The organism is Nonomuraea sp. NPDC050790 (assembly GCF_044456745.1).
Classification (GTDB): domain Bacteria; phylum Actinomycetota; class Actinomycetes; order Streptosporangiales; family Streptosporangiaceae; genus Nonomuraea.
This window is the reverse complement of record NZ_JBITGF010000004.1, coordinates 892820-946589: the sequence shown is the minus strand read 5'-3', so window position 1 is coordinate 946589 and position 53770 is coordinate 892820. Positions and strand designations below refer to the sequence as shown.

The window sequence follows — 53770 nt, the reverse complement described above, 5'->3', positions numbered from 1 at the left end:
GGGTCCAGCGGTTCGTACGCGGCTCGTAGACGAAGCTGTCGGGCAGCGCCCGCCAGGCGGCGCCGCCGGACAGCCCGCCCAGGACGTACACGCGGCCGCCGGCCGCGACGGCGTTGGGGTGGTTCATGGCCACCGGCAGCGGCGCCACCCGCGACCAGGTGCCGCGCCGGGTGTCGTACACCTCGGCCCGGTCGGTGGTGGGGAAGCCCGGGGCGTTGAGCACGCCGCCGAGCACGTAGACCTTCCCGCCGATCGCGGCCACGCTGTGTTCCTGCCGGGGACCGCCCGCGATCGGCGCCAGCCGTCGCCAGCCCTGCCCGTACACCGGATCGGCGGCCACGGTCTTCGCCCGCACGTCCTCATGACCCGGGTGCGCCTGGCCGGTGGCGAACACGGCGGCGGCCAGCAGGCCCGTCCATAGTCTCGTCATGCTTGCCACGCTGGCCCACCGGCGGGCGGCCATCCAGGTGCCGCGGGCCCCTGGATACCCCTTTCCGGCTCGGCGAAGGTGTGTGTCACCGAAAAGGAAAAGGAGAGGCACATGCCGTTCGCGAATCTGAAGGTCCCCGCCGGGACGCTCACCGCCGAGCAGAAGGAGAACCTGATCGTCAAGGTGACCGACCTGTACTGCGCCACGTTCGGCGACGCCGTACGCGACAACACGATGGTGCTCGTGGACGAGGTCGTGGACGGCGGCTGGGGCATCCGCGGCGAGGTCCTGACCCTCGCCAAGCTCCAGCGACCCGCGCCCTGAGCATCCCGGTCGCGCGTCATCGCCTCGCCGGTACGGCGCCGCCGATCGCCACCGGGTTCTGGCGGAACTCGCCGGGCGGGCTGCCGACCCAGCGGGTGAAGGCGCGGCGGAACGCGCTGGGTTCGGAGAACCCGAGCCGGTGGGACAGCGCGTCGACCGATTCGCCGCCCCGGCGCAGGCTGTCCACGGCGAGGTCGCGCAGCAGTTCCTCGCGGATCCGGTTGAAGGAGGTGCCCTCCTGGCGCAGCAGCCTGCGCATGTGCTGGACGCTGACGGCCAGCCGGGCGGCCACGTCCTCGGCGCGGGCCCAGGTGGTCATGTCGCCGCGTTCGATGACGTTGCGGACCCGGTCGGCCGTGGTGGTGCCGTAGTCGCGGTGGTGGATCAGGTCGGCCGGGGAGCGGCGAAGGTAGGCCAGCAGCTCGCGCTCGTCCCGCACGATGGGGGCGGACAGGTGGCCGGCGTCGAAGCTGAGAGAGGCAGCCGGGGCGTCGAAGACCGGGGTGAGGCCGAAGATCGGGGCGTACTCGGCGCTGTGGTCCGGTTCCGGGAACGGCAGCTCCAGGCCGGTCAGCGGGATGCGCCGCGCCACCAGCCAGGCGGGGAAGCGGTGGGCCAAGGCGAGCATGATCTCGGCGGCCGGCGGGCTCGCCTCGGTTTCCGCGGCGAACTCGACGCGGGCCGTGCCGTCCTCCACCGTGAGCGTGCTCGCGGTGTAGCCGGTGGTGATCGCCGCGAACTCGACCAGCCGCTCCAGCGCGGTACGCAGGTCTGGCGCGTGGATCAGTGCGAGGGCGATCATCCGGAACGTGCCGGGGAGCACCGGTTTGGGGCCGAGGCCCAGCAGTTCGTCGCCGGTGGCGCAGGTGAGGGCGCGCATCACCGCCACCGCCCGCTCGCAGTCCACCTGCTCGGCGGTGAGCGGGTGGCGCGGGCCGGCTCCGGCCGCCGCGGCGGCCGTACGCAGAAAGTGGGCCGGAACTCCCATGACCTGGACCGTAGCATGCGCGTTTCGGTCACAGATCGCGCGAGTTTCGGTGCCTCCGCAACCGGCCTGCCCCGATCTACATTCGCCGGTGGAAACCCGAAGGAGTCATCATGAAGACCGTCGTCATCACCGGTGCCGCGGGCGGGCTCGGGCTGGTGGCCGCGCGCCACCTTCTCCGGGCGGGCATGGAGGTCGTCCTCGTCGGCCGCGACGAGCAGCGTACGGCGGCCGCGGCACGCGGGCTGCCGGGAAGGGCCCGCTGGCTGGCGGCCGACCTGTCGATCCGGGCCGAGGTCCGGAATCTCGCGAGCAGGCTGGAACGCGTCGACGTGCTCGTCAACAACGCGGGCGCGGCGTTCCCCCGCTATGGGGAGAGCGCCGACGGCGCGGAGCGCACCCACGCCGTCAACCACCACGCGCCGTTCCTGCTCACCCACGCGCTCCTGGCGAACGGCGCGCTCACCCCCGACGCCCGGATCATCAACCTGTCCACCTTCGTGGAGAAACGCGGCAGGCTCGACCCTGATGACCCGGACGTCGCCGGCACCTCCTGGCGCGACCGGTTCTACTCGCAGATCCACGTCTACGCGACGAGCAAGCTGCTGTCGCTCCTGGCCACCAGGGAACTGGCGCGGCGCCTGCCCGAGGGCATGCGCGCGTACAACGCCAATCCCGGCATGGTGAAGGGGACCGGCATGAACGCCAACGCCGGCGGGCTCATGCGGCTGACGGCGCCCCTGTTCCGCCCGTTCTCGATCACACCCGACGAGGGCGTACGCACAGTGGTCCACCTCGCCACCGCCACCCCTCCACCCGAGCCCAGCGGAGCCTTCTTCACCGGCACCGCCCCCACCGAACCCTCACCCCGAGCCCAGAACGCGGCCCTGGCCCTGACGGTCTACGAAAAGACCGCCGCCCTCCTGGACACTCCTGGAGCCTTCATTCCGTGACCACTTTCCAGGACCACCAGGCGGGCCTGTCGCTCAATCTCACCGAGCCGCGCTCGTCGGAGGTGAGGTACAGGTACTCACTCGGGGCCGTGAGCTGGGTCAGCGACCTCGCCTCCCCGTGCCGCTCACGCTCCGGCGTGCACCACAGGTAGCCGTCGTCTCGGGATCGGGCTCCATGACCCAGTTCTGCGGGCCGAGATTGGCCTGGTGACCCTTGTGTTGATGATGGCGCTGCGCGTCCCCCGGCTTCGCGGCGGGCTTGAGTATCTTCTTGGAGTTGAAGTCGTATTTCCGCGGCCTGTTCACGGTGCTCGGCTTGGCCTCGGCCGGGCGGGTCGACAAGGGCCGGCCGGATGTGACATGACGCGTGCGGCCGGCCATACCGGCGATATACCGCGCTCCTTTAGCGTGACCGTCCCGACGACGCAGGCGCTCTCAAGGAGGATCCCGTGGCCAGAACTCGACGATTGGCCGTCGCGCTAGCCGTACTTCCCATGGCGGTTGTTCCGCTCGCGGCGCAGGGCGCCGCCGCCGAGCCCATCCCCGGAATTCCGCGCACCAAGTACACGATCAAGGTGACGAGCGTCCACAACGGCGCCGTGAACCGCAACAAGATGCTGGCGAGCTGTTCGGCCGGGATCGGCGGCACCTGCTCGATCTCCCGGTCGTTCTCCGTCCAGCGCACCATCCAGGTCAACCTGGGTGTGTCACGCGATTTCGTCGCCGGCCAGATCGGTTTCAGCAAGTCCACCACGGCGACGGTGACGGCCCAGTGCAATTCCCGGCCGTTCACCAAGTCGGGGCAGGTGTATCGGGCTTACCCTCTGGGCGTGAAGAAGCGCTACAACATCATCAGGACGATCTCCATCGACGGCAAGGTCATCAAGACGACGACCTCCAGCGGCGAGGCCTTCAACCCCACGGGCGTCTCCTGCACCCTGAGCTGACCGCGGCGCGTGGAGCAGGGCAGAGGCTGACGAGCTAGCGCACCAGGTGCCGGCCGCCCGCGACCGAGAGGGTCTCGCCGTTGGCGTGGCCGTTGGCGGCCGAGCCGAGGTAGACGACGGCGGAGGCGACGTCCTCCGGCGTGCAGATGCGGCCGGTGGGCGTCTTGGCGGACTCGGAGTCGACGGCCTCCCGTCCGAAGCCGGGTGTGCTCAGCGCCCGCTCGGTGAGCGTGAAGCCGGGCCTGACGACGTTGGTGAGGATGCCGTGCGGCGCCTCCCGCAGCGCGAGCACGTTCACCGCGGTCTCCAGCGCGCCCTTCGCCGCCGGATAGACGAATCCGGCGGGTACGGGCTGGTCGACCACGTCCGAGGAGATGATCACGACGCGTCCCCATCCTGCCTCGCGCATGCCGGGCAGGACGGCGTCGACCAGCGTGAGCGTGCCGACGGCGTTGACGGTGAAGCCTTCGGCCAGGCTCTCCCAGGTCTCCGGCGCCCGGCTGGGCCAGGAGACCGCGTTGGCGACCAGGACGGCGACGGGCCCCAGGGTCCGCATCACCTCGCGCACGGCGGCCGCCATGCTCGCCGGGTCGCTCTGGTCGATCCGCACGGTCATGCCCTTCTCGCCCGCCGCCTCGCGGGCGGGTTCCTCGTTGCCGTACCAGCCGGCCGCCACCCTGGCGCCTTCCTGCGCGTACGCCCTGGCGATGGCCCGGCCGATCGCGCCCGACGCGCCCGTGACCAGGACGACCGCTCCGTCGAGTCCGAGATCCATTGGCTCTCCTAATAGTTAGTCGGCTACTTATTAGCCGACTATACATCCTCGATAGGATGATGGAGTGAACGTCGACGAGGCCATGCGCGTGAACCGGGCGCTGAACAAGATGAGCAAGCTCTACCGGGCGGCCAAGGCGCGCAAGCTCGCCGCGCTCGGCCTGCACCCGGGGCAGGACGTGCTGCTCTGGCTGCTCGCGCGCAAACGCGAGGGCATGACGGTCTCCGAACTGGCGGCCAGCGTGGGCATCGAGCCGCCGACCGCCACCCGCACGCTGGCCAGGCTGGAGTCGGGCGGCTGGTTCCGCCGCGAGCCCGTCCCCACCGACCGGCGCCAGGTACGCATCGTGGTCACCGACGCCGGCCACGCCCTGATCCCCGGCATCGAACGGGCCTGGGCCGAACTCGCCGAGGAGAGCATGGGCGAGGCGGGCGACGACGAGCGCGAGATCACCCTGTCCACGCTCGAAGCCGCCAACGACCGCCTGCGCGCCCTCGTCGGCGAGGGCCCTCTCACCGAGGACTGAAGGTCACTGGATCGAGATCGCCCGTCCCGGACAGGTCAGGGCCGCCTCGCGGACGGAGTCGTGGTGCTCAGCCTCGGCGTACGGACGCAGCACGACCCCGATCCCGTCCTCCTCCCGCTGGTCGAAGACCTCGGGGGCGGCCAGCACGCACTGGCCGGAACCGCAGCACCTGTCCTGGTCCAGGGTGATCTTCACGGCCAGGTCACCGGCAGCCGGTGCATGCCGTAGACGAGCGCGTCGGTCTTGAACGGCAGGCGCTCCACCGGCTCCGCCAGCGCGAGGTCCGGGATCCGGGCGAACAGCGTGTTCAGCACGATCTCCAGCTCCAGCCGGGCCAGGTTCTGCCCGAGGCACTGGTGGATCCCGAAGCCGAAGGCCAGGTGGTGCCGCCCGCCCCGTTCGACGTCGATCCGGTCCGGCCGCGCGAACACCTCCGGGTCGTGGCTGGCGGCCGCGGCCGCCACGATGACGCCGTCGCCGGCGCGGAAGGTGACGCCGCCCAGCGCGAAGTCCTCGACGACCACCCGGGAGGTGGCGTTGTCGACGATGGAGTGGAAGCGCAGCAGTTCCTCGACCAGTTGCGGGGCACGCTCGGGCAGCCCGGCCCGCAGGCCCGGATCCTCCAGCAGCGAGACCACGCTCAGCGAGATCATGTTGGCGGTGGTCTCGTGCCCGCCGACCAGCAGCAGGAGCCCGATCCCGGTCAGGGTCTCGCGGTCATAGGCGTCGATGTCGCGATATTTCCCGATCAGCCGGCTCAGCAGGTCCTCGCCCGGCGCGCTCTCCTTGCCCGCGACCAGCTCACCGACGTACCGGCGCAGCCAGATCGCGGCGTCCCGCCGCTGTTCGACGGTCGAGTGGCGGCTGAGGATGACCTTGGTCCGGCCCTGGAACAGGCCGCGGTCGGCGTACGGCACGCCCAGCAGCTCGCAGATCACCAGCGACGGCACCGGCAGCGACAGCGCCTCCACCAGGTCGGCGGGCCGCGGGCCGGCGAGCAGCTCGTCGATGGCCCGGTCGGCGATCCGCTGGATCTCCGGCCGCATCCGCCTGACCTTCTTGACGGTGAACTCGTTCGTGATCATGCGCCGGTGCCGGGAGTGCTCCGGCGGGTCCATGGCGACGAGCGTGCCCTTCAGCGGCACCGAGGCCACCCCCGGAACCAGTTGCGGGAAGCCGGGGTTCAGGCGGTCCGAGCTGATCCTGTCGCTGGACAGGAACTCCCGCGCGAGGGCGTGCCCGGTGATCAGCCACGCCCGCGTGCCGTCCCGCAGGGTCACCCGGGAGATCGGCGCCTCCTGCCTGACCTGCGCGTACTGCGGAGGCGGGCCGAACGGGCAGGACCGGGGCATGGGGTACTCCAGGGACATGGTCATGTCGTCACCTCTCGCATGAGCTCGCGTGTGGTCAGCCGATGCCTGCGCCTGGGCACGCCGAGGGTCGGGTGCGAGGTGGCCCACAGCGCCATCCGGAGGATCCCCTCCTTGACGTAAGCGCCCCTGCGCCCGCCCTGGTACGCCGGCTTCGCCCGCCCCTCGGCGTCGACCAGTTGCAGGATCCCGTCCCGGCGCCCGAGGCTGATGTGGTTGTAGGTGTAGACCAGCTTGGTATGGGCGACCTGGCGCCCGGTCAGGCGTCCCACGATCGCCTCGATCGCCTGCCTGCCGGTGTAGCCGGCCGAGGCGCACGACATCGGCAGCGGCCGGCCGTTGTCCCCGATGGCGTACGCGCTGTCGCCGATGGCGTAGACGCTGGAGTGCGAGACCGAGCGCATGGTGCGATCGACGATGATCTGCCCGTTCCGGGTGACCTCCAGCCCGCCGGCGGCGGCGATGGGGCTGACCGCGAACCCGGCCGTCCACACGGTCGCGTCGGAGGCCAGTGCCGTCCCGTCGGCGCACCGCACCCGGGTCGCCTCGACGGCTTCGACGCTGGTGTGCTCGACGGCGGTGATGCCCAGCCGGTCGAACGCCTGACGCAGGTGGCGCCGGGCCCCCGCGGAGAGCCGCGCGCCCAGCTCGCCGCGGGCGACGAGGGCCACCGACAGGCCCGGCCGGGATTCGGCGATCCAGGTGGCGGTCTCGATGCCGGTCAGCCCGTCGCCGACGAGCACCACGTCGCCCCCTTCGCCCCGCTCGTGCAGGCTGTCCAGGCGGGTGCGCACGCGCAGCGCCGAGGGCCGGCCGGTGACGTCGAGGGCGTGCGCGGCCACGCCGGGGATTCCGTGGTCGGCGACGCGGCTGCCGAGCGCGTACAGGAGGGTGTCGTAGCCGAGTTCGCCGTCGGTCAGGGTGACGACCCGGCGCTCGGGGTCGAGGGCGGTGACGCGGGCCAGGCGCAGCCGTACCCCGGTGCCCGCGAAGACGTCGGCGAGCTTCGGAGCCTCGATGTCCTTTCCTGCGGCCACCTGGGGCATCCGCATCCGCTGGACGAACTCCGGCACGGCGTTGACCACGGTGATCCCGGCGTCGGCCGGGGACAGCCGGCGGGCCAGGTTCCCGGCCGCGTAGGCCCCGGCGTATCCGGCGCCGAGGACGACGATGCGATGCCTCATGCGCGGATCCCCTCGCCGTGCGCCTGCGCCGACAGGTCCTGCGAGTCGGCCCAGCCCTTGAGCCGGTCGGCGTAGACCTGCTGGAGCATCGGGTAGAAGCCCTGGCCGAAGAGCACCCGCAGGGGCGGGCTGGGCGAGTCGACGATCTTGAGGAGGGTCTGGGCCGCGGCGGCGGGGTCGCCGGCCGGCTGCTTGCCCGCGAAGGCGGCGATGCGCTCGCGCAGGCCGTCGTAGATCGGGCTGGGCTCGGCCAGGTGGCCGTTCTTGAGGGGGTCGGGGTTCTTGCCGGACCGGGTGGCGAATCCGCCGGGCTCGATGACGGTCACCTTGATCCCGAAGCCGGCGACCTCCTGGGCCAGGGACTCGTTCAGCGCTTCGAGGGCCCACTTCGAGGCGCTGTAGGCGCCGCTGAGCGGCATCGCCATGAGCCCCGCCGCCGAGGAGAGCTGGACGATGTGCCCTCCGCCTTGCTCACGCAGGTACGGCAGCGCCGCCTGGATCACCCACAACGCGCCGAAGAGGTTGGTCTCCAACTGCTCGCGCAACTGCTGCCCGGTGATCTCCTCGACCGCGCCGACCAAGGCGTAGGCGGCGTTGTTCACGATGACGTCGAGCCGGCCGAAGTGGCCGTGGGCCCGCTTCACACTGTCGAGGACGGCGGCCCTGTCCGTGACGTCCGTTTCCAGCGGGAGGACGGCCTCGCCGTACGTGGTGACAAGCTCGTCCAGGCTTGTGGTGGTCCGGGCGGTCGCGGCGACCCTGTCGCCGCGCGCCAGGGCGGCCTCGACGAATTCACGGCCCAGGCCGCGCGACGAACCGGTGACGAACCAGACCTTGCTCATGGTGACTTCCCGTTCCTGTTGGGGTGGCGTCTGACCATGCGGCGTTCGCGGCCTGGGCTTTGTGACTGCACGCCCGTGTGACGTGCGTCACCCGGGCCTCAGCGTCTGCGGCGCGTACGCGGGCCCGAGGGACGCTCGGGGGGCAGCACCTCGACCGACGTCTTGCGGATGTGGTCGTAGACCAGCGACGTGCGCACGTCGGCGATGTTGCGGTGCCGCGAGACGTGGTCGAGCACGAAGTCGCGCAGGTGGCCCGCGTCGCGCACGCCCACCTGGATGATGAAGTCGTCCCCGCCCGACACGACGAACACGGCCAGCGTCTCGGGCAGGGCGGCGACGTAGTCGCGGAACCCCTCCACGGCCTCGCGGATCTTCGGGTGCAGGCGCACGTTGATCAGCGCCTGCACCGGGCGGCCGATCGCCTCCAGGCTGACCTCGGCGTGGAAGCCCTCGATGACCCCGGCCGAGCGCAGCGAGCGCACCCGCTCCAGGCAGGTCGAGGGCGCGATGCCGAGGCGCTCGGCCAGTTCGCGGTTGGTCTGCCGGCCGTCGCGCTGCAACTCGACGAGGATCGCCGTATCAAGTTCGTCCACGTACGCATCCTGCCACCGTTTTCCGAACTTCCTTCGGTAGAAGCCTGCTCGGGTTGTCGGAACCTCGATCGGGCGGCGAGTCTGCTGTGACAACTTCGGAGAAGGGAGCCCGTGGATGAGCGTGCTGGAGGAGTTCGACCGGCGTACCGACCTGCCCACCAGGCGGCTCGCGGTCAAGTGGGTGATCGTGATCGACCGCGACCTGCCGCGCGGGCTGCAGGCCAACGCCGCCGCCTGCCTGGCCGCGTCCGTCGGCGTGGCCGTTCCGGCGATCGTGGGCTCCGGCGGCGTGGACGCCTCCGGGCTCGCGCACGCCGGGCTGCCGTGGACGGGCTGCGCGGTGCTCGGCGCTCCGTCCGCGATCGTCGCCAGGATCAGGCACGACGCGGCCGCCGAGCCCGGCCTGGTGGTCTCCGACATGGCCACGATCGCGCAGCGGGCCGACGTCTACGACGACTACCTGGCCGAACTCGCGCGTACGGAGGAACCGGCCTACTTCGCGGTCAGCCTGTTCGGCCCCCGGGCGGCGGTCGAACGACTCACCGGGCGCCTTCCGCTGCTGCGCTGAGATCGAGGGTGAACCCGTCGGCGGCCAGCTCGGTGAGGAAGGCGACGGGGTCCACGAGCTGCTCGACGTGGCGTGCGCCGGCCGGCAGCCCGGGGAGGCCGCGGATGAGCAGCGCGGCCATCCGGCCGGTGGCCCGGGACTGCCGCCTTCCGGCGAACGAGACCTGGACGCCGTCGCCGCGGACCGTCACGGCGAAGCCGTCCCCGCCGACGTGGACCGCGCCGAGCAGCTTGAGCAGCAGGCCGCGGACCCGGGGGCGGCGCAGCAGCCGGGCGGCGGGCCGGCCAGCGGCCGACAGCAGCCGGGTGAGGGCGCGCGAGTCCAGGCACAGTCCCGTGCGGACGGCGGGCACGCCCAGGGTGTCGGGCAGCGTGTGCTGGTCGGAGAACGGGAAGCGGTGAACGACGCGGTCGCCGTACGGCGCGGGAAAGCGCATCGTCCACGAGCCGTCCATGCGGCCGAGCCCGTCGAGCGTCCAGGCGAGGGCGGCGGGGCCGTGCGCCTCCCCCGATCCGAGCAGGACGCCGATGAGCAACTCCGCAGAAGGGGAACGTCCGGCGCAGATCCGGGCCAGCAGGTTCGTGACGCCGGGGACCAGGCCGACGCTGAGCGCGAGCCGCGTGCCGTGCTCTCGCGCGGGCCCGTCCAGGGCCTGGATCTCGGCGAGCAGGCCGGCGGAGGCGGTCACGTCCACGTAGTCGACGCCGCGCGCCACGCAGGCGCGGGCCACGCGGGCGTCGCCGGTCTCGGCGCACATGAGCACGGTGTCCACCCCGTCCAGCGCCCGCGCCAGGCCGGCCGGGTCGGCGGCGTCCACGCGCCTGGTGACGGTTCCGGGGACGGGCGGGGCCTTTCCGGGGTTGCGCCCGGCCACGATCACGTGGGCGCCGGGCTGACGGGTGAGCGCGTACGCGGCTTCGCGGCCGACCGCGCCATAGCCGCCGAGGATCAGGATCGTGGTCATGCGAAACTTTTTGTAGTCACGCTACAACAATAGCCAGCTCCTCGACGAGTGCGCTGAGCGCGTTGCCGTAGGCGTGGTCGGCCGGGGTCGCGTACCCGATCAGGAGGGCCAGCGGGGACTCCTCCGGCCGGTGGTAGAAGGACGAGATGCCCTCCACGTGGATGTCGCGTGCGGCCAGGCGGTCGAGCAGCGCCCGCTCCTGGGCGGCGGTCCCGGGCAGGCGAAGGACGGCGTGCAGGCCCGCGGCCACGCCCGACAGGCGAGCCTGCGGCAGGCGCCGGGTCACGGCCTGGCCGAGCAGGTCACGGCGTCGCCGGTAGCGGGTCCTGCAGCGCCGTACGTGGCGGTCGAGCTCGCCGTTCTCGATGAGGTGGGCGAGGACGAGCTGGTCGATGACGTTGACGCAGGACTCCTCCCAGCGCGTGGCCTCCCACAGGGGCGTGAGGAGGCTGCCGGGCAGGACGAGCCAGGCCAGGCGCAGGCCGGGGGCGATGGTCTTGCTGGTGGTGCCCGCGTAGACGACCCGGTCGGGCGCCATGCCCTGCAGCGCGCCGACGGGCTGACGGTCGTAGCGGAACTCGCCGTCGTAGTCGTCCTCGACGATGAAGCCGCCGGTCCGCCTGGCCCAGGAGACGAGCTCCACGCGCCGGGCGGGGCTCAGCGTGACCCCGAGCGGGTACTGATGGGCGGGCGTGACGACCGCCGCCGCCTCGTCCGAGAGCGCCTCGACGAGCAGCCCGTCCCGGTCGACGGGGATGCGACGCGCCTCATGTCCCAGATGTACGGCAAGCCGCGGATACCCGGGCTCCGCCGGGTCCTCGAAGGCGATCGCGCCCCGGTGCCCGAACATCTGGGATACCAGGCGCAGCGCGTGGGCGTACCCGGCGCAGATCACGATGTGGTCGGGCGTGGTGACGACGCCGCGGGCCCGGCCCAGGTATTCGGCCAGCGCGTGGCGGAGTTCGGCGGCGCCCGCGCGGTCGCGGTACCCGAGCGCCGTGTTGGGCGCGGTCTGCATGACGTGCCGGGTGGCCGCGAGCCACGCGCGCCTCGGGAACGCGGCCAGGTCGGGGAAGCCCGATCTCAGGTCGACGCCCCGCAGCGGCGGCAGCGTGGCCTGCGGTGGCGGGGTGATCGTCGGGGGCGGGGCGGCGGGCTGGGGCGCCACGCGGATGCCCGACCTCGGCCTGGACTCCAGGTAGCCCTCGGCGACGAGCTGTTCCAGCGCCTGGGTGACGGTGCCGCGGGCGACGCCGAGATCGCCGGCGAGGGTGCGCGAGGAGGGTAGCCGGGTTCCGGCGGGGAGCCTGCCGCTGCGCACCGCCTCACGCAGGGCGTACTCGATCCCGGCGCGCAGCCCGCGTCCCGCCTGGGACTGGAGATGGAGGTCCAGGCCCCATCTGGACCACTGATCTGCCATGGAACTGGACTATATCTCCGGGCCAGATGCTCCCTACCGTCGGAAGCATGAGACACCTTGCCGCGGCGATCGGGCTCACCACGTATCACCTGGGGCGGGTCGCGGACGACGCCGCGTACCCTGATCGGCCGGAGGACGAACGGCTGTGGGGCATCGCGCTGTGGGCCAGGCGCACGGCCCGCCCCTCCTTCAGCCGCCGGAAGGCGTGACCACCGTGCGCCCGCCCGCCATCACGAGCAGGGGGAACTCGAGCTCCTTCACGCCCCCGTGCCCCTTGCGGACGTCACCGGCGGCGGCGATGAGGTCGGCGGGCGCGCCGGGCCGCAGGGTGCCGAGCGGCGCCAGACCCAGGTGCTCGCCTGCCAGGGAGGTGGCCGCGGCCAGGGCCTGCTCCAGGGACAGCCCGGCGTGCGTCATCAGGCTCAGCTCCTGGGAGTCGAACCCGTGCGGGATCTCGGGGTGGGCCATGTCGGTGCCGTAGAGCAGCGTGCCGCCGTGGGCGACGAACGTCCTCGCGTTCGCGATCGCGCCCTTGGTCCTGGCCTGGGTGTCGAGGGTGCCGATCACGCGTACCCCCTGGAGGGCGGCCTTCTTCAGCAGGTCGCCCGGCAGCGGAGCGGCCGGGCTGTGCGCCCATTCGTCAACGCCCGCCGCCAGCGCGAGCCGCGCCCCGCGCTCCTCCCCGACGTGCGCGCTCACCTTGCGCCCGCGCCGGTGCGCCTCTCGCACGACGGCGCGGACCTCCTCAAGCGACGGCATCGGCCACGGCGGGGGCGTGGTCGCGTGCCCGCCGCTCCAGGGCGCGCCCGGCTCCCCTCCCGGCTCCAGCGCGATCTTGATGACCGCCGCCCCCTCGTCCACCAGCCTGGAGACGGTACGGCGAGCCGACTCCACCCCCGCGACCACCGCGGCCATCCGCTCTCCGTACAGGGGAACCGGATAGCCGCCGGGCGCGGTGACCAGCGGCCCCGCACCCAGGTACCGCAGCCGCCCCGGCCCCTGCGGGCCCCCCTTGACCTGGCCGCCGAGGTCCCGAACGGTCGTCACCCCGTGGCGCAGGACCCGGTCGAAGGGCACGTGGTTGCGGGTGACGTGCACGTGCAGATCGATCATCCCCGGCGTGATCGTGGCCGCGCCGAGGGCGATCTTCCTGGCCGAGGCGCCGCCCACGGCCCGCGCCGGCCCGGACCGCACCACCTTGCCGTCCCTGACCAGTACCGCCGCGTCTTCGACGAACCGCCGCCCGTCGAACATCAGGTCAGCGGTGACGAGCACCCCCTCCGCGGCGAACGCGGGCGCCGCCATCGCGACCAGGGCGCCCAGTTTCAAGCTCTCGCGTCTGTTCATCCCACCTCATTCTTGTAGTGCGACTACAAGAATGTTTTTGTAGTGCTGCTACAGTCAAGCCGGTGGGAGAAAGATCACAGAAGGTGGACGGCCGTACCGCACGGGCCCAGGCGACCAGGGCGCGGATCGTCGCCGCGGCGGCGGGGCTGTTCACCACGACCGGCTACACCCTCACCAGCATCGGCGCCATCGCCGCGGCGGCCGGGGTGAGCGAGCAGACCGTCTACTACGCCTTCGGCACCAAGAAGGCCATCCTGGCCGTCGCGCTCGACCAGGCCATCGCCGGTGACGACCAGCCGATCGCCACCCTGGAACGTCCCTGGGCCCGCGACACGATCGCCGACCCCGACCCGCGAGGCCAGCTCCGCCGCCAGGCCGCCGGGGCGGGCGACATCTACCTGCGCGCCGCGCCCCTGCTCGACGCGGTACGCAGCGCGGCGCCCACCGACCCGGAACTGGGCGAGCTCTGGGCCACCAACCTGCGGCAACGCCTGACGGTCCAGCGGACGTTCGCCCGCGCTCTGGCGGGCAAGACCCCGCTGCGGGACGAGATGACCCCGGAGACCGCCGCCGACATCGCGCTGACGATCCTCTCCCCCGAGACCTACACGCTGCTGGTCTCCGACCGCGGGTGGAGCCACGCCGCCTGGCAGTCGTGGGCGGAGGTCACCCTCACCAGGCTGCTCACCCTCCTGTGACCTCCGGGTCCGCGGTCGGCCAGCCGTCCAGGTCGCCGTAGGTGACCAGCCCGCGGGCGTGGTCGAGCAGGTCCTGCGGGTACGGCGGGCGGGAGCCGTACCCCAGGGCGATTCTCACCGCCTGGGCGGTGGCGTCCGAGGTCAGGGACGTGAGCAGGGCCAGGGCCATGTCCATGGCGGCACCGGCCCCGGACGCGGTCATGATCCGCCCGTCGGTGACCACGCCGTCCTCGACCGGCTTGGCGCCGAGGCTCGCGAGCCGGCCGAGATGGTTCCAGTGGGTGGTGGCCCGCCGCCCGGTGAGCAGCCCGGCCGCGCCCAGCAGGAACGCGCCGGTGCCGACCGAGGCCGTCCAGGCGGCGTGCCGGTGGGTCTGGCCGATCCAGTCGATCAGGACGTCGTCGGCCAGGGTGTGCACGATGCCGGGCCCGCCGGGCACGAGGACCACGTCCGGCCGGCCCGCCTCGGAGAAGGCGGCCGTCGCGGTGAGACTCAGCCCGCCACGCTCGTCCAGAACGGGCCCCGGCCGCGCGGCCACGAGGGTGACCTCGCAACCGGGCGCGTAGGACAACATCGTGTAGGGCCCGACCACATGCAACGCGGTGAAGCGGGGGTATAGCACGATCGCCACGTGCATCAGATTTCCTTCGGAAGCGGGAAAAACATCACGCTCGCCATGATTACCCCGGCTGCCGGCCCAGCGCGCACGACGTGCACGGATTCCCGGAAAAGCGTGCACGTCACCCAGTGACGCAGATCACACTCCAATCCGCGAACCCGCGCTCCCTGACCGGGCGAAAGCTGACGAATCACTGTGCAGGGACGGGAGCAGCATGTGGTAGCCGACGAATCCGGCCGGGCCGACGACGCCGAGCTGATACGACGCTCGGAACGCGATCCGGAGGCCTTCGCCGACCTGTTCACCAGGCATGCGCCCGCGTTGCGACGCTATGTCGCCAGGCGCCTGGGTCCCGCCCTGGCCGACGACATCGTCTCGGACACGTTTCTGGCCGCCTTCCGGCGTCGCGCTCGTTACGACCTGCGCCACCCTGACGCGCGGCCCTGGCTGTACGGCATCGCCGCCCGCCTCGTCAGCCGGCACCGGCGGGTCGAGGTCCGGTTCTACCGGGCGCTCGTCCGCAGCGGCGTCGACGAGATCGCCGAGCCGTACGCCGAGCGCGTCGACGACCGGGTCGCCGCCGAGCAGGCGGGACTGGCGACGGCGCTGATGAAGCTGTCATCCGGAGACCGGGAGGTGTTGTTACTCGTGGCCTGGGCCGACATGTCCTATCAGGACGTGGCCCGCGCGCTGGACATTCCCCTCGGCACCGTCAGATCCCGCCTGAACCGGGCGCGGATCAGAACACGCCAGGCGCTCGGCGAAACCGTCCCCGCCCTGGCGCGAAAGGAGTCCTCGGATGGATGAGCTGGGATCGTTGCGCGAGTGGCGTGCCGAGGTGCCCGAACCCGGCGCCGAGTGGGTCGGTCCGGAGCGGCGGCGGCTGCTGGCGCGGATGCGGGAAGGCAGGCGGGCACCGGTGCGTCGGCTGCTCGTGATCGGGGCGTTGGGGGCCGCCGCCGCGGTCGCCGTACCGGCCTTTTGGCCGCAGTCCCTCACGCGGGAGCCGGCGGCGAGCCCGGCCGTCGTCCGCCTCGACTCCGGCGTGGTGCTGGCCCGCGCGGCCGAGGTGGCGAACGGCCGCAAGAGCCCCACGGTGCCGCTGCCCACGCAGTGGCACTACACCAAGACCCTGGACAAGCAGCCGATCTCGGACACGATCAAGACCCGCGAGCAGTGGAACCGGTATGACGGCATGCAGGCCGCCTTCTTCGACGAGAACGGCGAACTGCGCGTCAGCCCCGAGGAAAACCCCCTGGACGCGAACGACGACGACCTGTCGCCGATGCGGTACGACGCCAAGCTCCGCGAACTGCCGACCAACCCGGAGAAGCTGCTGGCCAAGATCACGGGCGACCGCCACTGGATCAGGGGAGCGCACGAGGAGGGGGTGCCCAGGACCGTCGAACCCGACGACGACCGGGCCTACCGTGTGATCATGCTCTACCTGAGCCGGTACGGCTCCATGCCACCGCGGCTGGAGGCCGCCATGTTCCGCGCCCTGGCCCTCATTCCGGGCGTCCGGATCGAGCAGGGCCTGACCGATGCCGCCGGTCGCAGCGGGCTGGGCGTCTGGCGTGACCGTCCCGGCGGTACGGCCCCCTACCGCCAGTACGAGATCCTGGACCCCGCCACCTACCGCTTCCTGGGCAGGCGAACGGTCTGGCTCAAGGACGAGTGGCACCCCGACCTGCGGGAGCCCGTAGTCCGTAAGGGCGCGGTGTGGGCCACCGCCCTGCTGGCCTCGACGATCGTCGACCGCCCCGGCCAGCGCGGCTGACCACCGGAGGGTACGGTGTCGTCCATGGCATGGCTGGGTATCGAGCGGGCCAGGAACCTTTACGGGCGTGCTGTCTACGCCGGTGACGCCGAGGAGCCGTACCAGCGGCTCGGCGAGGTAACCGGTCAGTCCGAGGCTCTCCCGCACCTGGGCGTCGCCGCGCATGCCGCGGGCCGCCGTGACGACGCGCTGGCGCCGGACGACGAGGCGCACGCCACCGCCCTGTCCTGCGGCGCGGAGCGCATCCTGCGCCAGGTCGTGGAGGCGCGTACCCGGGTATCGGCGCCGAGCGACGATCATGCCTGACGACGCCCAGGTTGATCACCGGGTAGGCCGGGGCACCCGCGCCGAGCTCATCAGCCGGCTGACCGAGGCGATCGGGTCCGTGACGACCCCGCACCCGGTGCGGGTCGCCATCGACGGGCCGCCGGCCGCAGGCAAGACCACGCTGGCCGACGAACTCGCCGTCGTCCTGCGCGCGCAGGGCCGCGACATCATCCGGGCGAGCATCGACGACTTCCTCGTCCCCCTCGCGCAGCGCTACCGGCGGGGCCGGTACTCCGCCGAAGGCTGCTACTTCGACGCCCACGACCGTGCCGCGCTGTGCCGGGTCCTGCTCGATCCGCTGGGTCCGGGCGGTGACCGAAGGGTCCGGTACATGGCCTGCGACAGGGATGTCCCCGCGGGCGCAGTTCTGCTCTTCGACGGCGTCTTCCTCCTGCGCCCAGAGCTCCTCGACCGGTGGGACCTGCGCGTCTTCGTGTCCGTCCCCTTCGAGCGGACGGTAGGTCGCGCCCTGGACCGCGGCAGAGCGTCGCCCGTGTCCACCGCCGAGATCGAACGGTCCTGGCGCGAGCGGTACATCCCCTCCCAGCGGCTCTACTTCGCCACAGCCCGTCCGGCTGACCACGCCGACATCATCGTGTACAACGATCAACTCGAACGGCCCGGCTGGGAGGTCCGATCGCCCGTCCAGCCGGCCAGAACCGGAAGCGCCACTCCTCCAGGCCCAGTGGCGGAGCGTCCTCCGGGCAGGCCGGGTCGGTCCCGCCGCGGCAGGACGCTCTGACCAGCCACTCCCGCCCCTCCCCCCGCAGGTCCAGCATGGGGACGTCGGGGCCGCGTCCGTAGATCCCGTCCAGGTAGGCGAGCCCTGAGCTGCAGGGGAACCGGGCGGTCCGGCTCCGGTCCCACCGGTGGCCGTCGTCGGGTGGCCGCTCGTCCCACAGTTCGAGCGTGGCCTGTGCCGTGTGCCAGCCGTACGCGCTCGTGATCACCCCGCGGTTCGCCGTCACGGCGAACCAGTCGGTACGGCCGGCCCGCGCGGCCGTCTCGTCCCACGACGGCCAGCCGGGCGGATTTTCGTGCCCGGCGCCCAGCCACCCGGCGAGCAGGAACCGTGCCCGATCGACCGTGATCGTGTCATGCGTCGTGTCGATGAGCCGGGACATGATCCATCTTCTCGCATCTCGTCCCGGCGATGTCGCGGCGGCTGTCACAACGACGCGGGCTGTCTTGTCATAGCTCGTAATGGATCAGCCGAGAACGCGACCCCGACAACGCATGAAGCTGACGAACCGATCGAGCCGGCGGGTGAACCGATGACGTTGGGAATGGACATGCACACGCAGTCTCTGGAGGAGGCGGCGTCCGCGTTCGTGGAGTTGCGCCCGCGGCTGTTCGGCATCGCGTACCGGATGCTCGGCAGCGTGGCGGAGGCCGAGGACATCGTGCAGGAAGCCTGGCTGCGCTGGCAGGACACCGATCGGGCCGTCATCGAGAACCCGCCCGCCTTCCTGGCCCTGGTCACCACCCGGCTGTCCATCAACGTCGCCCAGTCCGCGAGGGCCAGGCGTGAGTCGTATGTCGGGCCGTGGCTGCCGGAGCCCGTGGACACCAGCCTCGACCCCAGTGTGGGCGCCGAGCGCCGGGACGCGATCGAGCTGGCCTTCCTGCTGCTGCTCGAACGGCTGAACCCGACCGAGCGGGCCGCGTACGTGCTGCGCGAGGCGTTCGCCTACCCCTACGCGCAGATCGCGGAGATCCTCCAGCTCAGCGCCGTCAACGTGCGGCAGATCGTGAGCCGCGCCCGCAGGCACCTGACGGGTGTACGGCGCGAGCCCATCGACAAGGCCGAGCACCGCCGGCTGCTCCAGGCGTTCTTCGACGCCGCCCAGACGGGGAACATCGGCGCGCTGGAGGGCCTGTTCGCGGCCGACGTCGTCAGCTCCTCCGACGGCGGCGGGCTCAGGGGCGCGGCGCGCTTCCCGCTGGTGGGGGTCAACCGCGTGGCGAGGTTCATGGCGGCGTTCGCGCCGCGCTTCTGGCCGGGCGCCGACGTCTCCTGGGTCGAGATGAACGGCCTGGCCGGCCTGCTGGTGCCGCGCGGCCGGAGCGGCGTCACGATGCTCACCGTCGAAGCCTCGCGAGACGGGATCCACCACCTCATGTGGATCGTCAACCCGGTCAAGATCGAGGCGTTCGAAAGATCCCGCAGCCGAATTTAGCCGCGGTTGTCACAACGAGCCGTGCTGTCCGGTCATATCTGCCAGCTTCTACCTGTCAGCATTGAAGGAGGCGGCAGACCATGGCCGAGGCGGGCGCCGAATCGTTGGCGGAGATGCTCGACGAGCGGCAGCATCTGCTCGAGATCGCCCTGTGGATGTTCGGCTCGAACCTCGCGGCCGACCACGTCGTCCAGGAGACCTACCGCCGGTGGTACTCCCTCGACGACGCCGCGCGCGCCGGGATCGCGGTCCCCCGGGCCTGGCTGACGCGCACGGCGGGGAGCATCTGCCTGGCCATGCTGACCGATCCGGATCACGTGCCCACCACCCCGGGACGCCCGCCGGACCCGGTCACCCACCGGGCGGTGGGCCAGGCCGCCCCCGGCCCGGAGTTGCTCGCCCGGCATGACCGGGTCGCCCGGCGGTTCGCCGGAGCCTGCGCGGCCGGGGACACCGCGGAGCTGCGGGGGGTCCTGGCTCCCGACGCGATCGTGGTGAGTGACGGCGGTGGCAAGGTACGCGCCGCCGTACGCCCGATCCACGGCGCGGACGCGGTCGCCCGCTTCGTGGCGGCGCTGCTGATCGGCCAGCCCGGCACGGAGGTGACGCTCGGCTCGGTCAACGGACGCACGGGCCTGGTGCTCCGGCGGGCGGGCAGGGCCGTGGCGGTGGTCAGCGTGAGCGTGGCCGGATCCGAGGTCACGGCCGTGTGGATCGTCCTCAACCCCGACAAGCTCCGGCGATGGCACTGAAAGGCATATTCGTGAACGACTCCATGCTGTCCACGGACCACGACTACAGCGGCTCGGAGTTCAAGCCGCTCTACAGCACGAAGGTGACCGTGACCGGCGGCAGCGCCTCCCACGGGCGTGCTTCCGGCGTGGCCCGTTCCGACGACGGCGCCTTCTCCATGGAACTGCGCATCCCCGAGGAGATGGGCGGCGACAACCTGGGCCCCAATCCCGAGCAGCTCTTCGCCGCCGGGTACGCCGCGTGTTTCCACGGGGCGCTCAGCCTGCTGGCCCGGCGGCATCTCCTGGATCCCGAGGAGCTGTCGGTCGAGGCGGCGGTGGCGTTCGGCCGCGACCCCTCGGACGGCGGTTACCAGTTGCGCGCCGACCTGGTCGTGAACTGGCCCGGAGTGGACATCCAGAGGGCCGCCCCGCTGCTGGAGCGGGCGACCGCGTTGTGCCCCTACGCGAAGATGACCCGCCAGGGCATCCCGGCCAGCATCACCATCGCCTCCTGACCCCGGCTCAGGCGACTCCCCCACATCCGCGAACCTGGAGGACTCATGATCATTGTTGGTGTCGACGGCTCGCAGGCCGGACTGGAGGCGGCCGGTTGGGCGGCCGAGGAAGCGGTGCTGCGCGGCGTGCCCCTGACCGTGGCGCACGCGATGCAGCGCTGGGCGAACGAGACCGACGGCGGCCGGTACGCCGACGTCGCCGCCTGGATGCGCGACAGCGCCGCCCAGGTGGCCGACGCCGCCGTGCAGCGCGCCAGGCAGGTGCGCTCGGACCTCCCCATCGAGAAGCGCTACCTGTCCGGCGACCCTCGGCCCGCGCTGCTGGGTGTCGCGGCCGAGGCGGAGCTGCTGGTCATCGGCGACCACCACGAGGGCGCGTTCCGCGGGCTGCTGTCCGGCGCCGTCAAGTACGGCGTCGCCGGTCACGCCCCCTGCCCCGTCGCGGTGGTGCGGAACTTCGCGCCGGTGTCGTCGAGCGACATCGTGGTGGGCGTCGCCGAGGACACTCCGGCTCGCGTCCTGGACTTCGCCTTCGCCGAGGCGGCGTTGCGGAGGGCGCGGCTGCTTGCCGTACATGCTGGGGTGGAGGAGGCGCCCTCAGACACCCTGACCCCGCACCGCGCGCGGCACCCGGAGGTGGAGGTGGTGGAACGGGTCGAGAGCGGCGCGCCCGCCAAGGTCCTCCAGGAGGCTTCCAGGGACGCGGGGTTGCTGGTCGTCGGCTCCCACGGGTATGGGGCGGCGGCGGGGATGCTGCTCGGCTCGGTCAGCAGACAGTTGCTCCACACCGCCCTGTGCCCACTGATCGTGGTAGGCCCCTGACCCGATCGACGCCGGACGAGGGGCATTTGAGGCGCGTTGCGGCGCGAGCACGCGCCTCCCACCGTTCGGGTCATGGGCGTGTTCGGAGCGCGGGATCGCCATCGGCGTCCTCCCCGCTCTCTTCACGCACACGCTGAGACGGATCGACTGGACCGGCGCTCCTCGCGACTGACCAGGAGGGGCTCGTGGCCGCGCCCCGCCTTCGACTTGTGTCGATAGGGTGAGGATTTGGTTGCAAGGTCCTCTGTGTAGAGGAACGCGCACCCTTTACTGAATGTCCCCCTAGCGTGATGTTATGGAGCTCCTGGCAACGATCGCAGGTGTGATCGCTGCTCTACTCGCGATTCCGCCGGTCGTGGCGCTGTGGCGAGAACGAGGTCGGAAGCGGCGCGGGTTCATGACAGGAGAACTCGATTCCGAACTGCCCTCGCGCAGCGGCGCCGACACCCCTGACCAGGCGGCGATGTCCGTGGAAGTCCCGGTCGGGCGGCTGCCGGCGGTCGTGCGCGGCCGGGAGAGCCTGCTGGCCGAAGTGCTGGCCGCGGCTGACCGGCCGGACTCGCCGGTGCAGGTGCTCAGCGGCATGGGCGGCCTGGGCAAGACCACCGTGGCCCTGAAGCTGGCCAAGGAGCTGCGGCGAGAGCGGGTGGTGTGGTGGGTCGAGGCGACGAGCCGCAGCCAGGTGGAGACCCTGTTGCTCCAGGCGGCACAGGACGATCTCGGCGTGCCACCCAGGGACGTTCACGAAGCGCTCGCCGGGCGGCGCAACGCCGCCGATCTGTTCTGGCGAGCCGTACGCCGGACCGGGAAGACCGGCGGATACGCGCTGATCCTGGACAACGCCGACGATCCACGGGCCGTCCTGGCCACGCAGGGCTCAGAGCTGGCGGACGGCAACGGCTGGGTGCGTGCGAACGAGATGTGCGTGACCATCGTGACCTCCCGCGACCGCGACGCGGAGACGTGGGGTCCCCTGTGCAGGGTGCACGATCTCAAGCGGCTCGACGAGCAGGCCGCCGCGCTCGTGCTCCGTGATCTGGCGGGCGACGCGCCGGACCCCGAGCACGCGGTCGAGCTGGCCAAGGACCTGTGCTGCCTGCCGCTGGCGCTCCATCTCGCCGGCACCCTGATCTCCTGGCCGCACGGCACGTACGAGGGCTTCGCCGACTACCGCAAGGCGCTGAGACTGGACACGGTGGGAGTCCTCGACCTGCGTCCTGGCTCGCCGGAGGTGGCGAAGCACTCCCCGGACCGCCTGATCGTCAGCCGCACCTGGCAACTGTCGTTGCGTATGGTCAGGGACCAGAAAGTGCGGGGCGCCTCCCGGATGGCGCTCGTTCTGGCCCAGTTGGCCGACGCCCAGACCATTCCCAGCCTCGTGCTCGACACGGGCACGCTGGGCTCCCTCATCGGCATGACGTCGGATCGGGTGAGCGTCGCGCTGGAAGCCCTCACCCGGGTGGGGCTGACGGACAAGACCGTGGATGGCGACGTCGCGGGGCTCCGCCTGCATCCCCTCGTGGCGCAGACGCTGCGGGCGGCGTGGGCGTACCCGAACCTCGGCATGCCTCTCTTGCGGAACCGGCTGCAACGCCGGTCCTGGTCGATCGCCCTCCGGTCGCTCCACGCCGCCGGCCAGACGCTGGACCCGTACGAGCCGCGCAACTGGCCGGTGGGGATGCTGCTCGAGGCGCATCTGAGCGCGCTGCTGGAGGGCGGGCGCCGTCCGGCGCACCCGTGGCGCAGACAGATGCGCGAGGTGGCGGACGCCACCGCGGCCATCATCGACGTGGTGGGCGAGCGCGGCTCCTATCAGAGCGCGACGCATCTAGGCGACCTGGCGAAGGCCGCGACCTCGGCCCTGAACCGGCGGGACCCGACTCTGCTCCGGCTCCGGCACAGCCTCGCCATGCTGCTGGACAAGCACGGCGACTCCAAGCGCGCGGAGACGGAGCTCATGGGTGTCCTGGCCGATCGGGAGCGGGTGCTCGGGCGCGATCACCCGGATACTCTGAGCACGCGCCATGACCTCGCGGGCACGTTGCAGAAGCAGGGGCACTTCTCCCAGGCAGAGGAGTCCTACCGGCTGGTCCTGGCCGACAGGGAGCGAGTGCTGGGCTCCGACGATCCGCAGACCCTGCTGACCCGGCGGAGTCTCGGCGGCATTCTGAGCGACCGCGGTCTGTTCGACGAGGCGGAGGCCATCTACCGACGGGTTCTGGTGGAGCAGGAGAGGATCCTCGGAAAGGATCATCTGCAGACGATGCGGACCAGGCGTGATCGTGCCCGGCTCCTGTCCGATCGCGGCAGGTTCCACGAGGCTGAGGTGGAGATGCGGGAGGTGCTGGAGGACCAGCGGCGAATGCTGAAGCGCAAGCATCCCGACATCCTCAGCACAGATCACGATCTCGCCGACACGCTGCGCAGACAGGGCAACGTCCGTGAAGCGGAAGCCTCCTACCGCCGACTTCTGGACGATCGGAAGCGACTGCTCCAAAACGATCACCCGCTGGTCCTGCGGACCCGGCACGCGCTCGCGCTGGCATTGTACGACCGCGGCGAGTTCAACGAGGCCGCCGTGTACTTCGAGTGGGTGCTGGCCGATCAGGAGCGTGTGCTCGGCATCGACCATCCGCAGACCCTGCTGACCCGGCACCATGTCGGTCTCGTGCTGGAAGCCCGAGGAAGCCTCAAGGAGGCGGAGGAACTCCTGCGCGCCGTACTCGCGGATCGTACGAGAATGCTCGGGTCCGAGCATCCGGACACACTTCTGACCGAGTACGAGTTGGGCAGCACCCTGCACAAAATCGGCGAATACCATGCGGCGCTGGCATGCTATGAGCGGGTTCTGGATGCACAAAAACGGATTTTGGGTACCGAGCACCCCCACACAGAGCGAACGGCGGAAAACCTGTACCATGCACAGATCGATCTCAAGAATCTGTGAGCGGATACCGAAGAAATGTCACGCTGATTATTGATTGACCTGCCACTCCGCTTTCACACGGTTGACGAGGGCTGATGACCGCTTTCTTCTCTACGGCGCGACTACATTAACATCAGAGGGCATGTGATCCCCCCGTGGCAGTGTGGGGTGTGCAGGTGGCCTACGAGAACCAAGATCCGCCGCGAGAGTGGCCCGCCACCCTTCCGGTGGACCAGATGAGGGAGGCCGGTTGGCGCCCGCATGCCCTCCACCAATTCCTCCTGAAAACGCAGAGCCGCTGCAATCTCGCCTGCGACGTCTGCACCGTCCACGCGGTCCCGGACGAGAACACCCGGCGTCGGCCGAAGGTCATGCCGGTCGACCTCGTCGCGGTGGCGGCCAGACGCATCGCCGAACACACCAGGAAGCATGAGATCGGATCCGTGCAGCTCACCCTGCACGGTGGTGATCCGTTGTTCGCCGAGGACGCGTACCTGAGCGACGCCGTGGAAATCATGCGCGCCGAGGTCGGCTTCGGCACTCATGTGGACGTGACGGCGCAGGTCAACGGTGCGTTGCTGGACGACGACGCTCTGCGGACGCTGCAGGATCTCAATGTGAAGGCCAAGGTGTGCCTGGACACCGGCTGGCGGGCGCATGCCGACGCCGGCAGCTTCGACGCGGTGGCGACGGCTCTCACCCGCCTGAGCAACCCTCACTACCGGCATCTGCACGGAGGGATGCTGTGCGCGGTCGATCTGGACAACGATCCGGTCGAGACGTACGAGATTCTCCTGCGCTTCCAACCGCCGATGATCGATTTCGTCGTACCGTACGGCACCTGGGAATCGCCGCCGCCGGGCCGTCCTGCGGATCGTACACAGACGCCGTACGGAGACTGGCTCATCGCGGTGTTCGACCGCTGGCACGGAGCCAGAAAGGAAACACGCATCCGCCTCTTCGAGGAGATCGGGCACCTGTTCCAGGGAGGAGCCTCCGTGAGCGAGGCCGTGGGGCTCGCGCCCTCGACGCTCGCGATCATCGAGACGGACGGGACGATCGAGCAGACGGACTCGCTCAGATTGGTCCGGCACGACGCCATCGAGAGTCTGAACATCGTGGATCATGCCTTCGACGAGGCACAATGGCATCCCGGCATGGTGAGCAGACAGATGGGCTGGGAGGCGCTGAGCGACACCTGCAAGGCCTGCCGATTCCACCGGGTGTGCGGAGGCGGCGTCTACGCGCACCGTTACCGATCCGGCACGGGCTTTCGCAACCCGTCGGTTTACTGTGACGACCTCTATCGCCTGATCGGCCACATCCGGCAGCGGTTCGTTCAGGATCTGCGGCACCTGTCCCGTTGAGGTGGACCGGCTCCGCACGCTCGCCGTCAACCGACGCGGCCCCGGCTGCATGCCCGGACCGCGCCGAAGTGCCGGATCAGACCGCGGACTGGAAGCCGGCCACCGTGCCGCTCGACTTGGCAATGTGCCGCATCGCCCGAAGGAGAGCCGGGTTGTCGAGTTGTTTCAGATCTGCGAGGTCCCTATCGCTGACGTCGATGAGCCCCGTGTCGTCCTCGTCGGCCATCTCTCTCCTCCCACCCGATCTCACACCCTCGAATGAGGTCTCCCACGAGACAGTCAGGAGCAAACCATGAAAACGGACGTTCCTGGCCCAATCATCCGCGGGATCGGATAGCCAGGATCGACCACATGAGCCGATAATCGGTACGACAAAGGCGGTGAGTTCATGACCCGGCAGTACGACAGTCAACCGACGCCCCGCATGCCGCCAATCTGGGGAAAGAAGATCCCCGGCCGAAATCGGCATTTCACCGGGCGGGAAATACTGCTCGAAGAGCTACGGAAAAGCCTCACGTCCGCGTCCGCTACCGCGGTCGTTCCTCTCCCCCAGGCGCTTCAGGGACTCGGCGGAGTGGGCAAGACGCAACTCGCCATCGAGTACGCGTGGAGATACCGCGATCACTATGACCTCGTCTGGTGGGTGCCCGCCGATCAGCCGATGCTCGTCCCCAGCGCGCTGGCCGCCCTCACGGACGAGCTCAAGCTGCCCTCGGTGGGTAGCACCGGCATCGAGGAGGCGGCCGGATCGGTCCGCGAGGCGCTCCAGCGTGGCGACCCCATCGAAAGATGGCTGCTGATCTTCGACAACGCGGACGAACCGGAGGACAGCAAGGACTTCATCCCGCACGGTGGTCCAGGACATGTGCTCATCACCTCCAGGAACAGCAGGTGGAGCGGCGTGGCGAACACGGTGTCCGTCGACGTCTTTTCGACAGCGGAGAGCGTCGCCTTCCTGCGCAGGCGCCTTGAGCGAGACATTCCCCAGCAGGAGGCCGAGCATATGGCGAACGCGCTGGGTGACCTGCCCCTCGCGCTCGAACAGGCCGCTGCCCTCCAGACCATGACCGGCATGACGACCGACGAATATGTGGAGCAACTCGACCAGCAGGCTCGGGAACTGCTCGGGATGGGCAAGGCCACCGAGTATCCGCACCCGATGACAGCGGCGTGGCAGCTTTCGGTCCACGAGGTCGAGAACGCGCTGCCGGAGGCCGCCGAGGTGCTGCGCTGCCTGGCCTTCTTCGGACCCGATCCCATCCCCCGGGTCATCTTCCGGCGCGGCAACAAGAGCGGTGTCCGGCGGGTGGGGCCGATCCTGGCCAACCCTCTCGTGCTCAACCAAGCGCTGGCCATGTTGAGCAGGTTCGCCCTGGTGAAGATCGAGCAGGAGGCGGGCACCGTTCAGGTCCATCGGCTCGTCCAGGCGCTCCTGCGAGATTCGCTCAACATGGGGGAACGCACTGACTACCGGCACGAGGTGCACCGGTTGCTGGCCAGCGGCGCGCCGACCGACCCCGAGAACATCGCCAACTGGAGCGAGTTCGCCAACCTCCTCCCCCACGTCCGCCCATCCGGCCTCATCGAGTGTGACGACGACGTGGTGCAGCGGTTCGCCGTCGACATCGTCCGCTACCTGAACGGCGCGGCCAACTACTCCTCCGCGAAGACGTTCGCGGAGGAGTTGCTCGCCAACTGGACCCGCGTCCCTGGCCCGCCAAGTCGCAACCTGCTGCGGCTGCGCAGGCAACTGGGCAGCCTCTTGTGGCGGACGGGAGACTACGAGCAGTCACGCGGCCTCAACGAGGAGACGCTGACCCTCATGCGGGAAGAACTCGGCCCTGAGGATGAGGAGACGCTGCGCATGTCGCTCATGTACGCCGCGAATCTGCGCGCCCAGGGCCGCTTCCACGACGCCTTGGTCCAGGACACGGCCTCCTTGGACGCACACGAGAAGGTGCGCGGGCCGTTTCACCCTGCCACCCTGCGGGTGATCAACAACCTCGCGCTGGACCGCGTCCTGCTCACCCAGTACGACGCGGCCTTGGAACTGCAGAAGCTCGCATTCCTCGAGCAGAGCAGCGCCCGGGAGGGCGTGAGCAAGATGGAGGTGCAGTTGGCGTGGAACGGGCTCGCCCGGGTCGTGCGCATGCGTGGCGACTACGAGATGGCCTGCGACGTCGGCGAAGAGGCGTACGCCCATGGCATCAGGGAACTCCAGATCGAGCACCCGCTCACGCTGATGACCGCCAGAGACCTGTCCATCGCCCTCAGACGCAGGGGCGATCTCGAAGGAGCTCTAGTGCTCATCCAGGACACCCACGCCCGCCTGGAAAAGCTCCTTGGGCCCAACGATCCTGAGACGCTGGCGTCGATGGTCGCCCTGAGCAACATTCTGCGTCACACCGGGCAGCGGGAGGACGCGATGACGCTGGCCCAGGCTGCTCTGCCGCGCTACCGACACACGCTGGGCGAGCACCATCCCTTCACCTATGGCTGCGTCATCAACCTCGCGCTCCTCTATCGCCTGCGCGGCGACGCCCAGCGGGCCAAGGAACTGGACGAGCAGGCGTACCACGGCCTGCTGGACGTGGTCGGCCCCGAGCACGGCTACACCTCGACCAGCGCGTTCAACCTTGCCAGCGACCTGGCCGCGTTGGGAGAGCCTTTCGCGGCGCGTGATCGTGGGCAGCAGACACTGGAACAGCTTCGCGCGGCCTACGGGTCCGACCATGCACTCACGTTGTCGGCCGCCGTCAACCTCTCCATCGATTTGCGCGCCTGCAACCAGGTCGAGGAAGGCCAGGAACTCTACGACATCACCATGGCCCAGTACGAGCGGTTCAGGCCGAATCATCCGGAACGGCTCCACGCCGCGCGGGGCGAGCGGTTCAACGTGGACTTCGAGCCGTTCAGCCTGTGACGACGCGCGGGATCAACCGTTGCGCGCCAGCCACTCTTCGAGGTGCGCCTGCGCCTCCTGCCTGGCGGCGTCCAGGGCGGCGGGGGGCGCCGGCTCGTCCTGCCATGCCGACAGGGTTCGCCGCATCCCGCAGACGAATCGCTCGCCCTCCGGGCTGAGCCGGCCGCTGTCCAGCAACGTGCTGGTCACCGCGAACGTGGATTCCCGCCAGTGGGCGAACTCGATGTGCGGCCGCAGATCCGTCTCATGCGCCCGTTGCCGCCGCCAGAAGCCGGCCACGCCGAGATAGGCGTACGCGCCCTGGAGCAGGCCGGAAAGGGGACGCGGGTCGGGCCGCCACGGCGCGTAGTATCGGCTGTCGTCCGGCTCCACCAACCGCACGACGTCCATGGTCGCGCCAAGTTTGACGTGCTGGATCTCATGGGCGAAAGTCGAGGCCAGCCACCGCCCGTCAAGGGGCGTGGACAGGGCGATCGCGCCGAACCTGTCGGCTGCCGAGGCGCTGTTCATACCCTGCCGTGGGCGCTGGATAGGTGTCAGCACGGGGACGATCGCCAGGATTTCGTCCGCGATCGACCAGTGATGTTCCCTCAGCATCCGCCAGGCCGCGTCCAGGCAACTGCGCCATTGCCCCAGCTCCGTCACGGACAGCCTTCCCTCGATCACGGTCTCGCTGGTCCACCGGAAAGGATCGAGATCGTCCACCATGAGGGTGAGGCTCGCGTCAGCCGTGGCAAGCCGGCGGAGCGGACGCCAGCCGGGATGTTCCTCCGTGCCGACGCGAACCCGCACACCAGCGGCCTCCACGACCCCGTCGCCACGAACGCGCAGGTCGATAAGGTCTCCGGCAACCGACCCGGTGGGGAGAACGAGCTGACCGAGCGACGGCAGCGTGATGACGCCGTCCAGCACCGGCACCTTGGTCGTGCACGGTAGGCCCGCTTTGATCGCTGCGACGGCCGCGACAGCTCCGAGTTGCGCCGGACTGCACGACTCGCCGCTCGGGAGAGCAACCACAGTGTGCCCTGCCCAGGCTCCGACCGCCGGGTAGTCGAGCGTGTCGCGAACGGCTTCCGGCCGCTTCTTCTCGATCTCGGCGAGCAGGTCGAAGGCACGATCCGTGGCCGTGGAGTGCACGTGCCCAGCGTTAACGGCCATCTGCACCACACCCAGGACGAGCAGCCGGTGCTTGCTCCGCTCCGCCACGGCGAGATGGCGTGCGGCCTCCGCTCCGCCACCACCGGCGGCGAGCCGGGCCATCACGTCGTCGGGCAGCCGGTGCGGGCGTAGGCGCATGGAGATCCCTTCATGAAGAGGCACGACGGAGGTCCTCCACGAGGCGGGACCGGATGTGGCCGATCAGCCGGTAGAGGTCGGAGCAGTAGACGGACGGATTGAGAAACCCGGTGCCCGGCCGATAACGGTGCGGATAGAGGCCGGCCCCGCACACCCTGCCGAAGGGGCACTGCTTGCAGGTGTCGCTCAGCGCCTCCCACCCCAGTTGCCTGGCGACCATGCCGGGGTGCCGCAGTGCGGTGTCGAAAGCATGGTCGACGATGTTCAGCCCGGTGGCCGGGGCGCCATGCGCCACCGTCTTCAGCGAGTCGGTCTGCTCGATCGTGCCATCGGTCTCGATCACCACCAACGTGGACGGTGTCAGGCCCACGGCCTCGGTCGCCGAGGTACCGCCCAACAGCAGATTGATGATCTCCTGAAAGAGGCGCACGACCGTTTCCCCACTGCGTCCGTACCAATGGTCGAATACCGGTATCAACCAGTCGGCATAGAGCGTTTTCCTCGGGTCCGGAGGACGACCCGGCGGCGGCGATCCCCAGGTGCCGTGCGGAAGAAGAAAATCCAGCACCGGCGGCTGGAATTCCATCAACGCCTCATAGGTTTCCACCGGTTCGTTGGCCAGATCTATGGTGCATAGCAGCCCACCGTACAGATGCTGGAACGGTGGACTCAGCAGCAGGAAGAGCGCGTCGGAGACGGCGGCGAAGCTGCTACGGCCATTGGAGAAGCGCCGATTGCGGTCGTTGGCCCGGCGACCACCGTCGAGGCTCACTCCCACCTGCACATCCAGGTCGCGGAAACAGAGGAGGGTGTCCTCGTCAAGGAGGACCGCGTTCGTCTGCACGGATACATCGACCCGCAGTTTCTGGCCCGCCTCGGCGCGTACCGTCTCCACGACCTTCCGGAGAAAGGCAGGCCCGGCCAGCAGAGGCTCGCCACCGTGAAGTATCAGCCGGACAGAACTCAGGCCATGCCTGGTGGCGTGCTCGACGATGCGCCCAGCGGCGGTGATGATCAGATTGGAATCCATGATCTTCGGCCGTGAGCGCCAACTCTGGTCGGCGAGGGTATAGACGTAGCAGTAATCGCACGCGAGATTGCACCGGCTGTGCACTTTGAGAAGAAATTGCTGGAAAGGGCGGGGCTGCCACCCGCTTTCAAGCATTTCAACGATGTTGAGAGTGGCTGGCCACTCTCGCCCCGGATCTTCCTTCTGAGCAGCCAATATGGAACACCCCGCACCCACGAAACCATCGAGTGATTAACGATAACCGAGGGTGGCACGGCCGTGAAGGGGCGCATTTTACCATACCGACCGACATGTCCTCTTTGGCCCCGCCATCCAAGCCACGCCTATCGGATGGCCGGACATGCGAAGCACCAACACGTACAGCGTGAGTCGAACAACGCCCTGCGCCCTCGCCTCAGAGCAGGCGTCTTTGGACGGCGTCGGCGATGACGGCGGTTACGACCTTGGCCACCTCCTGCTCCGGCGGGGGAACCTCGCGGCCTGCGAACAGCATGTGTCCGGCGCCGATCAGGGACAGTGCCAGTGCGTCCACGTCGGCGTCCGCCGCGATGCGGCCCAGTTCGCACTCCTCCATCAGGTACGCGGCGAGCATGGACGCGGCGTCCGTCAGGACCGGGATACCGGGGCCGGGCCGGGTTCGGCGTAGGCGGGTGCGTAGTTCGTCGCGGAAGATGACGAGACCGACGATCGACACGGCGACCGGGTCGAACAGGTCGGCGAGCGCCCTGGTCAGGTTGTGGGCTATGTCGCCGGTTCCGGCTGAGCTGCGGAGGTCCTGGGACTCCAGTCGGGCGATGCGGGACTGGACGAGGTCGGCGAGGAAGGCGTCGAAGTCCTCGAAGTGCCGGTGCAGGACGCCTTTGGCCACGCCTGCCTCCTCGGTGACCGCGCGGCTGGTCAGGCCGTTCGCGCCGGCACGGAGCAGGACGCGCTCGGCGGCGTCGAACAACTGCTGGCGCACGTCCCGAAGGGCCACTCCGGTCGGCATCGGCCGTTCCTCCTTCACGCGATTTCACACGATTTCACGCTGATTCACGCTATTTCACACGACTTCGCTCAGCGCGAACCGTCGCTCCGTTGTGGAGTGGGCGTGTGCCCATTATGGTGGGCGCATGCCCACTATAGCTTCAGAGCCTCCGCGGAACGAACCCCACAAGGCCCGGCAGATGGCCCAGTCCTTCGGGGGTGACGCCGAACGCTACGACCGGGCGCGGCCCGGCTATCCCGACGCACTGGTACGACGCGTTGTCTCGGCCAGCCCCGGTCCCGATCTCGTCGACGTCGGCTGTGGCACCGGGATAGAAGCCCGCCAGTTCATGGCGGCCGGGTGCACCGTGCTGGGTGTCGAGCCGGACGCGCGGATGGCCGAGTACGCCCGCCGTACCGGAGTCGAGGTTGAGATCGCGACGTTCGAGGAGTGGGACGCGGGCGGCCGGACCTTCGACGCGGTCGTCGCCGGGCAGTCCTGGCACTGGGTGGACCCGGTCGCGGGCCCGGCCAAGGCGGTGCGAGTGCTGCGGCCGGGCGGGCTGCTGGCGGTGTTCGCGCATGCGTACGACCCGCCGGCCACGGTCGCGGAGGCGTACGTCAGCGCCTTCCGGAGGGTGGCGCCGGGCTCGCCGCTCAGCGCGGGACCGCCGAGACCGGCGCGGGAGCTCTACCAGACGATGTTCGCCATGTTCGCCGACGGCATCAGGAAGACGGCCGGGTTCGGCGAGCCGGAGCTGTGGCGGTTCGACTGGGATCGGCACTACAGCCGCGGCGAATGGCTCGACCTGCTGCCCACCACCGGAACGCTCACCCAGCTCCCACCGGACCAACTGGCCGAGGTGCTGGCGGACGTCGGGAGGGCCATCGACGCCATCGGCGGCGGGTTCACCCTGGAGTGCACCACGATGGCGGTCACCGCGTCACCGGCGGGTCAGAGGTGATCGCCCTTCGGATTCGATGAACCAAGGGCCGCAACGTCATCACTCGGACGGCACCCATATCCAGTTTCCGCTCGCTATATTGAATATATGGAGCGTAAAATCTACCCCTTGACGGCGGGTGTGGCCGGTCTCGGGTTCGCCGCCCTGATCCTGTCCGGCAACGCCTTCCTGGCCCCCGCGGGCATCCCCCTTCCCGGTGCCGACCTCGCCCAGGTCAGCGCGTTCTTCTCCAGCCAGAAACAGCTCATCGGCCTCACCTCCGCGATGGCCCCCCTCACCTGGGCCGCGGCGACCGTGTTCGGCGCGGGCGCGCTCATGGCCCTGTGGCGGTCGGCCTCCGAGTACGGCAGGGCCTGGTCCCTGGTCGGGCTGGCCGGAATCCTGATGCAGAACCTCACGTTCACCGGCGTCCTGGCCACCCGGCTCGCCCTCTCCTCGACCGCGCCCGAACACCAGCAGGCCGTCTCCGCGCTCTGGACCCTGAACGAGGGGCTGTTCTTCTTCAACGGCACCTTCCTGGCGATCGCCCTGGTCGGCCTGTCCGCCGCGGGCCGGGCCGCCGGGGCGATCCCCCGCTGGCATGCCTGGATGGGCTACCTCGCCGCCGCACTCCAGTTCGGCTCGGCCACGCTCAGCCCGCTGGTGATCGACGACCCGCAGCGTGTCGGCCTCCTCGGGCTCGTCGGCTGGCTGCTCTGGGCGGCCTGGCTCGTCGTCTACGGCGTCGTGCTGATCCGCCTGCCGCGGCCCGCCGTCACGTGAGCACCGCGACGAGAGGGGCCGTACTCGCGACCGTCTGCCTGGCCTTCTTCATGACGATGCTGGACACCACCATCGTCAACATCGCGATCCCCGACCTGAGGACCGGTCTCGGCGCCTCGCTGGACCAGGCGTTATGGGTGCTCAACGGCTACACGCTGGCCTTCGCCGTACTGCTGCTGACCTTCGGGAGGCTGGGCGACCGTCATGGGCACCGTGCGGTGTTCCTGGCCGGTCTGGCGGTCTTCACCGTCGCCTCGGGTCTGTGCGGCCTGGCGCAGGATCCCGCACAGCTCATCGCGGTACGCGTGCTGCAGGGGGCCGGAGCCGCGCTGTTGATGCCGCAGACATTGTCGATCATCGTGACCACGTTCCCGCCCGACCGGCGCGGTACGGCCTTCGGCGTCTGGAGCGGCGTCGCGGGGCTGGCCACGATCGCCGGTCCCGCCGTGGGCGGTGTGCTGGTCGACGTGCTGACCTGGCGGGCGGTGTTCCTCATCAACCTGCCGCTCGGGGTGCTCGCCTTCGTGGCCGCCCGCTTCGTCCTCCCGCACGGGGGCGCCGCCACCAGGGTGGCGCTCGATCCGGTCGGGGTGCTGCTGTCGTCGGCGGGGCTGTTCGTGCTGGTGTTCGCGCTTGTGGGAGGTGAGCCCCATCTGACCGTTCTCGGCGGTCTGCTGCTCGGCGCCTTCCTGGCCCACCAGCATTCGGCGCAAGCCCGTACACCCCTGCTGCCCTTCCGGCTCTTCCGCGACCGCAACTTCGCGCTGATGAACGCCGTGCTCATGGCGGCGCTCTTCGCCACGGTCGGACTGCTGATCACCTACACCCTCTACCTGCAGTCGGTGCTCGGGCTCACACCCACGCAGGCGGGGCTGATGCTGGCGCCGCCGTCGCTGGCGACCCTGGTCATCTCGCCGCTCGCGGGCAGGCTCGCCGACCGGGTGCCCCCGCGGCTGATCTTCGGGGTCGGGCTGTCCGTCTTCGCGGCGGGTTTCGTCCTGCTGGCGCTGTTCAGCGACGGGCGTACGGACGCTGTCGCGCTCCTGCCCGGGATGCTTCTGTGCGGGGTGGGCGCCGGCGCGGTGTTCGCGCCCGCCAACGCCCTGGCCATGCGGAAGGTCCCGCCGGAGCTCACCGGCGCGGCGTCCGGGGTCGTGAGCACCCTGCGGCAGGTCGGCACCGTGCTCGGCGCGAGCGTCGTCGGCGCGATCCTGCAGACCGGCAAGGACCTGGTCCATGCCATGCCCACCGCCCTGTACACGGTGGCCGCCTTGCTCCTGGCCACGGCCGTGGCCGCCTTCTTGTGGACGCGTACCTGAAAGGAAGGGAAATGACCATGCGCATCTTGGTAGCGCTCTGCCTGATCGCCGGACCGGTGAGTCCGGCCTCGGCGGACCGCGGGTTTCCGAAGTTCGTTACGTTGCCCGCCGACCAGGCCAACCATCCGTCGTGGCCGATCGAGTGGTGGTATGTGGTCGGGCACGTCCAGGCGGGCGATCGGCGCTTCGGCTACGAGGTCACCATCAACCGGTCGAGCGCCGGACCGGAGGTGCACGCGGCCATCACCGACGAGAAGAACGGCGAACACCACTTCACGGTCGAACGCTTCCCGCCGGATCAGGTGAGCTTCTCCGACTCCGAACTCGACGTGCGTACGCCCCAGGCGTCCCTGACCGGCCCGATGGAGGCGATGACCCTCAAGGCCACCCTCCCCGACGGCCGGATCGAACTCGTCCTGCGGCACTCGGGTCCCGCTCTGTATCCGGGCGGGACCGGGCTGATCCCGTTCGCCGGAGGCCAGAGCTACTACTATTCGCTGCCCCGCCTGGAGACCACAGGACGCCTCACCGTCAAGGGAGCCACCCACGCGGTACGCGGCGAATCCTGGCTGGACCGGCAATGGGGCTCCTGGAAGTGGTCCAGGATCAAACGCTGGAGCTGGATGGCCGTGCACCTCGGCAACGGCGACCGCCTCAACGTCTGGGACCTGGTCGGCACCGGTGACGAGCAGGCGTACGCCACGATCCAGCACCGCGACGGACACCAGACGATCGCGCCCATGATCCCCCTCGCGAAGAACGCCACACGACACTGGCGCAGCCCCGTCACCGGACAGAACTACCCCACCCGGTGGAAGGTGAAGATCCCCGCCCTGCGGGCCGACCTCACGGTACGCTCCCTCGTCACCGACCAGGAACTGGACATCCGCTACCCCGGCCAGCCCTCCGGACTGTACGAGGCGGACTCCGCCGTCACCGGCAGCTACGCCGGGCGAAAGGTGACCGGAAAGGCCTACGTCGAACTGTACGGCGACTGGTCCGCCCGCCAGCCTTAGGTATCCGCAGGATTTCGCGACATTTACTCGCGGGATTCGCCGTCATACGCTGATGCGGCGCGTTCGTCCCCGATATCGAAAGGACGATCATGTCGTTGCCACGGCGGACCCGGACCTGGATCTGGGCGGGCAGAATCGTCTTCCTGATCGGCGTCATCGGACTCGTCTCCCATCTCGCCTCGGTCGGGCTCGAAAAGGCCGACAGCCTGGGCAGTGTCGTCGGCGCCCTGGCGGCCCTGGGCGCTCTTGTCGCGCCCTACCTGCTGCCCGCCGGCCCGGCGAAGCCCGAGCCAGAAGGCCCGGAACCACAGATCCGCCGCGGCATCGATCTACGCCACGCTCAGGGCGTTCAGATCAGCGAATCCGGCAACAACGTGATGCACAACAACTTCTGGTCATGACAAGAGCCGACGGCGGGCATCCGGACGACGACGATGACTATCCGCCGATAGACGCGAGGCACGGCCGCGGGTTCATGTTCCACTGGGGCGTGGGCGACAACAACCTGATCAACCACAACTATGCAGCACCCACGTCAGAAGAGGACCTCCGCAGGCTGCGGTTCCGTAATCTGAAGGAGGCCTATTGCCGATTTCAGAGGTTGGAAGAGGAGCGGCAGGCCGATCTCCTGTCCTCGTACGAGCGCGCGGGCGAACTCGCCAATCTGCTCTGCGAGAAGTCCGGCGTCGATTGGTGCGTCCAGGTTCTCTACAAGGTGCCGGGCGCGTCGTTGGTCAGGCTGATCGGGGAACTCACCCCAGCCAACCGCAACGCCGTGAGCGAACGGCTGGCCGTGCAATTGGCTCGGGATCCAGGCGATGCCAAGTTATGGCTCCGTGAGTTCGCGCAGGCGCATCCCGTAGGCGCTGCCTGGCTGCTGGCTCGCATCGCGAGGCTCGATTTCGCGCCACCGGAACGCCGCGTCCAGCGGGCGGTGTGGCTCCTGCCTGACCACGAGTTCGTGCTGAAACTGCCGGACGATGTCGCCGCGCGCCTGTTGATAACGCTGCTGTTCCCCTACGCAAACTCGCCCTCTGTGCCCACCCAAGCCGCCGAGCTACTGGAGAAGCTGATCTCGTCGGACGTGGAGCAGACGGCCCGGGTGACGGCCGCCATGAACGCGGCCGCACCGGTCGCGGCCTGCGTCCGCCGCCTCAGACTTGAATCGGGCGCGCTTCTGCTCGGCGAACTGGCCGTGCTCGCGCCGGAGACCTACGAGACGGTGCTCCTACGCGAACTTCCCAAGCCCATGGCCACCGCGCTTCAGGGAAAGATCGCCTCCGGCAAGCGGCTGGGTCCGGTCTTCAATCAGCGCTGGACGAGCGGCTGGCCCTGGATCGACGCGACACTGGCGGTGCTGAGCTACCTGGGCTCGGCGGCTGACCGGCGCTCGTCCAAGACCAGTTCGCTCAAGGCTGAGGCACGCCATTCACAGGAGGTGTGGCGCGCGGCACGCTCGACCGTGAAGAACGCGAACCACTACCGGATCCAGCGCAACCAACTCGCCGTCGCCGCCGTCGCACTCCTGATCGCCCTCGTGCTCGCGCTCGTCCTCGCCTAGGCGGGTGCCCGTCTGCGCAGCTCAGGCTGGGTGTCGACTACTCTGGCAGGGCGAGGGGAGTACTTCCCAAGTGCCGACTCGGTCAGTACGGACGCGACAGGGCGTTCCCGGGCGGACGCCCGCACGGCGTGGGTGAAGGAGACCTCGAACGGTCGAACACGTTCGAGGAGGCTGGATGCCCACCGCGTCAACCTTTGCCATGTCCGATCTCGAAACGATCGGCTCGCCGACGCTCTGGACCGTCACCATCGTGGGGCTGCTCGTCCTGCTGGCGACGGACTTCCTGCTGACGCGCCGCCCGCACGAGGTGCGCATGCGGGAGGCGGTCGGGTGGTCGGTGTTCTACCTGGCGCTGCCCGCGGCGTTCGGCCTGTACCTGTGGCAGGCGTTCGGGGGCGGCGTGGCGGTGGAGTTCTTCACCGGGTACGTGGTGGAGAAGTCGCTGTCGGTGGACAACCTGTTCGTGTTCATGCTGCTGCTGGCCGCCTTCGCGGTTCCGGCCGCGCTCGCGCAGCGTGTGCTGCTGTACGGGATCGTAGGGGCCCTGGTGCTCCGGGCGATCTTCATCGCCCTCGGCGCGGCCGTACTGCAGAGTGGCACGTGGGCGTTCCTGCTGTTCGGCGCGGTCCTCATCGTGACCGCCGCCAAGATCCTCAAGGACGCGCTCGGCGATCAGGAGCAGCACGTCGACATCTCCTCCATGCGCAGCATCCGGCTGGTGCGGCGGTTCATGCCGGTTACCGATGACTACCGGGGGTCGCGCCTGGTGGTGACGGAGGGCGGGCGTCGCGCGCTGACCCCGCTCGCCCTGGCCATGGTCGCGATCTTCGCCACCGACATCGTCTTCGCCATCGACTCCGTCCCCGCCGTCTACGGCGTCACCGAGGACCCCTTCCTCGTCTTGGCCACCAACGCCTTCGCGCTGCTCGGGCTGCGCGCGCTCTACTTCGTCCTGCAGGGCGTCCTGGCCAAGCTGCGCCACCTCAACCACGGCCTCGCGATCATCCTGGCCTTCATCGGGGTCAAGCTGGTGCTGCACTGGGCGCACGGCATCTGGGCGTGGGTGCCCGAGATCCCGACGCCGATGTCGCTGGGCGTCATCATCGTGGTCCTGCTCACCGTCACCCTCACCAGCCTGCGCGCCAACCAGCGTGACAGCGCGTCAGCAGGTCGGCCGGGCGGGCACGCGGACGGATGACGGGCTGAACTCGAGGCGGAGCGTGTCGCTCTGGGGCAGCAGCAGGGCGACGCCGTCCGCGCGGGTCCAATCCGCCGGGACCAGCAGGTACTGCTCGCCGGACCGCAGCACGAGCTTCAGGCCGTCGTAACGGAACCGGTAGGCGGTGTCAGGGTCCTCGCAGCGGGAGCGCTTGATGCCGGGCACGTGCCGCAGGCTCAGGCCGTGGGCGCTGTAGAGGACCACATCGGGCGCTTTCGAGAGCTGGGCGACGAACTCGCGGGCCCGGGAACGGCCGACCGCGGCGGAGTAGTCGTTGGCCGCCCAGAAAAGGCTCATGCCGACCAGGACCAGGATCACCGCCAGTTCCAGGAGGGCGACCCAGTGGGGGCGGGTGATCCCGGTCAGGCGGGGCGCGTACACGAGAAGCAGCACCCCGGCGGCCAGGCTCAGCGGCGCGATCGCCAGCCCCCTGTTGAGGACGGTCTCGCCGAAGATGCGCGAGACCCCGTTGAGGAACAGCAGCAACCCCGCGACGAGCATCAGCGGGACCAGCACCCTGGGTGCGGGGGTGACGCGGACGCGCAGCCGGGTCCGCGCCCACCGCACGACGAGTACGGCCAGCCCCGCGCAGGCCGCCGTGACCAGCGGCACGAACAGGCCGTCCACGCTGAGGAACACGTAGTCCCGGGTGGTCAGGCCCAGCAGGGACGAATCGACGCCGAGGTAGTCGTAGAACCAGTACGCGCGCGACCAGCCGAAGTAGAAGAAGATCGCGGTGAGCACGGTGGCGGGAGCCACGACCGCCCCGAGGATCTTGAACAGCGGAGAGTCGGGCACAAGCCAGGCCGAGGCGGTTGAACCGGCTCGTGAGGAGCCCTCCGTCACGGACTGATCTCCGGCTCCTCGGGCGATTCCGGGGCAGAGGACTCCTCGACCGTCGGCGTGGGGGTAGAGGTCTCCGGCGTCGGGCAGGGCTCCCTGCCGGTGATGATCACGATGGTGGAGCCCTGCCTAACCTTGCTCTTCGGCGGCGGATCCGACCACAAGTACTGGCAGACCGAGCGTCCCGGCCTGTCGTGCGCCTCGATGCGCAGCTTGACGCACAGGTCGTGTCGAGGACACTGCCGCCGGATCTCGGCCTTGATCCGCCTCAACATCGTGTTGAGCGGCCTGCCCTCGTCCTCGCCCTTCGCGGGCACCTCGATCGGCGCCCCGTACGCCTCCGCGTCGCCGCCCCCGCCGGTCGGCGCCCCGGGCGCCTCGGCCTCCTCCTCGCTGGTGGGATTCGCGCGCTGACCGGGCGGCTCGGCTTCCCTCCCGAGCGGGCTGCCACACCCGACCAGACTCAGGCAGATCAGGAGCAACAGCACGTACCTGCTCATGGGCTCCAGCCCCGGGATCCAGGCGCCGCCGACGCTCCGGTCGCCCACCGCGAGCCCTTCGGTCATCATGATCCCTCCAGCCGCTAGGTGTGGGGTCTTCCCCCGACTCCGTCGCGGACAATCGGCCCGCCCGAAAAGCCGGTCCGGCAGGTCCGCCGACTCCGCCTCGATGGACGCCCGATGATGCTGCCCCCATGGCACCGCAGTGGGGAGAAATCGGCGTAGCCGTACCGCCGAGGAGGAGAAATGCCTGAACTGCCGAAATCACCGGGCGTCTACATCGAGACAGTGGACTCCGGTTCCCGGCCGATCGAGGGCGTGGGTACGGCGGTCGCCGCGTTCGTCGGGTTCGCGAGCAAGGGACCGAGCGAGCCCACCCTGGTGACGAGCTGGAGCCAGTACGCCGGCGTGTTCGGCGAGTCCTTCGCGGGCGGCCTGCTGGCCCACGCGGTCTACGGGTTCTTCCTCAACGGCGGCAGCGCCTGCTACGTGGTCCGCATCGGCGGCGACGGCGCCGCCCCGCAGCCGGCGCCGCAGGCGATGCTCGGCTCCTCCTTCCGGATCGTCGCGAAGGAACTGCCCGAGAAGGAGCAGGACGACATCAGCGTCGAGGTGTCCAAGCTGCCCCCGGAGGACGACGAGCAGCCGGAGGAGGAGCGGTTCACGATCACGGTCCGGCGGGAGGGCAAGGTCGAGGAGACCTTCGACTTCCCCGCGAAGTCCGGCAAGGGCACGCTGCCCACGGCCGTCCGGCAGTCGAAGCTGATCAGGATCGAGGAGGTCGGCCAGGAACTGGCCAAGCTGGAGGCGACGTCGGTGGCCTTGAAGGCGCCGCCCCCGCCGCCGGTGCTTCCCGCCAAGGTGAGCCCGGAGGTGTACATCGGGAGCGAGGACGAGCGCACCGGCTTCCGCGGCCTCGCGGCGGTCGACGCGGTCACGATGATCGCGATACCGGACCTGATGGGCGCGCTGGAGCGCGAGGCCATCACTCCGGAAGGCGTGAAGAGCGTGCAGAACGAGCTCAACGCCCACTGCGCCCTCATGAAGGACAGGATGGCGATCCTCGACGCGCCGCCGGGGCTGTCCGCGCAAGGACTCCTGAGCTGGAAGAACGACCTCGGCCTCGACAGCATGTGGGCCACGCTCTACCACCCGTGGATCAAGGTCTTCGACCCGGAGACGAAGGTGCGGCGCATCCCGCCGAGCGGCCACATCGCCGGGGTCTGGGCGCGCAGCGACGCGACCCGCGGGGTGCACAAGGCGCCGGCCAACGAGGTGATCCACGGCGCGATCGCGCTGGAGTCGCAGCTCACCCGCGAAGAGCAGGACCTGATCAACCCGACCGGCGTCAACTGCATCAGGGTCATGCCCGGCCGGGGAATCCGCGTGTGGGGCGCGCGCACGCTGGCCGCCACCGACAAGCAGTGGCAGTACCTGAACGTCCGGCGCCTGTTCAACTACCTGCAGGAGTCGATCCTGAACGGCACCCAGTGGGTGGTCTTCGAACCCAACGACGACGCGCTGTGGGCCAGGATCCGGCGTACCATCGCCGCGTTCCTCGTCATGGAGTGGCGCAGGGGCGCGCTGTTCGGGCTCACCCCCGACGAGGCCTTCTACGTCAAGTGCGATCGCGAGACCAACCCCGCGGAGAGCATCGACAAGGGCCTGGTCGTCTGCGAGATCGGGGTCGCACCCGTGAAACCGGCCGAGTTCGTCGTCTTCAGGCTGGCCCAGATGGCGAGCGGCACCAGCCTCGTCAGCGAATAGCACAGGAGAGCGCAGATGGCACTTCCCGACCTCGACACCGCGGTCGCCCACTCCTTCGGCCTGGAGGTGGACGGCATCGTCATCAAACAGATCAGCGAGGTGGCCGGGCTCAAGATGGAGCAGGACGTCATCGAGCTGCGCCAGAACACCGCCGACGGCAAGTACGTCGTCAAGAAGCTGCCCGGCCGCGTCAAGGCCGGAGAGGTGACGCTGGTCCGCGGCCTGACCGCGGACAACAGCTTCGAGAAGTGGGCCAAGGAGGCGCAGTTCGGCCGCATGTCCAACGCCAGGAAAGGCGGCGCGATCATCGTCTACGACTTCGAGAACAACCCGATCAAGCGCTACAAGCTCGTCAACGCCTGGCCGAAGAGCCTGGAGATCAGCGCCATGAAGGCGGGCGACACCAACGTGCTCACCGAGACCCTCGTCGTCACCTACGAGCAGATGGAGGTCGAGTGAGCATGTGGCGTTCCACGGCCGTGGCCGAGCCGCCCCTGCGCACCGAGTTCCCCTTCGAGCTTCCGCGCGGCTACCTCGACCCGTCCGGCGCCCTGCACCGCGACGGCGTCATGCGCCTCGCCACCGCGCGCGACGAGCTCATCCCGCTGCGCGACGACCGGGTCAGGGAGAACGCCGCCTACCTCACCGTCGTGCTCCTCGGCCGGGTGGTCACCCGGCTGGGCGGCATCACCGACGTGCACCCGGGGATCATCGAGAACCTCTTCGCCGCCGACCTGGCGTTTTTGCAGGACCTCTACCGCCGGGTCAACAGCGAGGGGCATGCGCGGGCGGACGTGGGCTGCCCGTCGTGCGGGCACGGGTTCAGCGTCGACCTCTCGGGCAGCCGCCTGGGGGAATCGTGACCCACGCGCCGGAACGTCTCTATGGGGAGATCGCCTACGTCGCGTACCACTTCCACTGGCCGCTCGACGACATCCTGGACCTGGAGCACGCCGACCGCCGGCGCTTCGTGTCCGAGATCGCCGCTCTGGGCGTTTCGCGATGAGATGGCCCTGGCGTGTCGCCCGCCGTACGCGTCCTCCCGCGCCGGTCCTGCGCGCCGACTGGCGGCAGTTGCCTCCCATCGTCGTCTCCGTCGCCCCGCACCCCGTGCTGATCGACCCTGCCGGGTTCGCGGCGGCGCTGGCGTCCTGGCGCAACCCCTGCTTCCTCGCCTTCCTCACCCACGAACGCGCCGCCGACGCCCCGTCCGGCCTCGTCCACAACCTGGCCACCCCGATCCCCGCTGCCACCCGGTCCGACGCGCACGTCACCTCACCGCGCCGCGTGCGGCCGGCCCCGCTCACTGAGCACGCGCCCGCCTCCCGCCCCGCTCCGCCCGCGCGGGCCCTGCCACAACCCATCGATCCGGTACGGCAGGCGCCGCCGCTCACCGGCGAAGGCGAACCACCCGCAACCCGCGAAAACGCGCCTCCCGCAACCGGCGAAAACGCGCCTCCCGCAACCCGCGAAGGCGCGCCTCCCGCAACCCGCGAAGTCGAGCGACCCGCCACCGGCCAAGCCCCCGAGACCGTAACCAGCCAGGGGCCACCGTCCCGTCCGCTGGGTCTCGGCGAACCGCTCGTCGGCCGGCACGTCACGCCACCCACCGGTCCACGAACACCGGACCAGGCACCGGGCACCCGGCGACGCCCAGACCGGCCACCAGGCGCGCGGCCAACCCCAGACCCGGCACCGGGCGCGCGACAAACGCCAGACCAGGAGCCAGGCGCCCGGCAAACTCCAGATCAGGAGCCAGGCGTGTGGCAGACGCCAGACGAGGCACCCGGCCAGCACGCGGCCACGCTCGGCTCGCCCATGCGGGGTTTCCACGCACCGGGTCTGGCCGCGGATCCCAGGATCCTGCGTCAAGGCAGCGCGAAGCGCAACGACGCCGGGCGGCCGACGCCACCGGCCGACACACGCAGCTCGGGGCTCGAACCCGGACTCCGGGCATGGACCAGCGCGGCCCCGCTCGACGCCCGCAGCCCGGAACCCGAGCCAGGACGCCCGGCATGGACCAGTGCAGCCGCGTTCGACGCCCGCAGCCCGGGACACGAGCCGGGACACCTGACGTGGACCGGCGCGACACCGGCCACGCGCGGCGAGTCGGGGAGCGTGCCCGGCAGGCCGGGGAGTGTGCCCGGTGGATCGGGGCGTGTGTCCGGTGGATCGGCGGGTGTGGCTGGCGGGTCGGCGGGTGTGGCCGGTGGATCGGGGGGCGTGTCGGGTCCGGAGGGGGTGCGGCGGCCCCGGGAAGGGGTGCCTGCCGTACACACGCACGTGGAGCAGGTGCGGGTCGAGTGGGAGCCGTGGACCGGGACGCGCACCGCGCCGGGACCAGAGAGGACGCGCGGCGCGCCGGAAGGTGAGGGGACGGGCGCCGTACCGAAGACCGAGGAGATTGAGCCCGAGGGGACGCGCGCCGTAACGGACGGCCGGGAGCACGCGCGGGAACGCGCGGAGGCAGGTGCCGGGCGCGAGGAAGAACGGGCCGTGCGGGTGGATGAGCTGGTGGAGACGGTCTATGAGCCGCTGATGCGCAGGTTGCGTGCCGATCTGCGGCTGGAGCGGGAGCGGCGGGGCCTGCCCATGGACTCGTGGTCCTGAGGGGGACGGAGATGGCGGAAGAGGAGATCGCGGTCGCGGTCTGCTATGTCCTCAAGATCGACGGCCAGGATCTGGGGACGTTCGACAGTTGCGACGGGCTCGGCTGCGAGGTGGAGATGGAGCAGCGCGAGGAGGGTGGCAACAACGGGTACGTGTGGCAGTTGCCCACGCGGGTGCGGTTCTCCAATGTACGGCTGTCGCGCCCCGTCACCGCCGCCAGCCAGGACATCACCCGCTGGTTCGCGGGCACGGTGCACGGCGTGGCGCGCAGGACGGCGACCATCGAGGCGCGCACGCTCGCCGGCGAGCTGATCACGAGCTGGGGGCTGCGGGACGTCGTGCCGGTGCGGTGGACCGGGCCGCGCTTCGACGCCGCCACGCCACGGGCCGCCACGGAGACGGTCGAACTGGCCCATCACGGATTCTTCGGGCCAGGTTGGGGAGGCTGAGCCATGTCCACTCCTGTCGCCTTCGAGGCGAACGCCCCGTCCGGGATCGCCGGGCAGGGCCCGCCGCCCAGCCTCGAACGCGCCTATCTGGAGCTGCTCCATCCGCCGAGCGGCGGCCTCGGCAGGCCGGGCACCCGCTACGACACGATCGGCTTCCAGTTCAACCCGAACGAGCTGTCGTTCACCAAGGCCGCGCGGTGGCGGCGCAGCCCCCAGCGCAATACCAGGAAGAGCGGGGTGCCGCAGTTCCAGGGACCGGAGCCGTGCAAGCTGACGCTGGAGATGTTCTTCGACGCGGGCGACACCATGGACGACAAGGTCGTCAAGGCGGTGGAGAAGCTGTTCACCTGCGTGGTGCCCACGGACAGGACGCTGGCCAACGCCCAGTCGTGCCCGCCGTGGGTGGTGCTGCGGTGGGGGCTGCTGAACGGGTTCACGGCGTTCGTGCGGGACGTGAGCGCGCGGTTCACGCTGTTCACACCGGGCGGGCTGCCGATCAGGGCGGTCTGCTCGGTGACGATGGAGGAGGTCGCGGGGGCCCAGCCGAAGCAGAATCCGACCTCGGGCGGGCTCGGCGCCTTCGACGTGCACGTGGTGGTGGCCGGTGAGTCCCTGGCGACGGTGGCCTACCGGGCCTACGGTGACCCCGCCCTCTGGCGGGCCGTGGCGGAGGCCAACGACATCGACGACCCGTTGCGGCTGCGGCCGGGCACGCGGCTGCTGCTCCCGGCGATCGAGGAGCTGACCGGTGGCCGCTGAGCTGTTCACCGGCGGGCTCGTGGTGGACGTCGAGGGCAGCCCGCTGCCGGAGGACGTCGCGATTCGCCTCGTGTCGGGATATGTCGAGGACAGTCAGCACCTTCCCAACATCTTCGTCCTGCGCTTTCGTGACGACACCACGATGGCGCTGGCCAAGGGCGGCTTCGCCATCGGCGCCAAGGTACGGCTGAGCGTCCAGACCTCCGACCCCGGCGGCCCCCGCCCGCTGATGAGCGGCGAGGTCACCTCGGTCTGCCTCGATCTGGCCGCCGACGGGACGTTCGCCGAGGTGCGCGGGATGGACGAGGCACACCGGCTCATGCGAGGCCGACGAGTGGCCGTATATCCGGATATGACGGTTGCCGACATCGTGCGCAAGGTGGCCCAACGGGCGGGGCTGCGGCCGGGCGAGATCGACCCGCCGCCGGGCGTCGGCGGCCGGCCGGGCACGCAGATCAACCAGGACGGGATCAGCGACTGGGAGTTTCTGTGCCGGTTGGCCCGCCGTACCGGCGCGAGGGTGCGCGTCACCGGCGGGACGCTGTCGTTCCGCCCGCCCAGGCCGCCCGCCGGGATGCCCGCGGTCACCGTCGAGGCGGGCGGTGCCCTGCTGTCGCTGCGCGCCACCGTCACGGCCGGCGGCCAGGTGCCGCAGGTCGAGGTGCGTGGCTGGGACGCCGAGAACAAGCAGGAGGTCGCCGCCGTGGCCGCCCCCCGCGCGACGGGGGCGCAGGTGCCGGGCGCCGACCCGGTCGCGCTGGGCACCCGGTTCGGAGCGCCGCCGTGGTCGGCGGGCGACAGCACGTACCGCACGGAGGCCGACGTGACGGCGGCGGCCGGCGCGCTCGCGGAGGAGCTGGGCGCGGGCGCGGCGGAGCTGGAGGGCGTGGTGAGGGGGGATCCCGCGCTGCGCGCGGGCACGCTGGTGGTGCTGGCCAACGTCGGCGCGCCCTTCGAGGGCGGGTACGCGCTGACGACGACCCGGCACACGTTCTCCGAGGTCACCGGCTACACCACCGCGTTCACCGTGTCGGCGGGACGCCTTCCCGGCCCGGCGCGGCTCGGCGGGACGGGGCTGGTGCCGGCCATCGTGAGCGACGTGCACGACCCGGCCGGGCAGGGCAGGCTGCGGCTGAGCATGCCGTGGCTCGCCGACGGCTACACCAGCGGCTGGGCCAGGGTGGTCACGACCGGCGCGGGGAACGAGCGCGGGGCGGTGCTGCCCGCCGAGGTCGGCGACGAGGTGCTGGTCGGCTTCGAGAACGGCGACTTCGACCACCCCTACGTGCTCGGCGGCCTGTACAACGGGCAGGACGCGCCTCCGGACCTGTCCGCCCCGATGATCGACGACGTCAGCGGGCAGGCGAACGTCCGCGCGCTGGTCTCCCGGGCCGGTCACCGGCTGGAGCTCGTCGACTCGGTCACCGGCGGCAGCGGGGTCCTGCTCGCCTCCGGTGACGAGCGGCTGACCGTGCGGCTGGACGCGCGCACGGGCATGGTCGCGATCAAGGGCGCCAACGGCGTCAGCATCGACGCGGGCAACGGGCCGCTGGAGCTCAAGGGCGCCCGCGTCACCGTGAACGGCACGGCCGACGTGGAGATCAGGGGCACCCAGGTGAGGATCAACTGATGGGCTTCGCGGCGCGGGTGGGCGACCCGACCGATCACCCCGGCGTCATCACCGGGCCCGGCGTGCCGACCGTGCTCATCGGCGGGATGCCGGCGGCGACGGTCACCGCGATGCACGCCTGCTCGTTCCCCTCCCCCACGACGCCGCACCCACCCACGCCCCTCGTCGGGCCGGGCAGCGCGAGCGTGCTCATCGGCGGGCTGCCCGCCGTGCGCGTGGGCGACCGGGCCGGGTGCGGAGCCATGATCCTGTCCGGCTGCCCCACGGTGACGATCGGCGGATGACCATGAACAGGGACTTCATCGGCGCGGGCTGGGCCTTTCCGGTCAGCGTCGACCGTACCGGATCGATCGAGCTCGCCACGTCGGAGCGGGAGATCGCGCAGAGCATCCACCTCATCCTGGGCACCTCGCCGGGCGAGCGCCCGATGCGGCCCGAGTTCGGCTGCGCGATCCACGACCTCGTGTTCGCGCCCGCGAACGCGGGCACGGCGGGGCTCATCTCCCACGAGGTACGGCAGGCCCTGGAACGCTGGGAACCCCGGATCGTCCTCCAGGACGTCCAGGTGGGCTTCGGCCGCGTGGACGAGGGGATCCTGCTGATCGACATCCGCTACGCGATCCGCGGCGACAACGACCCGCGCAACCTCGTCTTCCCCTTCTACGTCATCCCGCCGCACGAAGGAGCACGATGACGCTGCCCGCTCCCAACCTCGACGACCGGCGCTTCCAGGACCTCGTGGACGAGGCCAAGCGGCTCGTCCAGGAGCGCTGCCCGGAATGGACCGACCACAACGTCTCCGATCCGGGCATCACGCTCATCGAGACGTTCGCGTTCATGGTCGACCAACTGCTCTACCGGCTGAACCGGGTCACCGACCTGCACTATCTGCGCTACCTGGACCTGATCGGCGTGCGCCGCTTCCCGCCCGCGCCGGCGCGCTGCGACCTCACGTTCATGCTGTCGGCGGTCAGGAAGCAGCCGGTCACCGTGCCCAAGGGCACGCAGGTGGCCAGCGAGAGCCGGGTGGTGGACGCGGCCGGTCCCGTCGTCTTCACCACCGGGGACGAGCTGTCGATCGTCCCGTGCTCGCTCAGCCGCCTGTCCACCGGGACCGTCGGATCCGCCCCGGTGGACCGGAGCGACGAGCTCGCCGAGGGGACGGGGGTCAACTGCTTCGCCCAGACCCCGCAGCAGGGCGACGCGGTGTACTTCGGTCTCTCGAACGCCGTGCCCGGCTGCGTGATCAACTTCAGGTTCGCCTGCGCGGGCGCCGGTCCGGGAGTCGACCCCCGCGATCCGCCGCTCGAATGGCAGTACTGGGACGGCGAGGCGAACGACTGGGCCACCTGCGAGGCGAGCGACGACACCACGGGCGGGCTGACGCAGGACGGCGAGGTGTACGTGCACGTCCCGGCCGGTCACGCGGCCTCGGTGGTGGGCGAGCACCGGGCGGGCTGGCTCCGCTGCCGCGTGGTCGAGGCGCGCAAGGGGCAGCCGTCGTACTCCGCCACGCCGCGGGTCACGGAGGCCGGCGCGCGGACCGTCGGCGGGACGGTCGCGGCCTTCCACGCCGACGTCGTGAAGGACGAGATCGTCGGCACGGCGGAGGGGGTTCCCGGGCAGCGGCTCGCCGTGATGCGCCCGCCGATGGTCGCCGACGGGCCGCTGGTGGTGCACGTGCACGCGCGTGGCGGTACGCAGGAGTGGACCGAGGTCACGTCCTTCGCCACGTCGGGACCCGGTGACCGGCACGTCATGGTGGACCGGGCCGCGGGTGAGATCGTCTTCGGGCCGGCCGTACGGCAGGAGGACGGGTCGTTGCTCCGCTACGGCGACGTGCCCGAGAAGGGCGCCTTCATCCAGGTGCCCGCCTACCTGACCGGCGGCGGGTCGCGCGGCAACGTGGCGCGCGGGATGCTCGTCGTCCAGCGCGAGCCCGTGCCGTTCGTGAAGTCGGTCGTCAACAGGAAGCCCGCCACCGGCGGCGTGGACGGCGAGTCGGTGGCCAACGCCGCCGCCCGCGGCCCGCTGCAACTGCGCATCAGGAACCGGGCCGTCACCGCGGAGGACTACGAGGAGCTCGCCCGCGAGGCGGCTCCGGAGGCGGCGCGCATCAAGTGCGTGCGGGCGGCGGAACACGGCGTCCGGGTGCTGGTGGTGCCGAGGGTGGAGGCCACGGACCTGAGCTTCGAGCAGTTGCAGCCCAGCAAGGAGCTGGTCAGGAAGATCGCGCTGTATCTGGACACGCGGCGCTGCCTGGGCGCGCGGGTGCTCGTGGAGCCGCCCTCCTACCAGGGCGTCACCGTCGTGGCGAGGCTGCGGGCCAGGACGGGCTCGACCCTCGCGGCGGTGCACAGCGAGGCCATGTCGGCGCTCGGCGCCTACCTGAACCCGATCACCGGTGGCCAGTTCGGCGCGGGCTGGCCGTTCGGCCGGATGGTGCAGTCGGGGGACGTGCACGCGGTGCTCCAGCGGGTCGCGGGGGTCGAGCTCGTCGAGGAGATCCAGTTGTTCGAGGCCGACCCGGTCACCAGGCAACGCGGCGAACCCACCCAGCGGATCATCCTCAAGCCCGACACCCTCGTCTTCTCCTACAAGCACCAGATCAAGGTGGGGCACGAGTGACGCGCGGCGCCGTCAACGGGCTGGCCAGCGCCCATCCCATGGGCGAGCAGCTACCGGCCATCTTCACCGGCGACAACGCCCAGAACCTGACGCGGGCGCTGGACGAGGTGCTCGCGCCCGTCCTCACGACGCTGGACTGCCTGGACAGCTACCTGGACCCCGCCCTCACGCCCTCGGACATGCTCCCGTGGCTGGCGGGCTGGGTGGCCATCGGCTTCGGCGAGCAGATGCGGGAGGACCAGCGGCGCGCGCTCGTGGCCGAGGCGGTCTCGCTCCACCGCGGGCGCGGCACACTGGGCGCGCTGATCAGGCTGGTGAAGACCCTCACGGGCATCGACGCGCAGGTCACCGACTCGGGCGGCGTCGGATGGTCCACCCGGCCGGGCGGTGACCTGCCCGGCACGGATGAGGCCACGGTCACCATCCACCTCCCCGACGAGACGGAGGTGGACAGCAAGTGGCTCTGGGAGGTGCTCGAACTGGGCGTGCCCGCCCACGTCAGCGTGCGGGTCACCATGCTCAACCCGCCGCCCGAACGCCTCAGCAGGGGTTAGGGGTCCACGTGCACATGCCGGGCGGGTAGCGCCGCTGGACCAGGATGGCGTTGATCCTGGCGGCGAAGCCGTCCATGATCGCCGCGACGTCCTCCGGGGACGGCGCGGACACCCTGAGCGACTGCCAGGGCCGCGAGTTGAATCGCAGGCAGACGTCGAACACGGGAAGTTCGGTCACGTCCACCCCCGCCTCCTCCGGCAGCCGGTCCGGCAAGGCCAGGTCGGGCAGCGTCTCCAGATCGGGTTCGTTGTCCATGTGTTTTTCCTTTTCCCTCAGAGGGTGAAGACGCGGATGCCGACCCGGGTGCCGCTCGAATCGGTGTCGTGGACCAGGGAGATGTTGTAGTCGCAGTCGCCGACGGGCGATACCTGGTCGGCCCGCATCGGAAATCCGGTGAACTCCACCCAGCCGGTGCTGGTGTCGCCCTCCTGCCAGGTCAGTGACGCCTCGCCGAGGAATAGGCCGCTGCCCTCCGGGTCGGAGACCACGAAGGTGCAGGTGTTGCCGTCTCCCCTGTCGTTCTCGGCGGAGATCTGGACCGTCAGCGGGACACCGGGCGTGGCCAGCGCCTTCCCCGACACGGGGAAGCCGTTGCTGACGTTGAAGGAACTGCCCAGCCCCGACGACGTGGTGTCGTTGATGGAGTTCACGGTCACGTTCATGTTGGTTACGACGCTCAATGTCGCCATTTGCTGCCCCCGTCGATTTCTCGTGCGTCAGATGGGACGATAAGATCCGCCCCGCGATCAGCCAACGACACCGCGGTAAAGGTTTGTTGGCCGGATTCTGGCGCTAACCAGGGCGATCTGTGAGCCCATTCGGAATGCTGAATATGCGATTTTCTGAGGTATCCGCCTGATCGAGCGGACGCCGAATGGAGATCGGATGGAGCGTATCCAGGTGGTCGTGCGTGCTCACGACCCCATCTCCCGTGCCGGGGTGCTGAGCCAGCTCAGGCAGCGGCCCGAGGTCGAGATCATGGAGACGGACCGCCCGGAGAACGCGCACGTCGGGCTGGTGGTCGCCGACTCCGTGTGCGAGCAGACCCTGGGCGTCCTGCGCACCCTGCGCTGTCACGGCGACCTCCGGCTGGTCGTCGTGGCCGGGACCGTGGACGACTCCGGGTTGCTCGCCATCGTCGAGATCGGGGTGTCCGGCGTGGTACGGCGGGCCGAGGCGAGCCCGGAGCGGCTCGTCTCGGTGATCCGGTCGGCCACCGCCGGAGGGGGCGCGATGCCGCCCGATCTGCTCGGCAGGCTGCTCGCCCAGGTCAGCCGGGTGCAGGGCGACCTGCTGACCCCGCGCGGGCTGAGCTTCTCCGGCCTGGCCGAGCGCGAGATCCAGGTGCTGCGCCTGATCGCGGAAGGCTACGACACCGCGGAGGTGGCCGCGGAACTGGCGTACTCGCAGCGCACGGTGAAGACCGTCCTGCACGACATCACCACCCGGCTTCACCTGCGCAACCGGGCCCACGCCGTCGCCTACGCGCTGCGCAACGGGCTGTTGTGAGCGCGGCGAACGGGGTGATCGGCGAGGTCGACGAGGCGCTGCGCGAGCTGGTCCGCCGGGAGGCGGTGCCCGGCTCCGGGGCCGAGGTGCTCTTGAGCGCGCCTGACGCCGAGCAGGTGGCCGGCGGTGCGGCGGCCGCCGTACATCTGAGCCTTTATGACATCCGTGAGGACCTGAGCAAGCGACGCCAGGGCATGATCAACGAGTTCAACGCCGACGGCGCGGTCACCGCGCGGCATCGCCCGCCCCGCTACGTCAGCCTGTCCTACGCGGTGGCGGTCCGGGCGCGGGAGCCGGAGGAGGAGCATCGGCTGCTCGGCGCGATCCTGCGTGTGCTGCTCGCCCATGACACCGTTCCGGCCGGCCTGCTGACCGGCTCGCTGGCCGAGCTCGGACTCCCGGTGACGATCACGGCCGCCTGCCCGCCGCTGGCGGAGCCTGCCGTGGACTTCCGGCCGTTCGTCAACGTGGTGGTCAGCGCACCGATCACGCCCCGCGCGCCGGAACCCGCCGCGCCGCCGGTGCGCAGCCCGCTCGGCGTCCGCGCGGAAGGACTCTGATGAGCATCACGTGCCCCAACTGCGGCGACGTCAACCCGGACCGCACCAGGTTCTGCGTCCAGTGCGGCGAGTACCTCGCCTGGGACAAGTCCGAGGGCAGGCCCGAGGACGACCGCGTGCCGCAGCCCACGCAGCCGCCCCCGCCCGAGCAGCACGCGAAGCTCGTCGCCGCGCTGTCCGAGCGGACGGTCGCCGTCACGCCCGGCGAGCGGGCGTCCACGACGGTGACCGTGCGCAACCGGGGCACCCGGGTCGAGCGGGTCGGCGTCAGGGTCGAGGGGGACGCGGCGGCGTTCGCGGCCGTCGAGCCGGAGGACCTCGTGATCCCGCCCGACGGCGCGGCCACCTGCACGGTCACCTTCGCTCCGCCGAGGTCCTCCGAGGTACGCGCGGGCGCGACCGGTTTCTCCGTGCTGGCCGGTTCCAAGGTCACCAGGGGCGTCTACGCGATCGCCGAGGGCGCCTGCGAGGTCGGCGGCTTCGACGACCTCCAGATCGAGCTGACACCCAGGACCGCCCGGGGGCGTTGGACGACCCGGCACTCGATCACGCTGGTCAGCCGCGGCAACCTGACCCACCGGGTCCGGTTGAAAGCCGCCGACGACGAGGACGCGCTGCGCTTCTCGATGCCGGTGACCGATCTGCTGCTCGACCCCGGCCGCACCGTCGTGCCGTTGCGCGTGTCCGCCCGCCCGTCGCTGACCGGCAAGCCCGTGGAGACGCCCTTCTCGGTGACGGCGCGCGTGGACGAGCGCGAGAAGCCGTTCCGCGCGGACGGCACCCGGGTCCTGCTGCCGCTGGTCCCGCCGTGGGCGCTGAAGGCCCTGGTGGTGCTGTTCTGCCTGGTCCTCGTCGCCGTGGCCGCGGTCATCGTGATCAGGGCGCAGCGGCCGGAGCCGGCGTTCGTCTCCCCCGAGCCGTACGCCGCCGGGAACGGCGAGATCGTCGACGGATACGGCTCCGTCGCGGTGCCCGGGCTGTCCGACCAGGCGAAGATCTTCCTGACCGCCGACCTGTCCAGGACCGCCGGGGAGACGGCCCAGCTCGGTCAGCCGCGTACCCGTGGGAAGCAGCCCATCGCCTCGCTCGGGGTCACCGGCCGGCACGGCGGGTCCTTCGCGGTGCAGGCGATCGACGGGACGTGGCTGGCGGGGGCGGGCTTCGAATACCTCGTCGTCAAGCGGCCCAGCGGGACCATCGGCGGCCTGCCGTTCGAGGCGGGGTCGGCGTCCCTCGCCCAGGGCGAGTACAGCGTCGAGGTGCCCGCGGCCACGGCGGGGAGCGGCTCGGTGATCCTGCTGACCGTGGAGTTGAGCCAGCCGTCGGAACACCCCGTCACGGGGCTCAAGGTGGACGCCAAGAGCGACGGCGCCTTCACCGTCGCCACCCTCGATCTCGCGCCGGCTGCCGTCGACGTCGGGTTCAACTGGATGGTCGTCGACTCCGGCGATCCGTCGCTGGCCGGGGTGGGCACGACCGGCACCGGGGACGCGGCGCGTATCGGCTCGCCGCTCGCGGACGGGTCCGGGGTCGTCCTGCTCACCACGGACGCCGCCCACAAGGGGTTGGCCGGGGTCGCCATGTCGGGGGTGTGCCTGGGCGAGCAGGGTCACGGCGAGTTCACGGTGGAGTGGTTCTCCGACCGGCTCACCGTCCTGCCCACGGACTTCGCGTATCTGGTCGTCAAGCGGCAGTGACGCGGCCATC

At 70.4% G+C, this 53770-nt stretch carries 61 protein-coding genes (1 of these 61 only partly in view); 40 read left to right on the top strand and 21 right to left on the bottom strand.

The genetic code is table 11. From position 1 onward, the window contains the following. Positions 1 to 430, bottom strand: partial view of a Kelch repeat-containing protein gene (locus ACIBEJ_RS24815; protein WP_397185173.1) — the start only. Its footprint begins 620 nt before the window's first position; the window shows 430 of its 1050 coding nt (coding positions 1–430); its start codon is at positions 428 to 430; the stop codon falls past the left edge of the window. Between the two features lie 111 nt (positions 431 to 541). On the opposite strand from ACIBEJ_RS24815, the gene ACIBEJ_RS24810 reads away from it, so the two are divergent. Then, positions 542 to 754, top strand: coding sequence for a 4-oxalocrotonate tautomerase family protein (locus ACIBEJ_RS24810; protein ID WP_397185172.1), 213 nt, complete (start codon positions 542 to 544; stop codon positions 752 to 754). Between the two features lie 16 nt (positions 755 to 770). On the opposite strand, the gene ACIBEJ_RS24805 is transcribed toward ACIBEJ_RS24810, so the two are convergent. Beyond that, positions 771 to 1742 carry an AraC family transcriptional regulator ligand-binding domain-containing protein gene (locus tag ACIBEJ_RS24805; protein WP_397185171.1) on the bottom strand — a complete coding sequence of 324 codons (972 nt, stop codon included), beginning with the start codon at positions 1740 to 1742 and terminating at the stop codon, positions 771 to 773. 110 nt (positions 1743 to 1852) lie between these two features. Between ACIBEJ_RS24805 and ACIBEJ_RS24800 the strand changes: the two genes are divergently transcribed. Further along, positions 1853 to 2692, top strand: coding sequence for an SDR family NAD(P)-dependent oxidoreductase (locus tag ACIBEJ_RS24800; protein WP_397185170.1), 840 nt, complete (start codon positions 1853 to 1855; stop codon positions 2690 to 2692). Positions 2693 to 2791: 99 nt separating this feature from the next. Here the strand turns inward: ACIBEJ_RS24800 and ACIBEJ_RS24795 are convergent, their stop codons facing one another. Then, entirely contained in the window at positions 2792 to 3073 is a 282-nt protein-coding gene (locus tag ACIBEJ_RS24795) for a hypothetical protein (RefSeq protein ID WP_397185169.1), read from the bottom strand. A gap of 113 nt (positions 3074 to 3186) precedes the next feature. On the opposite strand from ACIBEJ_RS24795, the gene ACIBEJ_RS24790 reads away from it, so the two are divergent. Next, entirely contained in the window at positions 3187 to 3639 is a 453-nt protein-coding gene (locus tag ACIBEJ_RS24790) for a hypothetical protein (protein ID WP_397185168.1), read from the top strand. Positions 3640 to 3673: 34 nt separating this feature from the next. On the opposite strand, the gene ACIBEJ_RS24785 is transcribed toward ACIBEJ_RS24790, so the two are convergent. Next, entirely contained in the window at positions 3674 to 4414 is a 741-nt protein-coding gene (locus ACIBEJ_RS24785) for an SDR family NAD(P)-dependent oxidoreductase (RefSeq protein WP_397185167.1), read from the bottom strand. A 64-nt stretch (positions 4415 to 4478) separates the two neighbouring features. On the opposite strand from ACIBEJ_RS24785, the gene ACIBEJ_RS24780 reads away from it, so the two are divergent. After that, on the top strand, positions 4479 to 4940 hold the full coding sequence (locus ACIBEJ_RS24780; protein WP_397185166.1) for a MarR family winged helix-turn-helix transcriptional regulator: 462 nt from the start codon (positions 4479 to 4481) through the stop codon (positions 4938 to 4940). Positions 4941 to 4943: 3 nt separating this feature from the next. Here ACIBEJ_RS24780 and ACIBEJ_RS24775 read toward each other — a convergent pair whose 3' ends face one another. The 5 genes from ACIBEJ_RS24775 to ACIBEJ_RS24755 all read right to left on the bottom strand — a co-directional run bounded on the left by ACIBEJ_RS24775 (position 4944) and on the right by ACIBEJ_RS24755 (position 8929). After that, positions 4944 to 5135 (bottom strand): ferredoxin, encoded by a 192-nt coding sequence (locus tag ACIBEJ_RS24775; RefSeq protein WP_397185165.1) that lies wholly within the window; start codon positions 5133 to 5135, stop codon positions 4944 to 4946. Then, positions 5132 to 6316 carry a cytochrome P450 gene (locus ACIBEJ_RS24770; protein ID WP_397185164.1) on the bottom strand — a complete coding sequence of 395 codons (1185 nt, stop codon included), beginning with the start codon at positions 6314 to 6316 and terminating at the stop codon, positions 5132 to 5134. The genes ACIBEJ_RS24775 and ACIBEJ_RS24770 overlap by 4 nt, the downstream gene beginning before the upstream one ends. Then, positions 6313 to 7494 carry an NAD(P)/FAD-dependent oxidoreductase gene (locus ACIBEJ_RS24765; protein ID WP_397185163.1) on the bottom strand — a complete coding sequence of 394 codons (1182 nt, stop codon included), beginning with the start codon at positions 7492 to 7494 and terminating at the stop codon, positions 6313 to 6315. The genes ACIBEJ_RS24770 and ACIBEJ_RS24765 overlap by 4 nt, the downstream gene beginning before the upstream one ends. Next, positions 7491 to 8336: an SDR family NAD(P)-dependent oxidoreductase gene (locus ACIBEJ_RS24760; protein ID WP_397185162.1), complete on the bottom strand. Its 846-nt coding sequence runs from the start codon at positions 8334 to 8336 to the stop codon at positions 7491 to 7493. Before ACIBEJ_RS24760 ends, ACIBEJ_RS24765 begins: the two co-directional genes overlap by 4 nt. Before the next feature lie 98 nt (positions 8337 to 8434). Beyond that, positions 8435 to 8929, bottom strand: a complete 495-nt coding sequence (locus tag ACIBEJ_RS24755; RefSeq protein WP_397185161.1) for an Lrp/AsnC family transcriptional regulator — start codon at positions 8927 to 8929, stop codon at positions 8435 to 8437. A 115-nt stretch (positions 8930 to 9044) separates the two neighbouring features. Here ACIBEJ_RS24755 and ACIBEJ_RS24750 point away from each other — a divergent pair, with 115 nt between their 5' ends. Next, the gene (locus ACIBEJ_RS24750; protein ID WP_397185160.1) at positions 9045 to 9497 is read left to right on the top strand and encodes a DUF2000 domain-containing protein; all 453 of its coding nucleotides are present in this window, start codon (positions 9045 to 9047) and stop codon (positions 9495 to 9497) included. Here the strand turns inward: ACIBEJ_RS24750 and ACIBEJ_RS24745 are convergent. Together ACIBEJ_RS24745 and ACIBEJ_RS24740 are read right to left on the bottom strand one after the other, a co-directional pair. After that, positions 9469 to 10461 (bottom strand): saccharopine dehydrogenase NADP-binding domain-containing protein, encoded by a 993-nt coding sequence (locus tag ACIBEJ_RS24745; RefSeq protein WP_397185159.1) that lies wholly within the window; start codon positions 10459 to 10461, stop codon positions 9469 to 9471. The two genes, ACIBEJ_RS24750 and ACIBEJ_RS24745, sit on opposite strands and share 29 nt — an antisense overlap. Before the next feature lie 16 nt (positions 10462 to 10477). After that, positions 10478 to 11881 carry a PLP-dependent aminotransferase family protein gene (locus ACIBEJ_RS24740; RefSeq protein WP_397185158.1) on the bottom strand — a complete coding sequence of 468 codons (1404 nt, stop codon included), beginning with the start codon at positions 11879 to 11881 and terminating at the stop codon, positions 10478 to 10480. 47 nt (positions 11882 to 11928) lie between these two features. Here ACIBEJ_RS24740 and ACIBEJ_RS24735 point away from each other — a divergent pair, with 47 nt between their 5' ends. Then, entirely contained in the window at positions 11929 to 12090 is a 162-nt protein-coding gene (locus tag ACIBEJ_RS24735; protein ID WP_397185157.1) for a hypothetical protein, read from the top strand. On the opposite strand, the gene ACIBEJ_RS24730 is transcribed toward ACIBEJ_RS24735, so the two are convergent. Further along, positions 12071 to 13228, bottom strand: a complete 1158-nt coding sequence (locus ACIBEJ_RS24730; RefSeq protein ID WP_397185156.1) for an amidohydrolase family protein — start codon at positions 13226 to 13228, stop codon at positions 12071 to 12073. The genes ACIBEJ_RS24735 and ACIBEJ_RS24730 overlap by 20 nt on opposite strands. Positions 13229 to 13290: 62 nt before the next feature. On the opposite strand from ACIBEJ_RS24730, the gene ACIBEJ_RS24725 reads away from it, so the two are divergent. Beyond that, complete coding sequence (locus tag ACIBEJ_RS24725; RefSeq protein ID WP_397185155.1) at positions 13291 to 13926, top strand: TetR/AcrR family transcriptional regulator; 636 nt, start codon at positions 13291 to 13293, stop codon at positions 13924 to 13926. Here ACIBEJ_RS24725 and ACIBEJ_RS24720 read toward each other — a convergent pair. Continuing rightward, positions 13913 to 14563, bottom strand: a complete 651-nt coding sequence (locus tag ACIBEJ_RS24720) for a DJ-1/PfpI family protein (protein ID WP_397185154.1) — start codon at positions 14561 to 14563, stop codon at positions 13913 to 13915. The genes ACIBEJ_RS24725 and ACIBEJ_RS24720 overlap by 14 nt on opposite strands. Before the next feature lie 198 nt (positions 14564 to 14761). Between ACIBEJ_RS24720 and ACIBEJ_RS24715 the strand changes: the two genes are divergently transcribed. The 10 genes from ACIBEJ_RS24715 (at position 14762) to ACIBEJ_RS24670 (ending at position 25196) form a co-directional block, all read left to right on the top strand. Then, the gene (locus tag ACIBEJ_RS24715) at positions 14762 to 15352 is read left to right on the top strand and encodes an RNA polymerase sigma factor (RefSeq protein WP_397185153.1); all 591 of its coding nucleotides are present in this window, start codon (positions 14762 to 14764) and stop codon (positions 15350 to 15352) included. Next, positions 15345 to 16325, top strand: coding sequence for a CU044_5270 family protein (locus ACIBEJ_RS24710; RefSeq protein ID WP_397185152.1), 981 nt, complete (start codon positions 15345 to 15347; stop codon positions 16323 to 16325). The genes ACIBEJ_RS24715 and ACIBEJ_RS24710 overlap by 8 nt, the downstream gene beginning before the upstream one ends. A gap of 24 nt (positions 16326 to 16349) precedes the next feature. Further along, positions 16350 to 16631 carry a hypothetical protein gene (locus tag ACIBEJ_RS24705; RefSeq protein ID WP_397185151.1) on the top strand — a complete coding sequence of 94 codons (282 nt, stop codon included), beginning with the start codon at positions 16350 to 16352 and terminating at the stop codon, positions 16629 to 16631. Beyond that, a complete protein-coding gene (locus ACIBEJ_RS24700) occupies positions 16624 to 17394 on the top strand; it encodes a cytidylate kinase family protein (RefSeq protein ID WP_397185150.1) in 771 nt (256 codons plus the stop codon). Before ACIBEJ_RS24705 ends, ACIBEJ_RS24700 begins: the two co-directional genes overlap by 8 nt. Before the next feature lie 550 nt (positions 17395 to 17944). After that, positions 17945 to 18832 carry an RNA polymerase sigma-70 factor gene (locus ACIBEJ_RS24695; RefSeq protein WP_397185149.1) on the top strand — a complete coding sequence of 296 codons (888 nt, stop codon included), beginning with the start codon at positions 17945 to 17947 and terminating at the stop codon, positions 18830 to 18832. An 80-nt stretch (positions 18833 to 18912) separates the two neighbouring features. Then, positions 18913 to 19584 (top strand): hypothetical protein, encoded by a 672-nt coding sequence (locus tag ACIBEJ_RS24690; RefSeq protein WP_397185148.1) that lies wholly within the window; start codon positions 18913 to 18915, stop codon positions 19582 to 19584. Next, complete coding sequence (locus ACIBEJ_RS24685; RefSeq protein WP_397185147.1) at positions 19575 to 20081, top strand: Ohr family peroxiredoxin; 507 nt, start codon at positions 19575 to 19577, stop codon at positions 20079 to 20081. The genes ACIBEJ_RS24690 and ACIBEJ_RS24685 overlap by 10 nt, the downstream gene beginning before the upstream one ends. A gap of 45 nt (positions 20082 to 20126) precedes the next feature. Continuing rightward, positions 20127 to 20903, top strand: a complete 777-nt coding sequence (locus tag ACIBEJ_RS24680) for a universal stress protein (RefSeq protein WP_397185146.1) — start codon at positions 20127 to 20129, stop codon at positions 20901 to 20903. A 295-nt stretch (positions 20904 to 21198) separates the two neighbouring features. Further along, entirely contained in the window at positions 21199 to 23850 is a 2652-nt protein-coding gene (locus tag ACIBEJ_RS24675; protein ID WP_397185145.1) for a tetratricopeptide repeat protein, read from the top strand. A 155-nt stretch (positions 23851 to 24005) separates the two neighbouring features. After that, positions 24006 to 25196: a radical SAM protein gene (locus ACIBEJ_RS24670; RefSeq protein ID WP_397185144.1), complete on the top strand. Its 1191-nt coding sequence runs from the start codon at positions 24006 to 24008 to the stop codon at positions 25194 to 25196. Positions 25197 to 25272: 76 nt separating this feature from the next. On the opposite strand, the gene ACIBEJ_RS24665 is transcribed toward ACIBEJ_RS24670, so the two are convergent. After that, the gene (locus tag ACIBEJ_RS24665) at positions 25273 to 25422 is read right to left on the bottom strand and encodes a hypothetical protein (RefSeq protein WP_397185143.1); all 150 of its coding nucleotides are present in this window, start codon (positions 25420 to 25422) and stop codon (positions 25273 to 25275) included. Positions 25423 to 25584: 162 nt separating this feature from the next. Between ACIBEJ_RS24665 and fxsT the strand changes: the two genes are divergently transcribed. Next, a complete protein-coding gene (gene fxsT / locus ACIBEJ_RS24660) occupies positions 25585 to 28119 on the top strand; it encodes an FxSxx-COOH system tetratricopeptide repeat protein (protein ID WP_397185142.1) in 2535 nt (844 codons plus the stop codon). 12 nt (positions 28120 to 28131) lie between these two features. Here the strand turns inward: fxsT and ACIBEJ_RS24655 are convergent, their stop codons facing one another. The 3 genes from ACIBEJ_RS24655 to ACIBEJ_RS24645 form a co-directional block, all read right to left on the bottom strand. Then, entirely contained in the window at positions 28132 to 29415 is a 1284-nt protein-coding gene (locus ACIBEJ_RS24655) for an HEXXH motif domain-containing protein (protein ID WP_397185141.1), read from the bottom strand. 10 nt (positions 29416 to 29425) lie between these two features. Continuing rightward, positions 29426 to 30640, bottom strand: a complete 1215-nt coding sequence (locus ACIBEJ_RS24650; protein WP_397185140.1) for an FxsB family cyclophane-forming radical SAM/SPASM peptide maturase — start codon at positions 30638 to 30640, stop codon at positions 29426 to 29428. A 199-nt stretch (positions 30641 to 30839) separates the two neighbouring features. Next, complete coding sequence (locus ACIBEJ_RS24645; RefSeq protein ID WP_397185139.1) at positions 30840 to 31433, bottom strand: TetR/AcrR family transcriptional regulator; 594 nt, start codon at positions 31431 to 31433, stop codon at positions 30840 to 30842. Between the two features lie 178 nt (positions 31434 to 31611). On the opposite strand from ACIBEJ_RS24645, the gene ACIBEJ_RS24640 reads away from it, so the two are divergent. From ACIBEJ_RS24640 to ACIBEJ_RS24610, 7 genes are all read left to right on the top strand, one after another. After that, the gene (locus ACIBEJ_RS24640; protein ID WP_397185138.1) at positions 31612 to 32376 is read left to right on the top strand and encodes a class I SAM-dependent methyltransferase; all 765 of its coding nucleotides are present in this window, start codon (positions 31612 to 31614) and stop codon (positions 32374 to 32376) included. Positions 32377 to 32463: 87 nt separating this feature from the next. Next, positions 32464 to 33138 carry a hypothetical protein gene (locus ACIBEJ_RS24635; RefSeq protein WP_397185137.1) on the top strand — a complete coding sequence of 225 codons (675 nt, stop codon included), beginning with the start codon at positions 32464 to 32466 and terminating at the stop codon, positions 33136 to 33138. Beyond that, positions 33135 to 34457, top strand: coding sequence for an MFS transporter (locus ACIBEJ_RS24630; protein WP_397185136.1), 1323 nt, complete (start codon positions 33135 to 33137; stop codon positions 34455 to 34457). Before ACIBEJ_RS24635 ends, ACIBEJ_RS24630 begins: the two co-directional genes overlap by 4 nt. 17 nt (positions 34458 to 34474) lie before the next feature. Continuing rightward, a complete protein-coding gene (locus ACIBEJ_RS24625) occupies positions 34475 to 35473 on the top strand; it encodes a lipocalin-like domain-containing protein (protein ID WP_397185135.1) in 999 nt (332 codons plus the stop codon). An 89-nt stretch (positions 35474 to 35562) separates the two neighbouring features. Beyond that, a complete protein-coding gene (locus ACIBEJ_RS24620) occupies positions 35563 to 35874 on the top strand; it encodes a hypothetical protein (RefSeq protein ID WP_397185134.1) in 312 nt (103 codons plus the stop codon). After that, positions 35871 to 37034, top strand: coding sequence for a hypothetical protein (locus tag ACIBEJ_RS24615; protein WP_397185133.1), 1164 nt, complete (start codon positions 35871 to 35873; stop codon positions 37032 to 37034). The genes ACIBEJ_RS24620 and ACIBEJ_RS24615 overlap by 4 nt, the downstream gene beginning before the upstream one ends. Before the next feature lie 199 nt (positions 37035 to 37233). Beyond that, complete coding sequence (locus ACIBEJ_RS24610) at positions 37234 to 38232, top strand: TerC/Alx family metal homeostasis membrane protein (RefSeq protein ID WP_397185132.1); 999 nt, start codon at positions 37234 to 37236, stop codon at positions 38230 to 38232. Here ACIBEJ_RS24610 and ACIBEJ_RS24605 read toward each other — a convergent pair. Next, on the bottom strand, positions 38197 to 39051 hold the full coding sequence (locus ACIBEJ_RS24605; RefSeq protein WP_397185131.1) for a hypothetical protein: 855 nt from the start codon (positions 39049 to 39051) through the stop codon (positions 38197 to 38199). The genes ACIBEJ_RS24610 and ACIBEJ_RS24605 overlap by 36 nt on opposite strands. Positions 39052 to 39095: 44 nt before the next feature. Beyond that, positions 39096 to 39665, bottom strand: a complete 570-nt coding sequence (locus ACIBEJ_RS24600; RefSeq protein ID WP_397185130.1) for a hypothetical protein — start codon at positions 39663 to 39665, stop codon at positions 39096 to 39098. Positions 39666 to 39842: 177 nt separating this feature from the next. Here ACIBEJ_RS24600 and ACIBEJ_RS24595 point away from each other — a divergent pair, with 177 nt between their 5' ends. The 12 genes from ACIBEJ_RS24595 to ACIBEJ_RS24540 all read left to right on the top strand — a co-directional run bounded on the left by ACIBEJ_RS24595 (position 39843) and on the right by ACIBEJ_RS24540 (position 49993). Further along, positions 39843 to 41363, top strand: a complete 1521-nt coding sequence (locus ACIBEJ_RS24595) for a phage tail sheath family protein (protein ID WP_397185129.1) — start codon at positions 39843 to 39845, stop codon at positions 41361 to 41363. Between the two features lie 15 nt (positions 41364 to 41378). Beyond that, a complete protein-coding gene (locus ACIBEJ_RS24590; RefSeq protein WP_397185128.1) occupies positions 41379 to 41822 on the top strand; it encodes a phage tail protein in 444 nt (147 codons plus the stop codon). Continuing rightward, the gene (locus ACIBEJ_RS24585; RefSeq protein WP_397185127.1) at positions 41819 to 42226 is read left to right on the top strand and encodes a hypothetical protein; all 408 of its coding nucleotides are present in this window, start codon (positions 41819 to 41821) and stop codon (positions 42224 to 42226) included. Before ACIBEJ_RS24590 ends, ACIBEJ_RS24585 begins: the two co-directional genes overlap by 4 nt. After that, the gene (locus ACIBEJ_RS24580; RefSeq protein WP_397185126.1) at positions 42223 to 42369 is read left to right on the top strand and encodes a DUF6760 family protein; all 147 of its coding nucleotides are present in this window, start codon (positions 42223 to 42225) and stop codon (positions 42367 to 42369) included. Before ACIBEJ_RS24585 ends, ACIBEJ_RS24580 begins: the two co-directional genes overlap by 4 nt. 1256 nt (positions 42370 to 43625) lie before the next feature. Continuing rightward, positions 43626 to 43973, top strand: coding sequence for a hypothetical protein (locus ACIBEJ_RS24575; protein WP_397185125.1), 348 nt, complete (start codon positions 43626 to 43628; stop codon positions 43971 to 43973). 11 nt (positions 43974 to 43984) lie between these two features. Beyond that, a complete protein-coding gene (locus tag ACIBEJ_RS24570) occupies positions 43985 to 44422 on the top strand; it encodes a phage tail protein (protein ID WP_397185124.1) in 438 nt (145 codons plus the stop codon). A gap of 3 nt (positions 44423 to 44425) precedes the next feature. Continuing rightward, positions 44426 to 45181, top strand: a complete 756-nt coding sequence (locus tag ACIBEJ_RS24565; protein ID WP_397185123.1) for a hypothetical protein — start codon at positions 44426 to 44428, stop codon at positions 45179 to 45181. Beyond that, entirely contained in the window at positions 45171 to 46811 is a 1641-nt protein-coding gene (locus tag ACIBEJ_RS24560) for a VgrG-related protein (RefSeq protein ID WP_397185122.1), read from the top strand. The genes ACIBEJ_RS24565 and ACIBEJ_RS24560 overlap by 11 nt, the downstream gene beginning before the upstream one ends. Then, entirely contained in the window at positions 46811 to 47095 is a 285-nt protein-coding gene (locus ACIBEJ_RS24555; protein WP_397185121.1) for a PAAR domain-containing protein, read from the top strand. Before ACIBEJ_RS24560 ends, ACIBEJ_RS24555 begins: the two co-directional genes overlap by 1 nt. After that, positions 47092 to 47505, top strand: a complete 414-nt coding sequence (locus ACIBEJ_RS24550; RefSeq protein ID WP_397185120.1) for a GPW/gp25 family protein — start codon at positions 47092 to 47094, stop codon at positions 47503 to 47505. The genes ACIBEJ_RS24555 and ACIBEJ_RS24550 overlap by 4 nt, the downstream gene beginning before the upstream one ends. Then, a complete protein-coding gene (locus ACIBEJ_RS24545) occupies positions 47502 to 49439 on the top strand; it encodes a putative baseplate assembly protein (protein ID WP_397185119.1) in 1938 nt (645 codons plus the stop codon). Before ACIBEJ_RS24550 ends, ACIBEJ_RS24545 begins: the two co-directional genes overlap by 4 nt. Beyond that, complete coding sequence (locus tag ACIBEJ_RS24540; RefSeq protein WP_397185118.1) at positions 49436 to 49993, top strand: phage tail protein I; 558 nt, start codon at positions 49436 to 49438, stop codon at positions 49991 to 49993. Before ACIBEJ_RS24545 ends, ACIBEJ_RS24540 begins: the two co-directional genes overlap by 4 nt. Here the strand turns inward: ACIBEJ_RS24540 and ACIBEJ_RS24535 are convergent. Together ACIBEJ_RS24535 and ACIBEJ_RS24530 are read right to left on the bottom strand one after the other, a co-directional pair. Then, a complete protein-coding gene (locus ACIBEJ_RS24535; RefSeq protein ID WP_397185117.1) occupies positions 49980 to 50249 on the bottom strand; it encodes a hypothetical protein in 270 nt (89 codons plus the stop codon). The two genes, ACIBEJ_RS24540 and ACIBEJ_RS24535, sit on opposite strands and share 14 nt — an antisense overlap. 17 nt (positions 50250 to 50266) lie before the next feature. Further along, the gene (locus ACIBEJ_RS24530) at positions 50267 to 50656 is read right to left on the bottom strand and encodes a hypothetical protein (protein ID WP_397185116.1); all 390 of its coding nucleotides are present in this window, start codon (positions 50654 to 50656) and stop codon (positions 50267 to 50269) included. Between the two features lie 223 nt (positions 50657 to 50879). Between ACIBEJ_RS24530 and ACIBEJ_RS24525 the strand changes: the two genes are divergently transcribed. Genes ACIBEJ_RS24525 through ACIBEJ_RS24515 form a run of 3 tightly spaced genes read left to right on the top strand, consistent with a single transcriptional unit; the run spans position 50880 to position 53760 of the window. After that, complete coding sequence (locus ACIBEJ_RS24525; protein ID WP_397185115.1) at positions 50880 to 51503, top strand: LuxR C-terminal-related transcriptional regulator; 624 nt, start codon at positions 50880 to 50882, stop codon at positions 51501 to 51503. Beyond that, a complete protein-coding gene (locus tag ACIBEJ_RS24520) occupies positions 51500 to 52063 on the top strand; it encodes a DUF4255 domain-containing protein (RefSeq protein WP_397185114.1) in 564 nt (187 codons plus the stop codon). Before ACIBEJ_RS24525 ends, ACIBEJ_RS24520 begins: the two co-directional genes overlap by 4 nt. Further along, the gene (locus ACIBEJ_RS24515; protein WP_397185113.1) at positions 52063 to 53760 is read left to right on the top strand and encodes a hypothetical protein; all 1698 of its coding nucleotides are present in this window, start codon (positions 52063 to 52065) and stop codon (positions 53758 to 53760) included. The genes ACIBEJ_RS24520 and ACIBEJ_RS24515 overlap by 1 nt, the downstream gene beginning before the upstream one ends. Positions 53761 to 53770 lie beyond the last annotated feature (10 nt).

Excerpts from the sequence above, each read along its gene's own strand:
- ACIBEJ_RS24805 (WP_397185171.1), bottom strand. The coding sequence starts at position 1,742 with ATGGGAGTTCCGGCCCACTTTCTGCGTACGGCCGCCGCGGCGGCCGGA.
- ACIBEJ_RS24770 (WP_397185164.1), bottom strand. The coding sequence starts at position 6,316 with ATGACCATGTCCCTGGAGTACCCCATGCCCCGGTCCTGCCCGTTCGGC.
- ACIBEJ_RS24555 (WP_397185121.1), top strand. The coding sequence starts at position 46,811 with ATGGGCTTCGCGGCGCGGGTGGGCGACCCGACCGATCACCCCGGCGTC.
- ACIBEJ_RS24635 (WP_397185137.1), top strand. The coding sequence starts at position 32,464 with ATGGAGCGTAAAATCTACCCCTTGACGGCGGGTGTGGCCGGTCTCGGG.
- ACIBEJ_RS24740 (WP_397185158.1), bottom strand. The coding sequence starts at position 11,881 with ATGGCAGATCAGTGGTCCAGATGGGGCCTGGACCTCCATCTCCAGTCC.
- ACIBEJ_RS24685 (WP_397185147.1), top strand. The coding sequence starts at position 19,575 with ATGGCACTGAAAGGCATATTCGTGAACGACTCCATGCTGTCCACGGAC.
- ACIBEJ_RS24565 (WP_397185123.1), top strand. The coding sequence starts at position 44,426 with ATGTCCACTCCTGTCGCCTTCGAGGCGAACGCCCCGTCCGGGATCGCC.
- ACIBEJ_RS24695 (WP_397185149.1), top strand. The coding sequence starts at position 17,945 with ATGCACACGCAGTCTCTGGAGGAGGCGGCGTCCGCGTTCGTGGAGTTG.
- ACIBEJ_RS24530 (WP_397185116.1), bottom strand. The coding sequence starts at position 50,656 with ATGAACGTGACCGTGAACTCCATCAACGACACCACGTCGTCGGGGCTG.
- ACIBEJ_RS24595 (WP_397185129.1), top strand. The coding sequence starts at position 39,843 with ATGCCTGAACTGCCGAAATCACCGGGCGTCTACATCGAGACAGTGGAC.
- ACIBEJ_RS24710 (WP_397185152.1), top strand. The coding sequence starts at position 15,345 with ATGGATGAGCTGGGATCGTTGCGCGAGTGGCGTGCCGAGGTGCCCGAA.
- ACIBEJ_RS24665 (WP_397185143.1), bottom strand. The coding sequence starts at position 25,422 with ATGGCCGACGAGGACGACACGGGGCTCATCGACGTCAGCGATAGGGAC.
- ACIBEJ_RS24680 (WP_397185146.1), top strand. The coding sequence starts at position 20,127 with ATGATCATTGTTGGTGTCGACGGCTCGCAGGCCGGACTGGAGGCGGCC.
- ACIBEJ_RS24525 (WP_397185115.1), top strand. The coding sequence starts at position 50,880 with ATGGAGCGTATCCAGGTGGTCGTGCGTGCTCACGACCCCATCTCCCGT.
- fxsT (WP_397185142.1), top strand. The coding sequence starts at position 25,585 with ATGACCCGGCAGTACGACAGTCAACCGACGCCCCGCATGCCGCCAATC.
- ACIBEJ_RS24700 (WP_397185150.1), top strand. The coding sequence starts at position 16,624 with ATGCCTGACGACGCCCAGGTTGATCACCGGGTAGGCCGGGGCACCCGC.
- ACIBEJ_RS24750 (WP_397185160.1), top strand. The coding sequence starts at position 9,045 with ATGAGCGTGCTGGAGGAGTTCGACCGGCGTACCGACCTGCCCACCAGG.
- ACIBEJ_RS24610 (WP_397185132.1), top strand. The coding sequence starts at position 37,234 with ATGTCCGATCTCGAAACGATCGGCTCGCCGACGCTCTGGACCGTCACC.
- ACIBEJ_RS24615 (WP_397185133.1), top strand. The coding sequence starts at position 35,871 with ATGACAAGAGCCGACGGCGGGCATCCGGACGACGACGATGACTATCCG.
- ACIBEJ_RS24570 (WP_397185124.1), top strand. The coding sequence starts at position 43,985 with ATGGCGGAAGAGGAGATCGCGGTCGCGGTCTGCTATGTCCTCAAGATC.
- ACIBEJ_RS24675 (WP_397185145.1), top strand. The coding sequence starts at position 21,199 with ATGGAGCTCCTGGCAACGATCGCAGGTGTGATCGCTGCTCTACTCGCG.
- ACIBEJ_RS24705 (WP_397185151.1), top strand. The coding sequence starts at position 16,350 with ATGGCATGGCTGGGTATCGAGCGGGCCAGGAACCTTTACGGGCGTGCT.
- ACIBEJ_RS24655 (WP_397185141.1), bottom strand. The coding sequence starts at position 29,415 with ATGCGCCTACGCCCGCACCGGCTGCCCGACGACGTGATGGCCCGGCTC.
- ACIBEJ_RS24745 (WP_397185159.1), bottom strand. The coding sequence starts at position 10,461 with ATGACCACGATCCTGATCCTCGGCGGCTATGGCGCGGTCGGCCGCGAA.
- ACIBEJ_RS24795 (WP_397185169.1), bottom strand. The coding sequence starts at position 3,073 with ATGGCCGGCCGCACGCGTCATGTCACATCCGGCCGGCCCTTGTCGACC.
- ACIBEJ_RS24735 (WP_397185157.1), top strand. The coding sequence starts at position 11,929 with ATGAGACACCTTGCCGCGGCGATCGGGCTCACCACGTATCACCTGGGG.
- ACIBEJ_RS24645 (WP_397185139.1), bottom strand. The coding sequence starts at position 31,433 with ATGCCGACCGGAGTGGCCCTTCGGGACGTGCGCCAGCAGTTGTTCGAC.
- ACIBEJ_RS24550 (WP_397185120.1), top strand. The coding sequence starts at position 47,092 with ATGACCATGAACAGGGACTTCATCGGCGCGGGCTGGGCCTTTCCGGTC.
- ACIBEJ_RS24600 (WP_397185130.1), bottom strand. The coding sequence starts at position 39,665 with ATGATGACCGAAGGGCTCGCGGTGGGCGACCGGAGCGTCGGCGGCGCC.
- ACIBEJ_RS24720 (WP_397185154.1), bottom strand. The coding sequence starts at position 14,563 with ATGCACGTGGCGATCGTGCTATACCCCCGCTTCACCGCGTTGCATGTG.
- ACIBEJ_RS24620 (WP_397185134.1), top strand. The coding sequence starts at position 35,563 with ATGTCGTTGCCACGGCGGACCCGGACCTGGATCTGGGCGGGCAGAATC.
- ACIBEJ_RS24800 (WP_397185170.1), top strand. The coding sequence starts at position 1,853 with ATGAAGACCGTCGTCATCACCGGTGCCGCGGGCGGGCTCGGGCTGGTG.
- ACIBEJ_RS24785 (WP_397185167.1), bottom strand. The coding sequence starts at position 4,414 with ATGGATCTCGGACTCGACGGAGCGGTCGTCCTGGTCACGGGCGCGTCG.
- ACIBEJ_RS24690 (WP_397185148.1), top strand. The coding sequence starts at position 18,913 with ATGGCCGAGGCGGGCGCCGAATCGTTGGCGGAGATGCTCGACGAGCGG.
- ACIBEJ_RS24545 (WP_397185119.1), top strand. The coding sequence starts at position 47,502 with ATGACGCTGCCCGCTCCCAACCTCGACGACCGGCGCTTCCAGGACCTC.
- ACIBEJ_RS24760 (WP_397185162.1), bottom strand. The coding sequence starts at position 8,336 with ATGAGCAAGGTCTGGTTCGTCACCGGTTCGTCGCGCGGCCTGGGCCGT.
- ACIBEJ_RS24790 (WP_397185168.1), top strand. The coding sequence starts at position 3,187 with ATGGCGGTTGTTCCGCTCGCGGCGCAGGGCGCCGCCGCCGAGCCCATC.
- ACIBEJ_RS24730 (WP_397185156.1), bottom strand. The coding sequence starts at position 13,228 with ATGAACAGACGCGAGAGCTTGAAACTGGGCGCCCTGGTCGCGATGGCG.
- ACIBEJ_RS24590 (WP_397185128.1), top strand. The coding sequence starts at position 41,379 with ATGGCACTTCCCGACCTCGACACCGCGGTCGCCCACTCCTTCGGCCTG.
- ACIBEJ_RS24765 (WP_397185163.1), bottom strand. The coding sequence starts at position 7,494 with ATGAGGCATCGCATCGTCGTCCTCGGCGCCGGATACGCCGGGGCCTAC.
- ACIBEJ_RS24535 (WP_397185117.1), bottom strand. The coding sequence starts at position 50,249 with ATGGACAACGAACCCGATCTGGAGACGCTGCCCGACCTGGCCTTGCCG.
- ACIBEJ_RS24625 (WP_397185135.1), top strand. The coding sequence starts at position 34,475 with ATGCGCATCTTGGTAGCGCTCTGCCTGATCGCCGGACCGGTGAGTCCG.
- ACIBEJ_RS24640 (WP_397185138.1), top strand. The coding sequence starts at position 31,612 with ATGGCCCAGTCCTTCGGGGGTGACGCCGAACGCTACGACCGGGCGCGG.
- ACIBEJ_RS24515 (WP_397185113.1), top strand. The coding sequence starts at position 52,063 with ATGAGCATCACGTGCCCCAACTGCGGCGACGTCAACCCGGACCGCACC.
- ACIBEJ_RS24810 (WP_397185172.1), top strand. The coding sequence starts at position 542 with ATGCCGTTCGCGAATCTGAAGGTCCCCGCCGGGACGCTCACCGCCGAG.